Consider the following 57,671-nt stretch of genomic DNA (forward strand, 5'->3'; position numbering starts at 1 on the left):
GCTCGCTTTGAACGAAGCCGTCCCGTTAACGGAGCTTGAGGCGCAGCTTCGGGATAAATACGGCGCTAAAATCATAGCCGAAACCCCGCCCGGGCAGGGGGCGAGATAATGCCTTTTTCAAACCTTTGCCGAGTGGATCTGCGGATCCATGAAGCGAGGGTTGTTTTTTTGGAGTCAGGCCGGGGTGCCTTAGGCCGGATGCGGAAATGAAGCGCTGCTCAAGCAGGGTTCGTATTGACATTCGGAGGGAAGGTTGTTAAGATAAAGGTACTAAATACCTACTTATTTACTCGGATATAAAATCGGTTTTTACAGCCAGACGCACGAACTGAATCCGCATACATCTTAAAACGAATTTTACCGTTCAAAAGGGAGGATTTTTACTATGGCTAAAGTCGTGAATAATGTTACTGAATTGATCGGCAGCACCCCGCTTGTTCGTTTGAACCGTCTGGTTCCGGAAGACAGCGCGGAAATTTACCTCAAGCTCGAATACCAAAACCCGGGAGCAAGCGTTAAAGACCGGATCGCCATCAGCATCGTGGAGGAAGCCGAAAAGGACGGCACGCTGAAACCAGGCGGCACGATCGTGGAAGCAACAAGCGGCAACACGGGGATCGGCCTGGCGATGGTCGCTGCGGCGAAAGGATACAAAGCGGTGATCGTCATGCCGGAAACGATGAGCTTGGAGCGCCGCAACCTGCTTCGCGCCTATGGAGCTGAGCTGGTGCTGACTCCGGGAGCGGAGGGCATGAACGGAGCCGTTAAAAAAGCCGAGGAAATCGTACGGGAGAACCCGGGTTATTTCATGGCTGAGCAGTTCAAAAATCCGGCCAACGTAAAAATCCACCGCGAAACGACGGGTCCGGAAATCGTTGAAGCGATCGAGTCCATCGGCGGCACGCTGGATGCGTTCGTAGCGGGCATCGGTACGGGCGGCACGATCTCCGGCGCGGGCGAAGTGCTGAAAAACCGTTTCCCTGATATCAAAATCGTTGCGGTCGAACCAGCGGCTTCCCCGATTTTGGCCGGCGGCAAGCCGGGTCCTCACAAGATCCAGGGTCTTGGCGCGAACTTCATTCCCGACATTTTGAACCGCGAAATCTATGACGAAATCATTCATGTCGAGAACGAGGAAGCTTTTGAAACGGCGCGCCGCGTAGCGAAAGAAGAAGGCGTCCTTGCCGGCATTTCTTCCGGCGCAGCGGTATATGCCGCGCTCAAGGTGGCCAAGGAACTCGGAAAAGGAAAACGCGTCGTCGCGATCATCCCGAGCAACGGCGAACGTTATCTCAGCACGCCGCTCTATAACTTCGAAGGTTAATTCGAACATTGTTAGCCCTGCTTCCGTTTTTACGGCGGCAGGGTTTTTTTGGGGAATCGGGCGTTTTCGGCAAAAAACCGGGAAAGGGCCTTTTCAAAAGGGGAGCGGGCAAGTATACTGACAACCAATAGAGAAGCTTTTGCAGCGAAAGGAATGAAGAAATGAACGGGGAAAGCGTCATTACGTTGAAGCATTGGAAAAGGTGGGCCGAAAAAGGATATACGATGCTGCCTTTTGTACTCGAGGCGGATTGCCGGGGGAAAAGCAGCGGTCTGCCCGCGTCTTGGTCGCATGCCTGGAAACAGGCGTCTCCGCATTCCTTTGTCCTCGAGAGCGGCAAGGATGGACGTTACACCTATTTGGGGCTGGAACCTACATCGGTATTGCGGGGGAAGGGAGAAGAAGCGAGCGTAACCTGCCTTCGGGAAGGCAGCACGGCATGTTCGGCAGCATCTCCGCTTAAGGCTATAAAACAATGGATGGCGCCTTACAAGGGGCCTGCGCCGGAGGACCGGGCCGATTTGGCGGCCGACCTGCCGCCGTTTCTTGGGGGATGCGTCGGCTTCCTGGGTTACGATGTCGTCCGGTTCCTCGAAGAGCTTCCGGCTACCGCTGCCGACCATCCGGATGTCCCGGATTACCTTTGGATGTTATTCGACGAGATATGGATCTATGACCATGCTAGGCAAAAACTCTTTTGTGCGGTCCATGCGAACGTAAAGGCAGATACTGACCTGGGCGGGGCTTACGATGCCGCCCGGGAAAGGGCCCAAACGATGTGTGACCGATGGTCCCGGTTTACGGTACAAGCGCGGGGCGAGATCGAAGAGGAACGGCTGCATCGGCAAAAACACGTGGAAGACGGGCAAACGGAGCCGGATTCGGGTGAATGGCCCGGCATGGAAAGCGCCTTTACGCGCGAGGCTTTTGAACGGGCGGTCACGGCGATCCAGGATTATATCCGGCAGGGAGACGTATTTCAGGTCAATTTGTCGCTCAGGCAGGAACGGAAGCTTCAATCCGAACCGGAACGGATTTATGAATGGCTGAGAGTATTGAATCCGTCGCCGTATATGGGAATGCTTCGTTCTCCGGGCTTCAGCCTTGTGAGCGCATCTCCCGAGCTTCTGGTCAAGCGGCAGGGGGACCTGATCGGCGCCCGTCCGATCGCCGGCACGCGGCGCCGCGGGCATACGAAGGCGGAGGACGAGGCGATGGCCGCCGAGCTGTTGGGCAGCGAAAAGGAACGCGCGGAACATGTCATGCTGGTGGATCTTGAGCGCAACGACATCGGCAAAGTGGCCGCCTACGGGACGGTCAGGGTACCGGAGCTGATGACCGTCGAGCAGTACTCCCATGTCATGCATCTGGTCTCCCAGGTGGAGGGACGGCTCGCACCGGGCAAAGACGCGTTTGACGTGATTGCCGCCCTCTTCCCGGGGGGAACGATCACGGGAGCGCCGAAGGTGCGCACGATGGAGATCATCGAGGAGCTGGAACCGGTCAGACGCGGCCCGTATACGGGCTCCATGGGCTGGATTGACTACAATGGAAATTTGGAATTAAATATTATCATAAGAACGCTGGTCGTTTTGGACGGGATCGGCATGATTCAGACCGGCGCGGGCGTCGTGATCGACTCCGAGCCATACCGCGAATACCGCGAATGCCATAATAAAGCCAAAGCCGTCGTCAAGGCAGTCCTTTTGAGCGAAAAGGAAGCGGCTGCCCGGTCGCAGCGGCGTGAAGAGGAGATGAGAGCATGATTCTGGTGATCGACAATTACGACTCTTTTACGTATAACCTGGTTCAATATCTCGGGGAACTGGGGGAAGAGGTCAAAGTATTCCGCAATGACGAAATCGACATCCAAGGAATCGAAGCGCTGGCTCCCGATCATATTCTGATTTCGCCGGGGCCGTGCACTCCGAATGAAGCGGGAATCAGCCTCGAGACCATTGAGCATTTTAAAGGCAAGGTTCCGATTTTTGGCGTATGCCTTGGGCACCAGGCCATCGGACAGGCATTCGGCGGCAAGGTCGTTCGCGCCGAGCGGCTGATGCACGGCAAAACGTCGCCGATTTTGCATCAAGGAACGTCGGTATTCGAGGGATTGCCGTCACCGTTTACGGCGACGCGGTACCATTCCCTGCTGGTGGAGCGCAGCACGCTGCCCGATTGCCTGGAAGTTACCGCAGAAACGGAAGAGGGCGAAATTATGGGACTGCGCCACAAGGAGTACCCGATCGAGGGCGTTCAATTCCATCCGGAGTCGATCATTACCGACCATGGACACCAGATGCTGCGCAATTTCCTGAAGCGGACGGCGACGACGGGCGCATGAATCGGATTCTGATAAACGGTCAATGTATGGATGCTTCTGCTGCCGTGGTCTCCGTAATGGATCACGGCTTTTTATACGGCATGGGTTTGTTCGAAACGCTCCGGACCTATGGCGGCAAGCCGTTTTTGCTGGAGCGGCACTTGGCTCGACTGACGGCGGGCTGCAAAACGCTGGGCATCGACGTTTCCGCGCTTCCGGATGCCCTGCAGCTGCGGGAATGGATTGCAGAGCTGATGGAGGCTAATGGGCTGGTGGAAGCGTATGTCCGTTACACGGTCAGCGCGGGGGAGGATGCGCTCGGATTGCCCGCGGGAATGTATAGCCGTCCCACTTCGGTGCTGATGGCGAAACCGCTGCCCGAGCCGGCGCCGACGCTGTATACCCACGGCAAACCTCTTAAACTGCTGGGCACGCGGCGAAATTCGCCGGAAGGCCCCGTCCGTTTGAAGTCGCTCCATTACATGAACAACATTTTGGCCAAGAGGGAGCTTTCCTCCGATCCCGAAGCGGTGCGGCTTCATGCCGAAGGCTTGATGCTGAATGCGGACGGGCATGTGTCGGAGGGGATCGTGAGCAACGTCTTTTTCGCGAAAAACGGAAAGGTCTGTACGCCGGATGCGGCTTGCGGCCTGCTGCCCGGCATTACGCGCGGGTTGGTTTTGGAGCTGGCCTCGGAGGCGGGAATACGCTGCGAGGAAGGGTTTTACACTTGGGAAGACTTGCGGGAAGCGGATGAAATCTGGCTGACCACTTCCATTCAGGAATTGGTGCCCGTCACCTCGTTGATCGACCCGGACGGCACTGTTTCGATCATCGGCGAAGGGCGAATCGGACCGTTAACGGATATACTGCTGCGGTTGTACCGCCGGCAAACGGGAGGCTATCATGAAAACGACAATCTATGAACGGACATACCGGATGGGCGAAGCGGTGCTTGAGCTTGGTGCATCCACCAAAATTATGGGTATTTTGAACGTAACCCCCGACTCATTTTCGGATGGTGGCCGGTACGTCGACCCGGATCAAGCGGTTCGGCATGCCTTGCAAATGGTGGAGGACGGGGCGGACTTGATCGACATCGGAGGCGAATCGACGCGGCCGGGTTACGAGCCGGTGTCCGCGGAAGAGGAGCTGCGCCGGATCATTCCGGTCATTGAAGCGCTGCACCGGGCCGCCCCCCATATCCCGATCTCGGTGGATACGTATAAAGCGGAGGTAGCGCGGGAAGCGATCCGGGCGGGAGCCCATATCATGAACGATATTTGGGGAGGCAAAAAGGACCCGGATATGCTCCAAGCGGCCGCCGAACTCGGCTGCCCGGTTATTTTGATGCACAACAGAAAAGATATGAACTATGGCGATTTTACGGCCGACGTCGTGCGGGACCTGCAGGAAAGCGTCGAATTGGCGCTGAAGGCCGGCGTTGCCGGGGAACGGATCATTTTGGATCCGGGCGTCGGTTTTGCGAAAAATTTGCCGGAAAACCTGCAGATCATGACGCAGCTTGACCGGCTCGTCGGGATCGGTTATCCGGTGCTGCTCGCGACCTCCCGCAAAAAGTTTATCCGTACCGTGCTGGATCTTCCGGTTGGGGATGTCGTCGAAGGAACGGCGGCCACGGTCGCGTTTGGCATTGCCCAAGGCTGCCAAATCGTACGCGTTCATGACGTGAAACAAATCAAGCGGACCGTGGATATGTGCGACGCGATGCTGTATGCCTCGCCGGATACGAGAAGGGTACGCGAACAAATTACGGAGGGATGACGGATCCATGGATAAAATGAAGCTGCATCGGATGGAATATTACGGGTACCACGGCGTGTTTGAAGAGGAACGCAAGCTGGGCCAACGTTTCTATATCGATTTGGAGCTGGAGCTCGATTTGCGGGAAGCCGGCCGAAATGACGATTTGAGCAAAACGGTAAATTATGCCGAAGTGCACGAGCTCGTGAAAAAAGTCGTTGAAACCGAGTCTTTCCGCCTCATCGAGGCGCTCGGCGAACGTGTTGCATCCTTGTTACTGGACACTTATACTAGTATCGATGCATTGACGGTCAAAGTGACCAAACCGCACCCTCCCTTTGACATCCATTTTCAGGGGGTCACCGTGGAGCTTCACAGAACGAGGAGTTAGCAAAGAATGAGCGGCTGACGAAGCCTTTTTGCTAGTCCCAAGAACAAGAAAGCGAGAATCTGCCATGAATGCACAATCCACCTCTGAGTCATCAGAGGCTTATATTGCTTTAGGGGCCAATTTGGGCGACCGCGAGGAAACGCTGATGGATGCGGTGCAACGTCTCGATCGGCATCCGGACGTTACGGTGCTCGAATGTTCCGATTTATATGAGACCGAGCCGGTCGGTTACGTCGACCAGCCCCTTTTTCTGAATATGGCCATACGGGTTCGCACTACGCTCGATGCTTACGGACTGCTGCACGTCATGCAGCAAATCGAAAAAGACCTTGGACGCGTTCGGCATATACGCTGGGGCCCGAGAACCGTCGATTTGGACCTGATCTGGATGGAGGGGCGGCGGGAAAACACCGAGGAGCTGATTTTGCCCCACCCTCGCATGGAAGAGCGTTTGTTTGTGCTCGTCCCTTTGAAAGACGTCGTGCCGGAGGGCGAATCCTCCGGATTGCGGCCTATCCTGTTCGCAGCGTTGGAAAGACTGGATGGAAAGGACGGTTTACAGCTTTGGAAAACATGCAGCTGGCACAGCGCATCCGCGCCTTTCGGAAGTTAAAAGGATACACGCAGCAGGAGCTGGCGTCGGGATGCGGCATTTCGCTGACGCTGCTTGGCGCCATCGAGCGGGGCAACCGCCGTGCCGACGAGCGCACGCTTGCGAAAATTGCGGAGGTACTGGGCATATCGCTCGAGGAGCTTACCAATCCTTAGAGTTACGGGTATATAAATGATTACATGAAGTCAAAGGAGCGACAAAGAGATCCCATGTTGAAAATTGGCGATATTGAAATGAAAAATCAGGTCGTCCTCGCTCCGATGGCGGGTGTCTGCAATCCGGCTTTCCGGTTGATCGCCAAGGAGTTCGGAACCGGACTGGTTTGCGCGGAGATGGTTAGCGGCAAAGCGATCGTCCACGGCAACCGGCGCACGCAGGAGATGCTTTTTGTCGACGAACGGGAGAAACCGCTCAGCCTGCAAATTTTCGGAGGCGACCGCGACTCCCTCGTGGAAGCGGCGAAGGTCGTGGATAAACAGACGAATGCCGATATTATCGACATTAACATGGGCTGTCCTGCGCCCAAAGTGACCAAAATCGACGCAGGCGCCCGCTGGCTGCTCGATTCCAACAGAATTTACGAAATGGTAGCGGCCGTGGTGGATGCGGTAGACAAACCGGTGACGGTCAAAATGCGCACGGGTTGGGACAGCGATCACATTTTTGCGGTCGAAAACGCCCAAGCGGTGGAACGCGCCGGAGGGAAAGCGGTCAGCATACACGGCCGTACCCGCGAGCAGCTGTATACCGGCCATGCGGACTGGGATATTATAAAACAAGTCAAAGAGTCGGTATCGATCCCGGTCATCGGCAACGGGGACGTGGTCACCCCTGAGGATGCCCGCCGGATGTTGGATCAAACCGGAGTCGACGGGGTCATGATCGGCCGCGGAGCGCTGGGCAATCCATGGATGCTGTACCGCACGATCGAATATTTGAAAACCGGGGAGCTGTTGCCGGAACCGGCGGCCGAAGAGAAGATCCGCATTGCGATTTTGCATATGGACCGTCTCATTGCGTTGCGGGGAGAAGCGGTGGCCGTACGCGAAATGCGCAAGCATTTGGCCTGGTATTTGAAAGGGCTCAAAGGATCCGCCCGCATCAAAGACGAAATCATGGAAGGAACGAAGCGGGACGAAATGGTCCGAATTTTGGAAAATTTCGTTGCAAGCCTCAAAGAGAGGGAGCAACTGGAAGCAGAAGCGGTTGAGGCGGCGGCGGTTTCCCGGTAATTCCGCCATGTCATGACCATGCATATACAAAATTGCGCGCGATTGACATTTTGAAATGCTTACCATATAATTTTTCAGTATAAATTCGACTTTATCCTTAAAACAGCAGAGGGATGTTCTGATCCTTCACACTTTGCATAAATATAGATTGATCTAAAGCAAGCTGGGTAGTTCATTCTATACTCGTTTTTTTGATTCCGTTTCATAATGGGTGGAATGGGTTATGAAACCGAATCGCTTTAAATTCATTTATATGACAGGAGAATCGGTTAAGATGAGCGATAAAGAAGTCATTCTGACACAGGACGGACTCAAAAAGCTGGAAGACGAACTCGAGAACCTGAAATCGGTCAAGCGGCGCGAGGTTGCGGAACGGATCAAAGTAGCCATCGGCTACGGCGATATCAGCGAAAACTCCGAGTACGAGGATGCCAAAAACGAGCAGGCCTTTATTGAGGGACGCATCATCACCCTTGAAAAAATGCTTCGCAATGCGCGCATCATCAACAACGACGAAATCAATACCGATATTGTCGGGGTTGGCGCGACGGTGATCGTGCAGGACATGGAGTACGGCGACACGATGGAGTATACGATTGTGGGCACGGCCGAATCGGATCCGCTAAACAACAAGATTTCGAATGAAAGCCCGGTCGGCAAGGCGATCTTAGGCAAGCAAAAAGGAGCCGTCGTGGACGTAAACGTGCCTGCCGGCGTGATCCAATACAAAATCATCGATATCAAGAAATAAGATCGGCCTGCTTTAGGATTGTAAGAAAGAGCTTCCTTTAGGAAGCTTTTTTTCAGATATATAGGATGAAATGGGAATGAATTCATGTATTCCCCGGTTATGTCATGCAGTACCCTGTTTTTCTTGGAAGGACAGGCAGTAGGATTGAAGGAGTGACGAATGAAAATGTCGGAAGAAGTAAACAACCACGAACAAGAAATGGAACTTAGCGAAATGCTGCAAATTCGCCGCGGCAAGCTGGACGAGCTGCGGGGCCTTGGGATTGATCCTTTTGGAAAAAAATACAACCGCACCCATCATGCGGGAGAGCTGCTTAAGAAATATGACGGTATGACCAAAGAAGAGCTGGACGAGCAACATATCGAAGTGAAGGTTGCGGGCCGGATTATGGCCAAACGCGGCATGGGGAAGGCGATTTTTGCCCATATTCAGGATCTCAGCGGCAAAATCCAAATTTACGTGCGTCAGGATTCCGTGCCGGAAACGGCTTTTGAAGCGTTCCGCCTGCTTGATCTCGGGGATATTGTCGGAATCGCCGGCACGATGTTCAAGACCAAAACGGGAGAGACGACGATCAAAGCGAGCGAAGTCGAGGTTCTCGCGAAGTCCCTCAATCCGCTGCCCGACAAATATCACGGCCTGAAGGACGTCGAGCTTCGTTACCGTCAGCGTTACGTGGATCTGATTATCAATCCGGAAGTACAGCAAACGTTTATCGCCCGTTCCCGGATCATTCAGTCGATGCGCCGCTATTTGGACTCCCAGGGTTATCTGGAAGTGGAGACGCCGACGCTGCATGCCATCGCAGGCGGCGCTGCCGCGAAACCGTTCATCACGCATCATAATGCGCTCGACATGGAGCTTTATATGCGCATCGCGATCGAACTTCACTTGAAGCGCCTGATCGTCGGCGGCCTGGAAAAAGTATACGAGATCGGTCGCGTATACCGGAACGAAGGCATTTCCACCCGCCACAACCCGGAATTCACCATGATCGAGCTGTATGAAGCTTATGCCGATTACAAGGACATCATGAACTTGACGGAAAACATGATTGCCCACATCGCGCAGGAAGTGCTCGGCACCCAGGTCATCAATTACCAGGGGCATGAGGTCAACCTCGCACCGGGCTGGCGCCGCGTGTCCATGGTGGATGCGGTTAAAGAAGTCAAAGGCGTAGACTTCGGCGTGCACATGACGGATGAAGAGGCGCATCGCCTTGCCAAGGAGCATAACGTCAAAGTCGAGCCGCATATGACCTTCGGCCATATTCTGAACGCGTTCTTCGAGGAATTTGTAGAGGAAACGTTGATCCAACCGACGTTCGTTACCGGGCATCCGGTCGAAATCTCGCCGCTGGCGAAGAAAAACGAAGAGGATCCGCGTTTTACGGACCGCTTCGAGCTGTTTATCGTGGCGCGCGAGCATGCCAATGCCTTCAGCGAGCTGAACGACCCGATCGACCAGCGCCAGCGTTTCGAAGCACAGCTCAAGGAACGGGAGCAAGGCAACGACGAAGCGCATGAAATGGACGAGGACTTCCTGAATGCGCTCGAATACGGCATGCCGCCTACAGGCGGACTCGGCATCGGCGTGGACCGTCTCGTGATGCTGCTGACCAACTCGCCTTCGATCCGCGACGTACTGTTATTCCCTCATATGAGAAACCGTACGCAGGAGTAGCTTAAATCGGTTTAACGGGGAAGACGAATTTCATGACCGGATTCATCAGACTTCTTGGGACATGGAGATGAAGATTCGCCGCAAGCTTTTATAACATAAGAAAAAAGGAACAGCGTGACGGGGTCACGTCTGTTCCTTTTTTGCGTTTCATTCGGATGGGCGGCAAAGCGACTGAAGATGACGATATACGGTTCTGCGCATCAAGTCCGCCGGCATCTTTTCCGGCCTGAGTACGGCATGGATGGCCAATCCGTCGATCAAGGCATAAAAGCGTTCGATTTCAAGCTCGGCGTCCAAATCTGGGGCAGCCAGGTTTTTGGCGGCCAATCCATCCATGATTTCAATAAAAATGGACCTGAGCCCATCATCGACTTCCAGGCGATATCTAGCGAGATCCTTGTCGGACAGCGATTTGACGACAAAAGCGAACCAGACCTCCATTTCGAGCCGTTTCTCCTCGTCCGTAGGCAGAATCTCGTCGACGAGGAGAGGAATGTCCGTCAAAAGGTCCCCGCTGAAATCAATGTTGGCGATCCGTTTTCCGACACGGTCGGAAACCATCTTCATGGCATAGAAGAGCAGTTCCGAATGCGTCGAGAAATAATGGCGCATCGAACCCACGGACAGTCCGGCCTCGTCCGCGATGTTCCGGACCGAAGCCTGGTCCAGCCCCATTTTTTGAATGACGCGCCAGGTGGCTTCCGCAACTTTTTCCCTTTGTTTTTCATGATCCACGATTTTAGGCATGTCCTTAGTATAACATTTCCCTTGTTTATTTAATACAGTCGTGATAAATTGTTTTTAATACAATTGTTCTAAAAAGGGAAGGGTGAAGCCATCATGATTGCAGCTTTGATTGTGGCGTGCGAAATCGGATTTTGGGTGTTGGTTCTGGCCGGTCTTAGCGCCAGGTATATTGCGGGATGGAAGCGGATGGGAGCCATCTTGCTCTTTGCCACGCCGGTTGTCGATATTTTGCTTATCGCGTTTACGGTCATCGATTTGCGCAGCGGAGCCACGGCGGAATTCATGCACGGGTTGGCCGCGATATATATTGGGGTCACCGTCGCATACGGACATCGAATGATCAAATGGGCGGATGAACGTTTTGCATACCGCTTTGCAGGAGGGGAAAAGCCGGCACCTGCGCCGAAGTACGGAAAAGAGCGCGCCCGGCGCGAGCGGGAAGGGTGGTACCGGCATTTGATGGCATGGGTTGTGGGCGTCGTTTTGCTGATGCTGATGATCTGGATGGTAAATGACCCTTCGAGGACGGAAGCGTTAAAAGGCATACCGAGGATGTGGGGCATGATTTTGGCGATCGATTTTTTAATCAGCTTCAGCTATACGATTTGGCCAAAAGAGCAAAAGTAGCGGGGATGGGATATAGGAAGATTCGACCGAGCAAAGCAATGGATTCTACCTAAATACCGTTCTTATATCCCTGAACATATTAATTTCAAAAAAAAGCTTGCAAGCTAAATAGATTCATGATATATTATTATTCCGGCCGATAAATGCGGTATGCATTTAAAGCCAGCAAGCTTTAAAGCTTTGAAAAAACAATTTCAAAAAAAGCTTGCATTAAGAAACAAAACATGATATATTATAAAAGTTGCTGCTGAACATAACGGCGGCGACGAAAACGAAATGTTTGATCTTTGAAAACTGAACAACGAGTGAGATACAGGCTTTGCTTGCAAAGCCGATCGCGAAGTAAATCGGTCCAAGCCTATGGCTGGATGGTTTGCGGAGCAAAAATGAGAATTAAATTCTCGTCAGATTCAAAATGAGCTACAAACTTTCTTGGAGAGTTTGATCCTGGCTCAGGACGAACGCTGGCGGCGTGCCTAATACATGCAAGTCGAGCGGACTTGATGAGGAGCTTGCTCCTCTGATGGTTAGCGGCGGACGGGTGAGTAACACGTAGGCAACCTGCCCGTAAGACCGGGATAACTACCGGAAACGGTAGCTAATACCGGATAATTTATCGCTTCGCATGGAGCGATAATGAAAGACGGAGCAATCTGTCACTTACGGATGGGCCTGCGGCGCATTAGCTAGTTGGTGAGGTAACGGCTCACCAAGGCGACGATGCGTAGCCGACCTGAGAGGGTGAACGGCCACACTGGGACTGAGACACGGCCCAGACTCCTACGGGAGGCAGCAGTAGGGAATCTTCCGCAATGGGCGAAAGCCTGACGGAGCAACGCCGCGTGAGTGATGAAGGTTTTCGGATCGTAAAGCTCTGTTGCCAGGGAAGAACGTCGGGTAGAGTAACTGCTATCCGAGTGACGGTACCTGAGAAGAAAGCCCCGGCTAACTACGTGCCAGCAGCCGCGGTAATACGTAGGGGGCAAGCGTTGTCCGGAATTATTGGGCGTAAAGCGCGCGCAGGCGGTCACTTAAGTCTGGTGTTTAAGGCTAGGGCTCAACTCTAGTTCGCACTGGAAACTGGGTGACTTGAGTGCAGAAGAGGAAAGTGGAATTCCACGTGTAGCGGTGAAATGCGTAGAGATGTGGAGGAACACCAGTGGCGAAGGCGACTTTCTGGGCTGTAACTGACGCTGAGGCGCGAAAGCGTGGGGAGCAAACAGGATTAGATACCCTGGTAGTCCACGCCGTAAACGATGAATGCTAGGTGTTAGGGGTTTCGATACCCTTGGTGCCGAAGTTAACACATTAAGCATTCCGCCTGGGGAGTACGGTCGCAAGACTGAAACTCAAAGGAATTGACGGGGACCCGCACAAGCAGTGGAGTATGTGGTTTAATTCGAAGCAACGCGAAGAACCTTACCAGGTCTTGACATCCCTCTGAATCCTCTAGAGATAGAGGCGGCCTTCGGGACAGAGGAGACAGGTGGTGCATGGTTGTCGTCAGCTCGTGTCGTGAGATGTTGGGTTAAGTCCCGCAACGAGCGCAACCCTTGATTTTAGTTGCCAGCACTTTAAGGTGGGCACTCTAGAATGACTGCCGGTGACAAACCGGAGGAAGGCGGGGATGACGTCAAATCATCATGCCCCTTATGACCTGGGCTACACACGTACTACAATGGCCAGTACAACGGGAAGCGAAGTCGCGAGACGGAGCCAATCCTATCAAAGCTGGTCTCAGTTCGGATTGCAGGCTGCAACCCGCCTGCATGAAGTCGGAATTGCTAGTAATCGCGGATCAGCATGCCGCGGTGAATACGTTCCCGGGTCTTGTACACACCGCCCGTCACACCACGAGAGTTTACAACACCCGAAGTCGGTGGGGTAACCGCAAGGAGCCAGCCGCCGAAGGTGGGGTAGATGATTGGGGTGAAGTCGTAACAAGGTAGCCGTATCGGAAGGTGCGGCTGGATCACCTCCTTTCTATGGAGAATCGTTTCCTGCAACGGAAACATTCAAATATGCCGTAAGGCAAAACGATCTCACTCGTTGGTCAGTTTTGAGAGTTCAAACTCTCACATACGATTTCCAGAACTTGCTTGGTGACAAGCGGTGCTGAGGATGGTATGATATAAGTCCGGTTGGAAAAACCGGGTTTTGATCCTTGAAAACTAGATAACGAAACGAATTTGCGTTTTAGAAATATCCTTTTAGCTGCTTGTGTCAAGTGATTGACCAAGTAACAAAGGTAGCAGACGAGTGTTTGAATCGAAGAGCGACTTTGGCTTTGTGCGAAGCACAAAACAACGGAGCGAGGCGAGGCAAACAGGAGTCAAAGGTTAAGCTACTAAGAGCACACGGAGGATGCCTAGGCGCTAGGAGCCGATGAAGGACGTGGCGAACAACGATACTGCCTCGGGGAGCTGTAAGCAAGCTTTGATCCGGGGATGTCCGAATGGGGAAACCCGGCTGATGTAATAGTCAGTCACTCATAACTGAATACATAGGTTATGAAGAGGCATACCAGGGGAACTGAAACATCTAAGTACCCTGAGGAAGAGAAAACAATAGTGATTCCGTCAGTAGCGGCGAGCGAACGCGGATTAGCCTAAACCGGTCAGCTTGCTGGCCGGGGTTGTGGGACGTCTCACATGGAGTTACAAAGGAACTGGTTAGGCGAAGAGGTCTGGAAAGGCCCGGCATAGAAGGTAAAAGCCCTGTAGCCGAAAGTCAGTTCCCTCCGAGACGGATCCCGAGTAGTGCGGGGCACGTGAAACCCCGTATGAATCTGCCAGGACCATCTGGTAAGGCTAAATACTCCCTAGCGACCGATAGTGAAACAGTACCGTGAGGGAAAGGTGAAAAGCACCCCGGAAGGGGAGTGAAATAGAACCTGAAACCGTGTGCTTACAAGAAGTCAGAGCCCGATCTATGGGTGATGGCGTGCCTTTTGTAGAATGAACCGGCGAGTTACGTTCCCGTGCAAGGTTAAGGTGAGAAGCCGTAGCCGCAGCGAAAGCGAGTCTGAATAGGGCGACTATAGTACGTGGGCGTAGACCCGAAACCGTGTGATCTACCCCTGTCCAGGGTGAAGGTGCGGTAACACGCACTGGAGGCCCGAACCCACGAATGTTGAAAAATTCGGGGATGAGGTGGGGGTAGCGGAGAAATTCCAATCGAACTCGGAGATAGCTGGTTCTCCCCGAAATAGCTTTAGGGCTAGCCTCGGTTGTACAGTCGTGGAGGTAGAGCACTGATTGGGTGCGGGGCCCGCAAGGGTTACCAAGTTCAGTCAAACTCCGAATGCCATAGACTGATTGACCGGGAGTCAGACAGTGAGTGCTAAGATCCATTGTCAAAAGGGAAACAGCCCAGACCATCAGCTAAGGTCCCCAAGTGTGTGTTAAGTGGGAAAGGATGTGGAGTTGCACAGACAACCAGGATGTTGGCTTAGAAGCAGCCACCATTTAAAGAGTGCGTAATAGCTCACTGGTCGAGTGACTCTGCGCCGAAAATGTAACGGGGCTAAACACACCACCGAAGCTATGGCTTGATGCTTGCATCAGGGGTAGGGGAGCGTTGTATGCAGCGTTGAAGGTGTACCGTAAGGAGCGCTGGAGCGTATACAAGTGAGAATGCCGGTATGAGTAACGAAAAGATCAGTGAGAATCTGATCCGCCGAAAGCCCAAGGTTTCCTGAGGAAGGCTCGTCCGCTCAGGGTAAGTCGGGACCTAAGGCGAGGCCGAAAGGCGTAGTCGAAGGACAACAGGTTGAAATTCCTGTACCACCGTAAACCGCTATGAGCAATGGGGTGACGCAGGAGGGTAGTGACGCAGACTGATGGATGTCTGTCCAAGCAGTGAGGCTGATGTGTAGGCAAATCCGCACATCGTTAAGGCTAGGCTGTGACGGGGAGGGAAAATTATAGTACCGAAGGTCATGATCTCACACTGCCAAGAAAAGCCTCTAGCCAGGTGAAGGTGCCCGTACCGCAAACCGACACAGGTAGGCGAGAAGAGAATTCTAAGGCGCGCGGAAGAACTCTCGTTAAGGAACTCGGCAAAATGACCCCGTAACTTCGGGAGAAGGGGTGCCCCGGTAGTGTGAATAGCACGAGGGGGCCGCAGTGAAAAGGCCCAAGCGACTGTTTAGCAAAAACACAGGTCTGTGCGAAGCCGTAAGGCGAAGTATACGGGCTGACGCCTGCCCGGTGCTGGAAGGTTAAGGGGAGCGGTTAGGGAGTAATCCCGAAGCTGTGAACCGAAGCCCCAGTAAACGGCGGCCGTAACTATAACGGTCCTAAGGTAGCGAAATTCCTTGTCAGGTAAATTCTGACCCGCACGAATGGCGTAACGACTTGGGCGCTGTCTCAACGAGAGATCCGGTGAAATTTTAATACCTGTGAAGATGCAGGTTACCCGCGACAAGACGGAAAGACCCCATGGAGCTTTACTGCAGCTTGATATTGGATTTGGGTACGATCTGTACAGGATAGGTGGGAGCCTTTGAAACCTGAGCGCCAGCTTAGGTGGAGGCGACGTTGGGATACCACCCTGATCGTATCTAGGTTCTAACCTGGTACCGTAATCCGGTACGGGGACAGTGTCAGGCGGGCAGTTTGACTGGGGCGGTCGCCTCCTAAAGAGTAACGGAGGCGCCCCAAGGTTCCCTCAGAATGGTTGGAAATCATTCGAAGAGTGCAAAGGCAGAAGGGAGCTTGACTGCGAGACCTACAAGTCGAGCAGGGACGAAAGTCGGGCTTAGTGATCCGGTGGTACCGCATGGAAGGGCCATCGCTCAACGGATAAAAGCTACCCTGGGGATAACAGGCTTATCTCCCCCAAGAGTCCACATCGACGGGGAGGTTTGGCACCTCGATGTCGGCTCATCGCATCCTGGGGCTGAAGTAGGTCCCAAGGGTTGGGCTGTTCGCCCATTAAAGCGGTACGCGAGCTGGGTTCAGAACGTCGTGAGACAGTTCGGTCCCTATCTGTCGTGGGCGTAGGAAATTTGAGAGGAGCTGTCCTTAGTACGAGAGGACCGGGATGGACGTACCGCTGGTGCACCAGTTGTTCCGCCAGGAGCATGGCTGGGTAGCTACGTACGGACGGGATAAGCGCTGAAAGCATCTAAGCGTGAAGCCCCCCTCAAGATGAGATTTCCCAATTAGTAAGACCCCTTGAAGACGACGAGGTAGATAGGTTGGAGGTGGAAGTGCAGCAATGCATGGAGCTGACCAATACTAATCGGTCGAGGGCTTATCCTAAATGACCCACCAAAGTGAAGAGCAGCTTCGCAGCTGATTCCGAGTACTTTGGCGGGGCCCGGAACAAAAACCGGGAAATACTATGGAAATTAAAACGCAAACGTTTCGTATCTAGTTTTCAGGTGATCAAAGCACTTGAAATCGTTTGGTGGCGATAGCGGAGGGGTTCCACGCGTACCCATCCCGAACACGACCGTTAAGCCCTCCAGCGCCGATGGTACTTGGACCGAAGGGTCCTGGGAGAGTAGGACGCTGCCAAGCGAAGAACCACTGTTGATGAACAATCGACGGTGGTTTTTTTATTTATCCACGTTTGGGCGATTTCTTGAAGCTCGAGAAGGTCGGCGGATTATGAATGGGCGTTTTGCCACATAATAATAGCCTATTGTAACAACGCTAAGATGTGGCGGGTGCTCCGAGGCAAAGTTGATGGCATTAAGATCGGCCACTTGAATATGTTTTGATCATTGGCCTGCAAACATTGGACATCCCATCCAGAGATGTCTTTTTTTGAATCGTTGTCTTTTACCAGTGGACATGTATTTTCGGGTATTAGACAAGTGCATTTTCTGTTTGTTTTACCATCCTCAATTCCTTGACAGCTTCGCAGGGCCTTTGCTAAGATGGCAATAATATATTTTCAGAAAATGATTTTCAAGCCTTGTAGTATAAGGGTTTTGACGAATACAATACATGACAATGAGGGGGAAGTTCTAAGGTGTGGGAAGACAAATTCAGTAAAGAAGGATTTACTTTTGATGATGTGTTGCTGGTGCCGCGCAAGTCTGAGGTGCTGCCGAAGGAAGTGGACGTGTCCACGAGATTAAGCAAGCATGTGAAGCTCAACATTCCGCTCATCAGTGCCGGTATGGATACCGTTACTGAAGCCGCCATGGCTATCGCGATCGCCAGAGAGGGCGGGATTGGCGTTATCCATAAGAACATGTCCGTTGAGCAGCAGGCTGAAGAAGTAGACCGCGTAAAACGCTCCGAAAGCGGTGTTATTACGAATCCATTCTCCCTGACACCTGATCACCTTGTTTCCGATGCTGAGCAAGTGATGGCGAAATTCCGCATTTCCGGCGTGCCGATTGTGGACGAGCAGCATAAGCTGGTGGGGATTTTGACGAACCGCGACCTGCGTTTCGTGCACGATTACAGCATTCAAATCAAAGAAGTGATGACGAAGGAAAACCTGGTTACGGCTCCGGTCGGCACAACGCTGCAAGAGGCTGAGGTTATTCTGCAGAAGCACAAAATCGAGAAGCTTCCTTTGGTTGACGATAATAACGTTTTGAAAGGCCTTATCACGATCAAGGATATCGAAAAAGCGATTCAGTTCCCGAATGCGGCGAAGGATGCGCAAGGACGCCTGTTGGTCGGCGCAGCGATCGGTATTTCCAAGGACGGCCTTGAACGCGCGGAAGCGCTGGTAAAAGCCGGCGTCGACATGATTGTGGTCGATTCCGCGCACGGACACCACATCAATATCCTTGATTTTGTCCGTAAGCTTCGCGGCTTGTATCCGGAACTTACGATCGTGGCAGGCAACGTCGCAACCGGCGAAGCCACACGCGACTTGATCGAAGCCGGTGCCTCCGTCGTTAAGGTGGGCATCGGACCTGGTTCCATTTGTACGACGCGCGTGATCGCCGGTATCGGCGTACCGCAAATTACTGCCATTTACGACTGCGCGAAAGTCGCCCGCGAATATGGCATTCCGCTCATCGCTGACGGCGGCATCAAATATTCCGGCGAGATCACGAAAGCGTTGGCTGCAGGCGGACACGCGGTCATGCTCGGAAGCATGTTTGCTGGCACGGAAGAAAGCCCGGGCGAGTCTGAAATTTATCAGGGACGCCGCTACAAGGTATACCGCGGTATGGGCTCCATGGCCGCTATGAAGCAGGGCAGCAAAGACCGCTACTTCCAGGACGACGATAAGAAGCTCGTACCGGAAGGCATCGAAGGACGCGTAGCGTACAAAGGCCCGTTGAAGGATACGATCCACCAGCTGATCGGCGGTCTTCGCTCCGGCATGGGATACTGCGGCACGAAAAATCTTGAGGAACTTCGCGAAGACACCCAATTCGTACGGATTACCGGCGCAGGGCTCCGCGAAAGCCATCCGCATGACGTCCAAATCACGAAAGAAGCTCCAAACTACTCCGTATAAAACCGAAGATGATTTGCACTTAACCAACATCTTCTTGTACAGACAGGCCGAATTTAGGCCTGTCTGTCTTTTTTTGCTTAATCCCCTGTGATAGAATAGAACAAGTAAGATTTTAATGGGCAAGAGGGGAGTTAACAATTCATTGAGTAAGAAATGGAAGTTGTCGGGTCGTTCCGGCCATAAGAAGAACAAACGTCACCTCGTTAAAAAGAGCATAGCCTCGGTTATGCTTTTGAATATGCTTTGCCTTTCCGCTTTGCCGGCCGCCATGGTGTTTGCGGAGAAGGCGCAGACAAGCACGACCGCTGCAACGAACAGTACGACTGCGGTAGCAGGAAGCATCCAGAAGCCGGAGCTGAATTTGAAATCCGCGATTTTGATCGAAGCTTCAACGGGTCAGGTGCTTTTGTCGATGAATGCCGACGAAGCGCTCCCTCCGGCAAGTATGACCAAAATGATGACGGAGTATATCGTTGCCGAACAGGTTAAACAGGGGAAGCTGAAATGGACGGATAAGGTTACAGTAGGGGAAAATCCAAAATTAACCACGGGTTCGCGTATTTTTTTGAATCAGGGAGACGTTCATACGGTTGAGGAACTGTATATCGCCATGGCTGTAGGCTCGGCCAATGACGCCACGGTGGCCCTTGCCGAACGCGTAGCCGGCTCCGAGCAGGAATTCGTAAAGCTGATGAACGAAACGGCTAAGCAAATGGGCATGAAGACCGCGCACTTCATCAATGCCACCGGGCTTGACAAAAAGGACATGCCTAAGAAATATCAGCCGGACACCGATAAAGAAGACGTCATGTCGGCGAAGGATGCGGCCATTCTCGCCATGCACATCGTAAAGGACCATCCGGATTACGCCAAATTCACGGCGATTCAATCGTACAAGTTCCGGGAGCGCGATAAAGCGCCCATCGTAAACTACAACTGGATGCTGGAAGCGAATAAGAACATCCCGAACTTCAAAGCTTATGCATATCCGGGTCTGGACGGCCTGAAAACCGGACACACCAAAAATGCGGGCAACTGCTTTACGGGCACGGCCGTACGCAACGGTATGCGTTTGATCAGCGTCGTGATGGGGGCCGATTCCGAGGCTCACCGGTTCACGGAGACGAAAAAAGTTTTGGACTTTGGTTTCGATAACTTCGAGGTCAAGCAGGTCGTACCCGGAAAATCGAAAGTCGAAGGTTTGGACACCGTTCCCGTCAAAAAAGGCGTAGAGACTAAAGTCGGCGTCGTCAGCGACAGCGATGTCAGCTTTGTCGTGCCGAAAGGCGGCGACGCGAAAGGCGTGAAGTTCCAAACGAAGCTCGATGCGGCCGAACTGGTAGCGCCGATCAAAAAAGGGACCAAGGTTGGAACGATTACGTATACGTACAAAGCCGAAGGCATGGATCAAGCACAGACCAAGACGGTCAACCTGGTGACTTCCGAGGATGTCGAAAAGGGCAGCTGGTTCCGTTTGTTCTTCCGGGCCATCGGAGAAATGTTTGCCGATTTGTTTGACGGAATAAAAAATCTTTTTTAAGATATTCAAAAAGCATTAGCTTATAGATTGAGATGATACACATTTCGGGAGGCGTGGACATGGAAACAGGGACTTCGAGAGTAAAAAGAGGCATGGCAGAAATGCAAAAAGGCGGCGTCATCATGGACGTCATGAATGCCGAGCAGGCAAAAATCGCTGAAGCGGCAGGTGCGACGGCCGTTATGGCTTTGGAACGCGTACCGTCTGATATTCGCGCAGCAGGTGGCGTAGCCCGCATGGCCGATCCGACGATCGTCGAAGAAGTAATGAAAGTGGTATCCATTCCGGTCATGGCGAAAGCCCGCATCGGTCATTACGTGGAAGCGAAAGTTCTGGAATCCCTGGGCGTCGACTACCTCGACGAGAGTGAAGTGTTGACTCCTGCCGATGAAGTATTCCATATCGATAAATGGGACTTTACCGTTCCTTTCGTGTGCGGAGCCAAAGACCTTGGCGAAGCGCTGCGCCGGATCGGTGAAGGCGCATCGATGATCCGCACGAAGGGCGAGCCGGGAACGGGCAATATCGTCGAAGCCGTTCGCCATATGCGCTTGATCAACAGCCAAATTCGCAAAGTACAAAGCATGTCCAAGGACGAGCTGTACGCAGAAGCGAAAAATTTGGGCGTACCTTACGATCTGCTTTTGGGCGTGCACGAAAACGGCAAGCTGCCGGTCGTCAACTTCGCCGCGGGCGGCGTGGCTACGCCGGCTGACGCAGCGCTGATGATGCATTTGGGCGCCGACGGCGTGTTTGTTGGCTCCGGCATTTTCAAATCGGACAACCCTGAAAAATTCGCCCGCGCGATCGTGGAAGCGACAACGCATTACCAAGACTACAAACTGATCGCCGAAGTATCGAAGAACCTGGGAACTCCGATGAAAGGCATCGAGATTTCGAAGCTAAGTCCGGCTGAACGGATGTCGGACCGCGGCTGGTAAGAGAGAAGGCTTGAGACATATGAAAATCGGGGTGCTGGCACTCCAGGGTGCCGTAGCAGAGCATATTCGCAGCATTGAGCTGGCCGGCGCCGAAGGCGTCGCCATCAAGAAAAAGGAAGAACTGCAGGATATCCAAGGCCTGATCATTCCCGGCGGCGAAAGCACAACGATCGGCAAATTGATGCGCAAATACGATTTTATCGATGCGATCCGCGAGTTTTCCGCGGCTGGCAAACCGATTTTCGGAACCTGCGCAGGTTTGATTGTGCTCGCCAAAACGATTGAAGGCCAGGAAGAAGCCCATTTGGAACTCATGGATATCACCGTAGCCCGGAACGCGTTCGGACGCCAACGGGAGAGCTTTGAAACCGATCTGGACGTCAAAGGCATTAACGAGCCGGTTCGGGCCGTGTTTATCCGTGCGCCGCTCATCCGCAGCGTAGGGGACCAAGTGGATGTGCTATCCTCGTACAACGGAGAGATCGTAGCGGCAAGACAGGGACATTTGCTGGCGTCTTCGTTCCATCCGGAACTGACCGACGATTACCGTCTTCATCAATATTTCGTGGATATGGTAAGAGCCGGCCAAGCGTCATAAAACCCTGCTTTTGTGCCGATATATAACATGACAGACACCTTGACTCTTTTTATGATATCTAAAGCCTCCAAATAGGGTAAGCTTTGGATAAGGGGATTGCTCAGCTTGCCGATTCCGGCCGAACCGGGATGGGCAGGCTGAAGCGATATACCCACAAGGGTCGGGGTTATTTTTTTGAACATGCAGGAATATGGTTTGGCTTATGGAAGGTATGCCAATAGAAGTTTTCAAAAGATGTACGCTGAGGAATTCCTTCACGTAGATTCGAGGATTCCGGCCGGATACATGTAACCATTTTGGGAGGAATTTTGGAATGCTGGATGTAAAAATATTGCGGACCGACTTTGCGAAAGTCGAACAAGCGCTGAAAAACCGCAACAAATCGCTCGATTTGATCTCTGGTTTCCCCGAGCTGGATACGCGCCGCAGAGAATTGCTTCAGGAAAGCGAAGCGCTGAAAAACCGCCGCAACGTCGTATCGGGCGAAGTGGCCAAGCGCAAAAAAAATAAGGAAGACGCGGAAGAGCTGATTTTGGAGATGCGCGAAGTGTCGGATCGGATCAAAGCTATGGACGAGGAGATCCGCGAACTCGAGGCCTCTATCTCCGAACTGATGATGGCGATCCCGAATATCCCGCACGAGTCCGTTCCTGTAGGCGCTTCCGAAGAGGACAACGTCGAAATCCGCCGCTGGTCCGAGCCGAGAACGTTCGATTTCGAGCCGAAGGCTCACTGGGACATCGCGCAGGGGCTTGATATTTTGGACTTTGAAGCGGCGGCTAAAGTAACGGGCTCGCGCTTTACCTTTTACAAAGGGCTGGGAGCACGTCTGGAGCGTGCATTAATCAACTTTATGATGGATCTTCACAGCGGAGAGCACGGTTATGAAGAAATGCTGCCTCCGTACATCGTTAACGGCGACAGTTTGCGCGGGACGGGGCAGCTTCCTAAGTTCGAAGAGGATCTGTTCAAGATCCGCGACACCGAGTATTACCTGATTCCTACTGCCGAGGTGCCTGTTACGAACTACTACCGCGACGAGATTTTGACGGTGGAGGATTTGCCGAAGCATTTTGTGGCCTACAGCTCCTGTTTCCGTTCGGAGGCCGGTTCGGCAGGACGGGATACCCGCGGCCTGATCCGCCAGCATCAATTTAACAAGGTAGAGCTGGTTAAAATCGTGGACCCTGAGAAATCGTATGAAGAGCTGGAAAAGATGACGGCCGACGCTGAACACGTCCTGCAGCTTCTGAAGCTGCCATACCGCGTCATGGCGCTGAGCACGGGGGATATGGGCTTTTCCGCCGCCAAAACGTATGACCTTGAAGTATGGCTGCCTGAGAGCGGCATGTACCGGGAGATCTCGTCTTGCTCGAATACGGAGGATTTCCAGGCACGCCGGGCCAACATCCGGTATCGTCCGGAGCCGAAGGCCAAACCTGAATTCGTGCATACGCTGAACGGTTCGGCGCTGGCGGTTGGCCGGACGGTTGCGGCCATTTTGGAAAACTATCAGCAAGAGGACGGCAGCGTGGTCGTTCCGGACGTTCTTCAGCCTTATATGGGCAATGTCAAGGTGATCGCTCCTAAACAGAAATAAGCTTGAACAATAAAATAAACTATGGTATGATATTTTTGTTACGCTTTACGTAACCTTTAATATTTATACCATCTGGAGAGGTACCGAAGCGGTCATAACGGGGCGGTCTTGAAAACCGTTAGGGTGCAAGCCCACATGGGTTCGAATCCCATCCTCTCCGCCAGATAACGTAAACGACAGAAGTCATCCGAATGGAATGGCTTCTTTTTTATTGTTCCGATGCTCGTATTCATGCACTGTATTGCATCCCTCACCACGTTTTCCACCCGAGCGTTTTTCAATCGTTAGGGTACAAATGGCATTCCGGATCGTACGTTTCCTTGGCCGGGAAGCGAATAAATCCGTTGCCTTCTCCGCACATTAAAAAAGCAGGGGAGGTGTGATGAAATGAACCGAGAATTTCAACTCGATCAAGATCAGCTGGTTCAGGCTTGGCAATCGCAGCTGCCGCAAAACCTTGACCCGTCGGACTCCGCCCAGGTGTTTGCGGATGAGGCGAATCCGAATGCGCTCCGAATTCACATCGATTCCGCTGGACGCACGATGTATTCCTTTGATTTTCAGTGCTCCTATTTGGATACACGGGAGGTCAAGGTGGATCTGGTCGACGTGGAACGCGACGGGCAAACGGTGGATGAGCGCACCGAGGTCATTCAGGACATGACCCAAGGGTACACCCGCCAAATTCATGAATGCGCCCAGGCACTTCACGATGTGACTCATCACGTTTAACAGGGAAAAGAGGGAAAGAGATGACCAAAGCGAAAAACGGTGTGGATAAAAACCTGAGCAATGTTGTGGAGGATTTGGACCAAACCCGGGTAAACAGCCATCACGCCCAGCAAATCCAGCAGGATACCAATGACCGCCGGCATCAGGATGCGCTGAATCACGACAAAACGACAGACTTGACCCATCAGCACTCTTAATCCGAGATTGGGGTGAAATCAGATGAGCAAACCGAAAGCCATTCCCGTGCCGGAAGCGCAGCGCCAGGAGCAGCGGCAGCATCGCAGCGATCGCGAAAACACGATGCAGGAACCTCTCTCCGGATCGAAAAAAGTAAAAAACCGTAATCATGTGGATCATTTGAATAGAGAAGGTTAACCTCGCCTCAAACGACATTATTGGAAACGAAAAAAGCACTTTGGCACCAGCCGAAGGGCTTTTTTTGTTCCTTTTTTATGCAAATAAATACTTATACATCAAGCTCATTGAAATTTTGCAACCTTGGAGTGACATTCGACGTATTACGCAATGTGAGCTCACAAAGCAGGTAAAAAAGGAAATTAATTATTTTCCAATCATAAAATTTCCAAAAAACTGTTCACGTTATCCTAAAAATGGTTTATGATGAAAAGGTGTGCTATTTTGCCCTAGAGAAAGAGAGGAGAGAAATTAATGAACAAGAAGTTTGCAGTCCTGATGCTGACGCTGATTATGTCCTTGACATTGGTACTTGCAGGATGCAGCACAAGCAAGCAGGACCCGAAAGACGCCATGAAGAGCGCCACCGGGAATGCAATGAAAATGACTTCGTACGAAATGAAGAGCAAGGTGGTTATCAAAGATCTGCAGGTATCCACGAAGGAAACTGCCGATAATGAAGCTGCCAGCCAAGTCATGAGCATGCTCAAAAACGCCGAATTGACAATTGATGGGGTATATCAAAACGATCCAATGCAAACCGAGATGACCATGGGAATCAACCTGAAGGGCGATATGTCGATGAGCTTCAGCATTCCAATGGTAATGACCAAAGAGAAATTGTACGTCAAAATTCCAAGCATTCCGATGCTGCCGCTTCCGGAAGACGTGGTGAACAAATACCTCGTGCTGGACATGAAGGAACTGGCGGAACAAGGCGGAACGACGTTCAATCCGGATTCCCTGGATCAGAAAAAAGCACAACAACTGTCCAATGAAGTCTTGAATACGTTGTTCGAAGAATACGACGGCAAAAAATACTTCAAAGACATTAACACAAAAGACGCGAACCTGCCTGAAGGCGTAGAAGCAAAACAAGTCGTGCAGTTCAGCGTAACGGACGAAAACGTAAAAGAAGCAGCGGAAATTTTCGTCAACAAAGCACTTCCTAAAATTCTCGACATTATCGCAAAAGACGAATACCGCGAAATGGTTGGCGTGACGAAGGAAGAAATCGAAGAGGCCAAAAAGGATCTGACCTCCGCAAACAAAGACGAAGTGAGCAAAGGTCTGAACGAACTGAAGAACTATCTGAAAATCAACCAGTTCAACATCAACACGGCGATCGACAAGAAGGATTTCCCTTCCTACCAGAATGCTGCCATCAATGTTGAAATGAACGATCCTGAGACAAAAGAAAACATGAAACTGTCGATGGAATTGACGAATCAGTACAGCAAGATCAACGACAAGCAAACGTTCAAAATCGGTATTCCAAAAGAAGGCGACATCATTACGATGGAGCAATTGCAAGAAAAAATGGGCGGAGCTGCATACTAAGCTTCACAAACAAAACCACCCGGTCGGGAAACTTCCCGAACCGGGTGGTTTTTTGTTGTTAGATGGCGGTTTTGTGGAGACGACATGTTTGGAAAGTTAGTGATATCGTTAGCGTAAGTTAGAAGCGCCCTCGGGCTATTGGTGTTTTAAGCCTTGCCCCGCAGTTTGCGGAAAAATTGCGTCAGCATGGTTGCGCATTCCTCCTGCAACACCCCGACCGTGAGCTCCGTGCGGTGATTGAACCGGGGCTCCTGCAATAAATTCATCAGCGTGCCGGCGCAGCCTGCCTTGGGGTCTCCGGTTCCGTAAATGACATGCGGGATGCGGGATTGAACGATCGCCCCGGCGCACATCGGGCAAGGCTCGAGCGTCACATAAAGACGGCAGTCGAGCAATCGCCAAGCGCCGATCGCTTGGCTTGCCTGGCGGATGGCGACGATTTCGGCATGCGCGGTCGCATCTTGGGACGTTTCGCGGAGGTTGTAGCCGCGGCCGATAATTTCATCGCCCCGGACGATGATCGCGCCGATCGGCACTTCGCCGATGGCCTCAGCCTTCTTGGCCTCCGCGATGGCTTCTTTCATCCACCGTTCATGCACAGCTTTATCCACAGATTCATCCACAGAAAGAGGATGATTCAAATGTTCTTCCAAAATATAAATCCCCCTTAAATTCCAATTGCGGTTTATTCAGCGAACAGGCATTCGTTTGTTAACATGCTGTGCATATAATTGTGGATAACTTTTTAATTGCACACATATTTATCCACAAATTGTTCTAAAACAAATGTGAATATGTGTATAACGTGCATAAGTTATTCATATAGCAGCATGCTCAAGAAAAACTTCAACGAAAAGTGGTCCGTTTTCTAAGAAGCGCCGCAATAGACGTTTTTCTTAAGATGTAGGGAAAGATAACGCTGCAAGAGCCTGCTGCCCTACATCTCAAGAAAAACTTCAACGAAAAGTGGTCTGTCTTCTAAGAAGTGCTGCAATAGACGTTTTTCTTATTGTAGTGAACGAGACGCCAAAGATCAATTCCAGGGAGAACGGAAGGGCCGTTGAAGAATGAAAATACATAAGTTATCCGTCTTTTCAAATGCAAGGGTTTGGGGTTATGATGATAGAGTATTGTCATTTTTCACCAAAGTTTGCTAACTGCCAAGAGGTGATCCTTTGTCCATCAAGTATAAATTAACGCTGGTCATGTCTGGCTCTTTGCTGTTGATATTGCTTCTATATATTCTCCTCAGCTTCTACACGACCCAAGACAATTTGAAAAGGGACAGCGAAAGCAAAATGCTGATTGCCGCCAGGCAAATCGCAGCCTCCATCGAGCAAAGCCAATACAGTTCGAAATACGTGGAGGAGGAAGCCGGAGAGCTGCTTCGCATGGCGTCCATCCTTGCGGCCAAGGAGCTGCCGGCGGATTACCGCGAAATTGAAAACAGCCAGCTCCGGAAACTGAGCAAGGAAATCGGCGTGACCCACATATCCCTTTTGGCCAGGACCGCAGATGACATTGTCGTCGTCAAATCGTCGGATCCGAGCGAACTTGGGCTATCCACGCGGGATTGGGGTTACTGGTTCACTGCGTTCCAGCAGCTCTTTAATATGCAGAAGGTGACCGTTTCGCAAGGGATGTCCCTGGACAATTTTTGGACGGGCCCATTTGAATATTCAACATCGAACCCTGATTTTATCGATAAATGGGGCTACTATTATGACGGAAAACGCAACTATTTGATCGACCCCTTCATTCGAAGCGACGTCATCAACGATTACGCGAAGTTGGTGAGCCCGGAATCGATCCTCGAAAAAACGAAGCAGGTAAACCAAAATATTCTTGAGATCACATGTATCAATCCCCGTACTTTTGGCAACAAGAATATGACAACCACCGGTTTTGACGGGTATAATATAAAATTGCGCAACCGTCCCATCCAGTATGGGACCTACAACTATGGGGATGTGACAAAAGACAAGGAAGCGGTGTCCAAGGCTGTGGGGACCGGCTCCAATGTCATGTTCGAGGCCAAGATCCACGGCAAAAAGGTGCTGAAAAGCTTTATTCCGGTGTTTAGCCCGGAACAATCGGTGTACATTATAAGCATTGTGATGGACTATGAGATGATTTCGAGCGTATTAAACGATCAGTTGGTGAGTTATATCGCCATTTCTGCTTCGCTTCTTGTCATCATCATTCTTGGAAGCTATGTGCTTGCGGGTTACATCATCCGTCCGATGGAATCGATCCTTGCCAAGGTAAAGGACGTCACGGAGGGGCGGTTTGATACGCCGCTTGCCATTAACAGCAAAGACGAGCTTGGGCTTTTATCCGACAGGATCAATACCATGACCTCAAGCCTCCATGATTATACGAATCAGCTGAAGCAGGCCGCCGAGGAAAACAAATCGGTCAAAGATCATCTCGAATCCATTATCCAGCAAATTGCGGACGCGATTCATACGGTAGACTGGTCCGGACGGGTGATCCAGGTCAATAAGGCCTTTGAGGATTTGTACGGCTGGAAGAGCCATGAGGTCGTCGGCAAAAAGCTTCAGATCGTCCCCGACTTTTTGGAGGAAGAGGAAACCAAAAACGTTCAGGCGCTCCGAAAAGGGGAACAGCTGCCGCCGACCGAAACCTTGCGCCTCCGAAAGGACGGTTCCCTGGTCGAGGTCAGCATCAGCACGGCACCCGTCAAAGACGAAGATGGACATATTACGTCCTTTATTAGCGTCTCCCGCGACATGACCGAACGAAACAAAATGGAGGAGCTTCTGCGGCGTTCCGAAAAGCTGACGACCGTCGGGCAGCTGGCCGCGGGCGTGGCGCATGAAATACGGAACCCGCTGACGACGCTGCGCGGATTTCTGCAGCTTCAGCGCGAAACCAATCAAGTGTCGCCGCAGCATAACGAGATTATGTTGTCGGAGCTCGACCGCATCAATTTGATAGTGAGCGAGTTTTTGATTTTGGCCAAACCGCAGGCGACCCAGTTTCAGGTGAAAAGCATCCGGAGCATCCTGAGCGACGTCGTGAACCTTCTCGACAGCCAGGCCCATTTGTACGACATCGAATTCAAATTCGAGTTCGAGCCGGAAGATTACAAGGTCCATTGCGAAGAAAACCAGATGAAGCAGGTTTTTATCAATATCATCAAAAACGCGATCGAAGCAATGGAAGACGGCGGCATCATCCGGATCGAATTGTTCCGATTAAGCCGGGAAGAAATCGGGATCACGATCACCGACCAAGGGATCGGTATTCCGAGCCATATCCTGCCTAAGCTCGGCGAGCCGTTTTTTACGAGCAAGGAGAACGGAACGGGCCTCGGCTTGATGATCAGCCAAGGTATTATTGAAGGCCATAAGGGTATGATGGAAATATTCAGCAAGCCGGGAAAAGGCACGCGGGTCGACATCGTGTTGCCTATTGCATGGGAGACGCAAACAGACATAAACCATGAGGGGGAAGAACCCATTGCGAATTAACAAATTTATCAGCGAAACGGGGTTTTGCTCCCGGCGTGAAGCGGACAAGCTGGTAGAGAGCGGTAAAGTGACGATTAACGGCGAGGTCGCAGTCTTGGGAAGCCAGGCTGAGGAAGGGGACGACGTGCGAATCAACGGACGTCCGCTCGAGGCCAAAAAGAAGCGCCACGTCTATATCGCCTTGCATAAGCCCGTAGGCATCACCAGCACGACGGAGAAGCATATCAAAGGCAACATCGTCGATTTCGTCGGCCATCCGGAACGGATTTTTCCGATCGGAAGATTGGACAAGGATTCGGAAGGACTTATTTTGATGACAAGCGACGGGGATATCGTCAACAAAATTTTGCGCTCCGAAGGCAAACATGAAAAGGAATATATCGTTACGGTAGACAAGCCGGTGACGACCTCGTTTCTGACGGGGATGGCGGGCGGAGTAAAAATATTGGGCGAAATGACGCTGCCCTGCAAAGTGACGCGAATTTCCGACCGGGTATTCAAAATTATTTTGACCGAGGGGAAAAATCGGCAAATCCGCAGAATGTGCAGCAGCTTCGGTTATTCCGTCCGCAAGCTGCAGCGAATCCGGATCATGAACATTCATCTGGGCTCTTTGCCGAAGGGCAAATGGCGCGATTTGACCGAAGCCGAAAAAAAAGAGCTTGGCCGGCTCCTTCATTACGAGCTTCAATAGGCGGCATGCCGCAAATAAACGTAAAAAAGCTGTATGATCGTTATTCAACGAAAATACAGCTTTAGCTTTTTAATGGGCATTTCTATGGGTTGGGGACCTGCATTTGCTGCGACTGATCCGTATATTTGCGGATGATCGAAACTTCGACCCGGCGGTTCATTGCCCGGCCCGCAGCCGTATCGTTGGAGGCGATCGGGTGGTATTCCCCGAAGGCTTTCGACGTGAACATGGCCGGATTCAGCTTCGGATTGTTCAGCAAAATTTTCATGAAGTGAAGCGCCCGGTCCGAGCTCAAATCCCAGTTCGAGGCATATTCGCTGTTGGAGATCGGCATATTATCGGTATGCCCCGAGACGATGACGTTATAGCTTGGGAACTGCTGCAGCATATTGCTGATCGCCAATGCCAGTTGCCGCGATTCGGGCTTCACGGCGGCGCTGCCCGAGGCGAAAAGCGCATTGTCGCTGATGGTGATGGTCAGCTCCGATTGGTTCAGCTTCGTATTTAGCAGGTTCGTCAGGCCGTTGTTTTTAATATACTGATCCAGCTGCTTCTTTAACTTCTCCATGTCTTCTTGCTCCTGTTTTGCAAGCTGGGCTTTTCGTCTTCTGCCATCTTCAGTGCTGACGGCGTTGGCTTGGCTGTCCTTTTTGCCTTTGTCCAGGTTTTTGTCGGAAGGCAGCGCCGAGCTGAAATTGAGTACCCCGGTGCCGGTGCTGAGAGCGGTATTAAACGCTTTGCTCATTTCCTCGAACTTTTTGTTGTCCGTCGCGCTCATGGCGTACATGACGATAAACAGGGCGAGCAGCAGGGTCAAAAGGTCGGAATACGGCAGGAGCCACGATTCGTCGGCATGTTCTTCATGAGGTTCATGTCTAGTCTTTTTGCTCACCTGTAGCATCCTCCTTCTCATTCATTTGAGCACGCTCGGAAGGGGTCAGGAAGACGGAAAGCTTTTGACTGATCGCAATCGTGGATACGCCGGATTGAATGGACAAAAGCCCTTCGATCATCATCAATTTCAATTCGATTTCCTTTTTGGACAGTCGTTTCAGCTTGTTGGCAATCGGATGCCATAATACATAACCCGTGAAAATACCCAGGAGCGTCGCAATGAAGGCCGCGCCGATCGCGTGAGCGAGTTCGCCCATGTTCTCCATCTTGGTCAGGGCCGCGATCAAACCGACGACCGCGCCAAGCACCCCGAGCGACGGAGCGTACATGCCGGCTTGGGAGAATAACAAAGCGCCGGCCCGATGCCGTTCTTCCGTTGCCGCGATATCTTCCATTAATACGTCGCGCACGAAGTCCTGGTCGTTGCCGTCAATGATCATTCGCATGCCGTTGCGAAGAAACTGGTCGTCAATCTCTTCGACTTTCGTTTCAAGGGCCAGCAGCCCCTCGCGGCGGGTAATGGAGGCCCATTCCATGAACATGGCAATGAGTTCGCGGCGTTCGACCAGCTTTTGCTTAACGAACACCATTTTGATCAGTTTAGGGAATTTTTTAATCTCTGACATCGGGAAACCAATAAATAACGTAGCAGCCGTGCCCCCGAGAATGATGACGTAAGCGGCGGGGGTAAGAAGGGATACCAAAGGCGCACCTTTGAGTACCATACCGAATAGGACCGCGACCAACCCGAGTATTAGGCCGATAAGTGTTGAAATTTCCATTGCGCACCTCATCCATGAGAAATAAAATTGAATCCTTTCGCGCACCAAGGCTGCATCCTTGCAAGCATGGTGTCTCATCAAAAACGTAATTATAATATTTATCGTCAGGAACGGCTTTTTTTTTAAGGGGGTTTTTCCGTTATAATGAAACATAAGGGTTCATCGGACCTATCCTGACATGGGAGAATCGTACAGTTGGTAGCGCAGGCCCTACATACAATGAACTAAGAAAAAAGAAAAAGCCGTCCTTCGGAGCCGGTAAAGACGGCGGAGCCGATCCATGGTTCGCCCGATTCGATTCGTTTAGACGACATAGACCAGATGGAGGTAAAGCCGATGGGAGTCAAACATGGGCGTGAATATGACGAAATATTGAAGGATTTAACGGAGGCGGTGGGAGGCATCCCGGACAGCTACCTGTTTTTTGAGATGGATGGCGGCGAATGGCTGCTGCTGAGTCCCGAGGAGAAACTGGAGGTTCATGAGGCGCTTGCGGAAGACCTGTTTTATGCCTTGGGTACCGAGCCGGTCATTGAAGTAGGGAGCGGCGTCGTCATGTACGACAAGGCCAACCACCGGATCAATCTGCTGATCGGGGACGAGGAACTGACTGTAGTCCCACTCATCTAGTCCAAGCGCCGAATGGATTTTTGAATATCCGTCATGGTAAGATATAACAAGTTCTGGGCCGAGGCGGCCATATTCATATTTATTCAACGATCGGAATACAATGGGAAAAGTCAACAAGAGCATGGATAAGCAGCATCCTTTTTAAATTTCGATACGAGGGTGTTTGGTTTCAGGGAGGAAATGAGAATATGGTTTACACGCTAGAAGAAGTGGAAGCGCATTTAGCGAAACTGGAAGGCTGGGAGCTGGAGGAAGGACGCTGGATTGTGCGGAAATTTATTTTTTCCAACTTCATGAAGGGAATTTCGTTCGTCGATGAGGTTGCGGCGATTTCCGAAGCCTTCGATCACCATCCCTTCATCACGATTGACCATAAGAACGTAACGCTGCGGCTGACTTCATGGGATGACGGCGGCATCACCGCGCTCGACATCAAGGAGGCGCATCAGTTTAACGAATTGTTCGAAAAAATGCGCTCAGGCGAGAAACGCTAAAAAATAAGAAAACCGAAAGCAAAAAAACACGCTTCGCCAGACCTTGCGGTCATGCGCGAAGCGTGTTTTTATTCCTTCAAGGAAAACGGCCATTACTTTTTGGCTGCAAGCCACTGGGCTACGTTGGCAATCTCCTCTTTTTGGAGCTTGTCTTTGAAGGAAGGCATGCCGCCTCTGCCCTTGGTAATGATCGTGTAAAGTTCTTCAGCAGACATCTGGGAGCCGATTTTTTGCAGGTTCGGTCCCACGCCGCCTTGCAGCTGGTCGCCGTGGCAGCTGATGCAGCCCTGGGCTTTCACAACGGCTTCTGCCGCTGCAGCGTCCATGGTTACTTCAGGCATGGTCGGTTTTTCTTCTTCGGCTACCTGCTCTTTACCCGGCAGCGTAAACATAAGCACAACGGCCATTACGCATGCAATCGTTATCAAACCGCTCATGATCCATTTTTGCATCCGTTTTCGTCCTTTCTATGTAAACTGCAGTTCTCTCATTTCTTCATTATAACGGAACAAGCCGGTACATCAAATAGTTTGTGACAAAAAAGCAAACGAAAGCCAGTTTAAATCCACTAAACGTACACAATTTTGTACCATTTTTCATTGACGTTTTTAAAGCCCTTGATAAACCATGCAGTAAAAGCGCTCGACGCCTTCAGGCGTCTGTTTTTCGTACGTATCGGTGATCTCGAATCCTGCCTTGACGTAAGCGCGTATCGCCCGCAAATTCCAATCCTGTACCTCCAGATCGATCTCCTGTCCGGGAAAGCGGTCTTTTGCCGTCTCCACGATCGCCTGGATAAAGCCCGGACCTCGTCCCTGGCCGCATAAATCCGGCCGCATGCCTAAACCGAGGCGCACGACGTTGACCATCGGAAACAGCTGCGCGAACCCGCATAGCTGCCCGTCTCCATCCAGCACCGAAACGTATTGCTGCCTCCGCAGATCCGGATCTCCAAGCTCGATGCCGAGGGCCTCCATCTGCTCCCAGGGAAGCCAGCCGTAGATGCGGTCGTAAGGGGGGGCGTACATCCAGCCGCAGCAGGCCTCGGCCTGCTCCCGCGTCATGGGCGTAACGGTATAAGAGTCCTTCGAAACGTTCACAAGAAGCCTCCTTTCGTAAGAGACGTCCGCTGCTAAGTAGCATTTGATGATTCCATAAAATCTATTCCTCGGGGATCAAGCGCGACAAGCGCAAAAAATCCCGTACGGAGATTCGGCAAAAATCTCGGTACGGGCTGTCGTACAAACCGTGCGGATCAGGCAAAAATGTTATTCAACGTCATCATTGTCTGCAGAATCGACGGCAGAGGCTTGATATGTATCACTGCTCATAATACGTTTCGCGCCAACGTAGCGGTTGACGTAATAGCTTTCGCTAAGCGAACTGACGACAACGCCGCGGGATGTCGAAGCATGTGCGAATTTACCGTCGCCGACGTAAATGCCGACATGGGAAACGCCGGAACCGGATGTATTAAAAAATACGAGATCTCCTGCTCTCAAATCGCTGCGGGAAACGGAAGTGCCCATCGTAAACTGCGAACCGGACTGGTGAGGCAGGTTGATGCCGAGATGCTTAAATACGTACATCGTAAATCCGGAGCAGTCAAAGCCGTTGGTCGTCGTTCCTCCGGTTCTGTATTTCGTTCCGAGCACATCGTCGATGACTTTGTCCATTTTCGAATCCGCGAAAGCGCTTCCGGCCCCAACGGTAAATACGATGGCAAAACTCATGACTGCTGCTGCTAGCTTCTTTTTCAAAATTAATACTCCTTCCGGTGCCTGCGAGGTTAGCTTAAGGATTCGGTAGAAGGTCCCCTATGATCCCTCTGTTGCAAGATCAATTCACCCGTAAATGGTTCCCCCGCTTCCCTAGTGTGAGGAAATTCGGCATATGTCTTTTTACACTATATACTTCAGGAGCCGCCTGTTTACAGGCAACGGCTCAACAAAGATTACAAAGTTGTTACTAACGCTGGGATTATTGTAACAAAGGAATGACGTTTTGGCAATTGTTTCTATGCCTAAACCTTCAAAAAAATCACCATAATTTCGGGATTTTTGCCAAATCGGCTCCAACGAAGGACAATTATAAGCGTTTTTTACTTAGAAAATTGGTTTATTTAACGGAAAGGAAGGGTAAATCATAGTTGAAGGCACGTGGATGAGCGGAGTTTGAAAGTTCGAAAAAAATTTTTTTTGAAAGTTGTTACTTTTTTAGGTTTTCAAACGTCTAATAAGTAACAGGAAACCCGCGAGGGATTTCGGCAAAAATCTCCGCGCGGGCATCGTAAGCTTTTTCGTATGTTTATGGGTGAGTTTCTAGTTGTAGACGGCCGCTTTGTATTTAGCGGTACTCATGACACGTTTGGCGCCAATGTAGCGATTGGCGAAATAGCTGTTGCTGAGCTTGCTGATGGTCACGCCTTTCGAAGAAGACGAATGGGCAAATTTTCCGTTTCCTACGTAGATTCCGACATGGGATACGCCTGCGCCGCTCGTATTGAAGAATACCAGATCTCCGGCACGCAAATTGCTTTTGGAGACGGCGGTGCCGATTTTGAATTGGGCGCTGGATTGGCGCGGAATGGAAACCCCTAATTTTTGGAATACATAACGCGTAAACCCGGAGCAATCAAAACCTTTGGTCGTCGTTCCTCCGGTTTTGTAGGAAACGCCGATGGTGCTGTTCACGACATGACTCAGAGAAGATTGCGCGAATACGCTGGTTCCCATGGAGAACATAAGCGTCAAACCAAGCGCCGCGGCTGTTAACTTCTTTTTCAAAAATATAAACCCCTTCCATGTTGCCTGCGAGGTTAGCTTAAGGATTCGGTTGAAGGTCGTCCCCTATGATCCCTATGCTGCGAGATCAATTCACCCAAAGTGGTTCCCCCGCTTCCCGGTGCCAAGGAATTCGGCCTTGATCAAGCACCCGAAAGTGACTATTGATGACGATTAATTGGTATTTTCGTTGAAAATATCGTTACAGCACAATATGAAAAAGTTACAGTAAAAATGACAAAGTTGTTACTAACTGCTTACTCGGATTATTTTAACAGAGGATGACGACTTTGGCAAATCGTTCGGGATCTAAAAACGACAAAAACCCCGCCCTTTTTATTTTGAAAGGGGGGGGTTTTTCTTATATCAAGGGGTTGGAGTGATGACAAAAAGTTAACTTTTTGATGATTTATTTTTCCGTGCCCCGATGCGCTTGGGCGTACCACAGGTCAAACTTCGCCGAAATGCCCCATAATCTCATAATGCAGCTGACGAGGTGGTAGCCCTGCTGGAGGATGAGCGCGATGATGCCTGCCCACATCCAGGAAACTCCCGTACAGAGGCTGAACAAAATCAGGCTGAGCGAGCCGAGTATCAGCGAAACGCCGATGAGCGGGAACGCGCCGCGCAGGCAGTGCCACAAGGGAGGCAACAAGCCGCCGCCGCCGGTCTTGCCGAACTGCATGAAAAGAATCAGTTGGTGCACGATATATCCGTACAGGAGCCATCCCAAAATCCAGGGAAGAACGGACAGGCCCATGGATTGCAGCGGCATCCCGTCCAGAAGCGCCGCATATACCTTAGGTATGACCCAGTAGGCCGGGGCCGCGAGCAGAACCCATTCGATCAAGTGAAACAGAAGGACGGTTTTTCCGTGGCGCTTCATGCCTTGGAAGAAAAACAGCCCGACTTCGCCCTCGCGTTCACGGTGCAGCCCGTAAAAAATTCCGGCATGGATAAAAGGGGTCAGCAGCATGCGAAGGGCAAACATCGAAAGAAGAATCCAAATGTACATATGCACCGTGCCGCTGTCGGAAAGGCTCATTTTGCCTTCGATGTAATAAAGCAGCTGGCTGAGCTCATTGGGCTCGGGGTCCGGATAACGCATCAGCAGCGGAGTGACGGCCGAATGGACCAGCCTGTACAGAAAGTAGCCCCAAATCAGCTGGTACAAAAAGAGAATGATGACGATATAAAATTGGTTTTTAAGACTTTTCCAGCCATGCGCAATATGGGATTTCACCGGTTCTCACCTCACCAGGACAGACTTCCAAGCAGCGTCTCGATCAGCTTGGTGATGCTTACGTTCCAGCGGACCAGAACCTTCTTGTCCATATCCGCTTTCAAGTAATTGTTGAAGTGCCTGTTCTCGATCACGATCGTGTATTCCGGATCGACCATCGCCCAGGCGAGCGGTGCCTTATACTCCAGCTTGAATTCGGCGCTTTCCGCCGAGCCGTTCCAGACTTTGTTCAGCGTATGCCCGTCCGTGAAGGTGAAGCGTACCGGGACTTGGGGGAAATCTCCGCCTTTTTTCGAAATTTTTACAATCGACTCATAGACGGGGCCGGAAGCTGCATCCTTCTTGCGGACGGAGATGGAATCGACCGCGAAGTCGGCCATTTGATTTCCGTAAACGTATTGATCGAAAAAGGACTGCCAGGATTGCCGGGTAACCTGCTCGACCACCTTTTGGAAGTCTGCCGTCGTCGGATGTTTGAAACGGTATTTTTTTGCGTAGGTGCCTAGAATTTTGTTCATCGTTTGCTTCCCGACTTGCTGTTCCATCGCCTTTAGCAGGAGTTTGCCCCGGTAATAGACGTTCAGGGCGTATTGATCCTGGGAGCCGTATTTCCATGCTTCCTGCGTCAGCGACATCGGGGACGCGATCAAGGATGACTGGATAGGCAAATTCGGAATGACGCCGTATTCCTGCTCCATCAGCTTATCTTCGGCATAGGAGGTGAATCCTTCGTCCAGCCAGGCTTCCTCGAACTCGTTGCTCGCAAGCATGCCATAAAAATACTGGTGCCCGATTTCGTGGATGACCGTCCGTTCCAGGTCGTAGCCGGGAGAGTCGTCTTTGGCCCCGAAGGCGGTGATCAGCGTCGGATACTCCATGCCTCCGGCCCCGTTCCCCGATTCCGGCGGCACGACGATCGACAGGGTGGAGTACGGATACCGGCCGTACCATTTGCTAAAATATTTGAGGGCGGCTTTGGCGGCAAAAAAGTATCTTTGTTTCAAGTCTTTATGGGCGGGGTCCAAATACAGCTTGATGCGCACGCCCGGGACCTCGGGAGACGAGAACGGCTCTTCGGCGACGATAAAGTTCGGCGACGCGGCCCAGGCAAAATCATGGACATCGTCGGCATAAAACTGATAAATTTTTTCTTTCCCCCGGATTTGCGCGGGTTGCACGGGAAAGCCGGTGGCGGCTACGATATAGTCGTCCGGCACGTGAATGCGGACGCTGTAGATGCCGAAGTCGGAGTAGAATTCGGAATTGCCGTGATATTGATGCAGGTTCCATCCTTCCGCCTTGCGACCTCTTGTCCCCTCGGGCTCATAGACGCTGATTTTCGGGAACCATTGCCCGGCCATGACGAAATCATCGTCCGCGGTGCCCATCCGGGCGAATATTTTGGGAAGTTTGACCTCAAAACGCATGCGGATCGTAATGCTTTCGCCCCCTTTGACCGGTTTCGGAAGCCGGACCTTCACGAGGGTCTTGTCCTTGACGTTGCCGTCATCGGGCTGAACGTATTGCATGCGGTGCATCAGCGAAAGGCCATCGGCGGTTTTCATTTCGGTGATGCTCATTGAACCGAAGCCGTCCGCAGGCATCGTGTCATTCCGGAGCTTTCCCCCGGATTCTTTCATAAACGTGGAGTCCATCGAAGAGAAGGCGTTAGGGTACAAATGGAAGTACAGCTCGTTCACCGTCTTTTTGCCGGGGTGGATCCAGGTCAGCGTTTCGGTTCCCTTGATGATGCGGTTTTCGGCATCAAGCGTCGTATCGATATGGTATTCCACGACCCGATTGCTGAGGATTTCAGCCGTCGGCTTCTGTACGCTTTCCTGCTGGGCGATCGGCGTGGACACCTTGGGAGGCTTGGCCTGATCCGGAGCATAGGAAGGCCGCGATTCCGGTGCATCCCGAAGAAGGAGCGCCCCTGTTCCCGCAAGCAATAGACAGAGGGCAATGAACGATGAAATAACGATTTTGGCGCGTGCTGGAGCCATATACGAATACCTCCCGTTGACAAGCATCTAAAGCATGTATATGTTGGCTTTCCAGCGATTATTAGTTAAAATAAAATTAAGTTGCTTGACCAAGAGGCATATAAAGCAGGACGCCTGCCCTGAAACCGGGACAGCGCGTTTTCAATAGGAGGAACACGAAACGTGGAAAACAAGGAGCAAGTAGGCAAGAAGCAGATTGCCCTGAACATCGTCAGCGGCAAAAGCAAGCATAAAATCGGTTTTGGCGCAGGCTCCATCGACCTCAACAACATTTCTCCGGTCATCATTGACCGCGGCGTGGCTACGATCGATATCGGCGCCATGCATGCGAAGAGCAAACCGGAACGCCGTATCCGCTTTTCGGCCAACCGTGAAGACGTGCCGAATGGACGCCAGGTATGGATCGTTTGGGTGGCAGTCGACCGCGACGAGTCGGGGCAATATTATGCGGGTGCGACGGCCAGCGAAATGTGGATCGACGAGGAAGCGCGCAGAGGCTGGAAAATTCTTGCCGATCACGTCAATCGCATGGATGCCGCGTTGAAACGCAAATTCATGCTGGACGAACTGGGCGCGGAAGAGAAAAAACTGCTGAAGGATCTGCTGGTCTCCCATAACGAGGAATGGTGGGACAGATCGCCGGAAGAGCTGAAGCAGGCGCTTGACGTTTAATCGCGGCTATCCCGTTTACTGCCGCAATCAAATAAAAGGGTCTGCCGGCGCTTGTTGAACCAACAAGCAGCTGGCAGGCCCTTTTTGCTTTTTCCAAGCCCGTATGTCAACACCTCAACACCCTCTCCACGGCGTGGGATGCTTGTCTTTCACGGATACGTACGGATTCCCGTCGATGTAAAAACGCCAAGGCTTAAGCGCATATTCCCCGGCGTAATCGATATTGATCCTCGGGCACTGGACGATCGGAAGTTCATTTGCCGCATCTCCAGACTCCAATCGCAGAACGCCGTCCGCTTGAAACAGCGGGTATCCGTTCAGGCTCCTGTCGATCCGCAGCGCGCGGCACAGCTTGCCGGGCCCATTGCTGAGATTGGCGGCTTTTCCGGAGAACCGGCCGCGGCGTCGTAGCATCAGCTCTTGATCCCTTTCGCTCATCGGCTCTACCGCGCGAATCAATACCGCCTGCGGGTCATCGATCTCCCCGACGACGACATTGAGGCAGGAATACATGCCGTATATCAAATAGACATAGGCGATCCCGCCGGCCGCAAACATGACCTCCGTCCGGTTGGTGCGCCGGTTGCCGAACGCATGGCTGCCCCGGTCTTCCGCTCCGCCGTAGCTTTCCGTCTCGACGATGCGGCAGCGGATTTCGCCCTCCTCCGTAACCCGTACCAGCGTTTGGCCGAGCAGGAGCGGGGCCGCTTCTAGCGCCGTCCGCGCCAGCAGCGAAGGGGAAATCAGTTTCGGTTCCTGCATGGCGAGCCTCCTTCCTTATTTTAAAACAAACTCGGCCTTCACCGGGTTATGGTCGCTGTGTTCATGTTTGAGATCATAGCCCTCCACATGAAGGATCTCGATGTTCGGGGATACCAGAAAGCCGTCAATGACCGCACGGAAATTCAAGCCTTCCTTAAAGGGAAGGTCGACCGTCCGCACCGACGGGACCTTGTTGTCCACGGCCCACTGGAATCCTTCCGGCTTGAAATCTTCCGGGAACGGCTGAAGCCACTCGGGCCAATCCTGGGTCGTTTTGAAGGCTTTCGGATCGGTGCCGGGCAGCGAGTGGTTCCAGTCGCCTCCGACGATCAGATAATTCCCCAATGCCGTTTCCTTCTGGATATAAGCCTTCAAATAATGAAGCTGCTGTTTGCGGATGCTTCCGCCCTTATCGAACGCGGACAGATGAAGATTGACCAGAACAAGCTCCTTGCCGTTTTTGACGGGAATGCGGTTTTCGATGAAGGCGCGGTCCAGATCGAATTGCTGCCGGGGCCATTTTTCTTCTCCGGGCAGTTGGTACCGCACGGCGCTGCTGCTGCTGAATTTGGAGAGCGTCAGCATTCCGCCCCGGACGTGGCCCATCGGGTGCAGGACGGGAACGGGAACCCAAGGCATTTTGTAATTGTCGGCATAGGAGAGGCCGTATCCCGGCAGAAAAACCTTCAGGGAATCTGCCTCGTTAATGCCGTAGCTGCGGGTAGAGTCGATATCCACTTCCTGAATAAAAATGATATCGGAACGCAGGCCGCTCAAAAAGGTTCCCATGCCCCTCAAGTTCAACTCGGTTTGCCTTTTGCTGCTTGAACGCGATCCGGTCCCGCCATCCATGAAGAAATCCTGATCCCGATCCAGCCCGCCGTAACCGATATTAAAGGTCGTGACGGTAAAAGCGTCTCCGGTTTTCATCACACGATCCGGATTGCCTTCCATAACGATCGGCTCGGTTTCCCGCGGCCTGTAGTCCGTCACGGTCACGTACAGCAAAAAAACGCCGGCGAACAAAAGGATCGCAACCGCGGCGCCCCCGAATGCCCACAACACTTTTCTAACCATCTATTGACTCCTTCATATATCAGACTATTCGAAATTCCCGAGCAAATTTCTTCCATGCAGTCCTACTGTATCATGCGGAAGCTTGGGGAATCCAGAAGAAAAGGCCCGCCTCTCCGGGACTGCCTTAGACCGGGAGAGGAGGCCTTTATCGTCATCGTTAATCCGTCAGCCAGCGTTTAATGGTTTTCCACCAGGAACGTTTTTCCGACGTGCCGCCTTTGGCTGCGGGCTGTTCGGGATCTCCGCCGTGCGCGGCGCAGTATTCGGTCGGCTCGGTACCCGCAACGAACACCTCCAGCTTCTTGTCCGGGCAATCGGCGGTGGCCAGCTTTCCCGTTTCCCGGTCGACGTATACGGTAACGACGCCGCTTGGAATGCTGAATATTTTCGGCGGCACGTTTTCGAGCGCTTTTTCCGTAAACCGGGCAAATATCGGCGCTGCGCGGTGGCCGTCCAACGTGGTGATGGTTCGTCCCTTGTCATAACCTACCCAGACGGCCGTGGCCAGCTCCGGCGTATAGCCGACCATCCAGGCGTCGGTATCGGTCGTGCCCGTTTTGCCGGCGACCGGGCGTTTGATCAGGGAGGAGACGCGGCTTCCCGTTCCCCCGGATTCGAACACGCTCTCCATCAGATGGGTTAAAACGTAAGCAGCCGCTGGCTCCACGACCTGTTCGCCCGCGGTTTCGGGGGCTTGATACAGCACTTCCCCGGCCGCATCCGTAATTTTCAGCACGGCGACGGGCGGCATCCGTTTGCCGCCGTTGCCGATGACGGCGAAAGCGGAGGCCATCTCGAACGGACTGATGGGCGAAGTCCCAAGCGCCAGCGAAGGAACCGGCTTCAACGGGCTGACGATGCCCAGCCTTTTCGCCATATCGATGACGTTGTCAGCGCCGACTTTCAGGAGCGTATTGACGGCATAAATATTATCCGAGGCGGCGATCGCCTGCTGCATGTCGATTTCGCCCAAATACTTTTCTCCGAAGTTGCTCGGCCGGTAGATTTTCCGGTTGTTGTCGTAGTGGAACAGGGTCGGCTCGCTTTTGAACGTGCTCAGGCCGGTCATCGTTTTCGAAGACAGCGCCGTCAGATACATGATCGGTTTAAAGGATGAGCCCGGCTGGCGCGTTTTGGAGAGCGCATGGTTAAACTGGCTTGCCTTATAGTTTTTTCCTCCGACCATCGCCTTGACGTAACCTGTGCGCGGATCGATGGCTACGAGCGCCGTTTCCAGCTCGCTGTTTGGATCCATGCCCCGGGCCACCGCCTCTTCGGCTGCCGCCTGCGCATGGGGATCCAGCGTCGTATAGATATTCAGGCCGCCATGGTCCAGCTGCTCCTCGCTGATGCCCAGCTGGCTGGTGACGAGGTTCCGGATATAATCCCGGAAAAAGGGGGCGGACACCCGGGCCAGCTGCTGCTCCTGAGGCTTCAAATGAAGCTTCTCGGCGGCGGCCTCTTCGGCCTCCTGCCGCGTAATCTGGCCGGTTTCCACCATCGTGCCGAGCACGATCCTTTGCCGCATTTTGGCATGATCCATATGCTTAAATGGCGAATAGTAGGTTGGACCTTTCGGAATGCCGGCGAGCATCGCGCTTTCGGCCAGGTCGAGTTCGGCGGCCGGCTTGCCGAAATACATCTGCGAAGCGGCTTCGATGCCGTATGCGCCGTGGCCGTAATAAATTTCATTTAAATACATTTGCAGAATTTCGTTTTTGCTGTATTTCATCTCCAGCTGCGCGGTATACATCGCTTCTTTTATTTTTCGGGTCCACGTTTTGGCATGGGACAGATACAGGTTGCGGGCAAGCTGCTGCGTCAGCGTGCTCGCTCCTTGGGCCCGCTGCATTTCTTTCAAATTGACAAGCATGGCCCGGCCCATGCCTTTGACGTCGAACCCGATATGGTCGAAAAATTTCCGGTCCTCAACGGCCAGCGTCGCTTTCACAAGGAGCGGGGATATCCGCTCGAGCGGGACGGGCTCATAGCTCCGGCCGCTCGCCGAAAAGGTGGCCAAAATATTGCCCTGGCTGTCCAGGAGGCGGGAATTGCGGTCGGTGTCGGCGACGGGAAGGCTTTTTTGATACAAAAACCCAAGCAAGATGCCTACGGCAAGAAGAACGGCCAGAGTCATGGCCAGCATCAGCTTGATCAACGCGGCAAACCGGCTTTTGCGTCTGGGCTTGGAGTGATGGTGCTGCGGCATGGCGTTTCTTCCCTTCCAGTTATATACATTCATTATGGGAAAGGAGGGGCGGGGATATTCATTTTCCTTTCATAAACAGGCCGGAAAAAGGACAAGATGAACCGGGGATGACGGGTACATTCCTGGGGGCCGGACAGGCCGAAAAGGTGTGAAAAACTGTATCTTTACAGTCATTTCCCCCATCGCGTATAATTCAAAAGATGTGTTTGCGCATCCATAGTTTGGTACAATAAATAAAGCGGGGATTCAGCCTGACCGGAAAGCTCCGGACGAGGGATCAACCGAAGCGAAGTCCCCTATATTCTAGCGGAAAGAAGGTAGTTGTCGATGGAATTGTGGTTTACGGAAAAGCAAACCCCCGCTTTTGGGATTACAGCTAAAATCAAACAAACGTATGTTAACGAAAAAACCGACTTTCAGGATCTGGCCATGGTCGAGACTGAAGAGTTTGGAAATATGCTTTTGCTTGACGGCATGGTGATGACAACGGAAAAAGACGAGTTCGTATACCATGAAATGGTGGCCCATCCCGTACTGAACACGCACCCGAATCCGAAACACGTGCTGGTGGTCGGCGGCGGCGACGGCGGCGTGATCCGCGAAATCATCAAACACCCGGAAGTGGAAAAGGCGGTGCTCGTCGACATCGACGGCAAAGTGATCGAATATTCGAAAAAATACCTCCCTTCCATCGCCGGCAAGCTGGACGACCCCCGGGTCGAAGTGCACGTGAACGACGGTTTCATGCATATTCATGAGCACAAAAACGAATACGACGTCATCATGGTCGATTCCACGGAACCCGTCGGACCGGCAGCGCCGCTGTTCGAGCGCGGTTTCTACCAGGGCATCTACGAGGCGTTGAAGGACGACGGCATGTTCGTGGCCCAAACGGACAATCCTTGGTTCAAAGCCGACCTGATCCAAAAGGTCAACCGCGACGTCAAGGAAATTTTCCCGATCGTGCGCGTATACGGGGCCAACATCCCGACATACCCAAGCGGCCTCTGGACCTTTACGATGGGCAGCAAAAAGTACGATCCGCTCGAAGTGAACGAAGCGGACATTCCGGAAATGGACACCAAATATTACACCCCACGTCTTCATAAAGCGGCTTTCGTGCTGCCTAAATTCGTGGAGGATTTGACGAAATAAGGAGGCACCTTAGCACGATGAAACTTGATCAGGCATACTCAGGCAACGTGTTTATTCTCAGTTCCGACGATTACGAAAACTCCAAGGCCGTCATTTACGGCATGCCGATGGATTACACGGTCAGCTTCCGTCCGGGCTCGCGCTTCGGCCCTGCCCATATCCGCCAGGCATCCGTGGGCCTCGAGGAGTACAGTCCTTATTTGGACAAAAGCATCGAAGACATGACCTATTTCGATGCGGGCGACTTGCTCCTGCCTTTCGGCAATGCATCGCGCAGCTTGGACATCATCCGCGATTACGTGGGCAAGCTGCTGGATGACGGCAAATTCCCGATCGGCCTCGGCGGCGAGCATCTCGTCACTTGGCCGGTGATTGAGCAAATGTACGCGAAGTATCCGGATCTGATCCTGATCCATATCGACGCGCATGCCGACCTGCGCGAGCAATACGAAGGCGAGCCGCTTTCGCATTCCACGCCGGTCCGCAAGGCCGCTGCCCTGATGGGCGGCAAAAACATTTACCAATTCGGCATCCGCTCCGGATCGCGCGAGGAATTCAAATTCGGACGCGAAAACATCAACTTCTACCCGTTTGACGTAGCTGCTCCGCTGAAAGAAGCGCTGCCTCAAATGGGCAAACGTCCGGTGTACGTGACGATCGACATCGACGTGCTGGATCCGTCCGCCGCTCCAGGCACGGGTACCGCGGAAGCGGGGGGCATCACCTCCAAAGAGCTTTTGGAGGCCGTCCATCTCATCGCCCGTTCCGACGTGAACGTGGTCGGCTGCGACCTGGTCGAAGTGGCGCCGATCTATGACCATTCCGAACAGACGCAAATCGTGGCTGCCAAGCTTATTCGCGAAATGCTGCTTGGTTTTGTGAAATAACGCTTCAATTTTATTGGATTTCGTCCATTATCTGCATGCAAAGCATCTTCTGAAGGATGCCGGGAACCGTAACGACAAGGTTGGCCCCGGCTGAACTGAAGGAGATGCTTTTTTTTGGGGGTTCTTATGAATGGAAAACCTGAAAATGTTTGCGGTTGACGTGTAAATCGGGTCGTTAACGGGTAAGTTCAACGTATACGGAGGTGTTGTGCATGAGATGGAAACCATGGACGAAGCGCGCTTTGGCTGCTGCCGCGGCATGCCTGCTGCTGCCGTTGGGCTTGGGCTCTTCTCCGGGCGCCGCGGCGGCCGCCCCGCCGACAGCGGCATCATGCGGCAGCGGGGATCATGGCCTATTGCAGGACCTGCAGAAGAAGCATTCGGAGGCGGGCCGGGAGCCGCTGCATTTTACGGATATCCAGTTCCTCAGCCGGAGCACGGGGAGAGCGGCCGGCACCGGTTTTATCCTGGGCACGTCGGATGCCGGATGCCGCTGGCAGACCATTTACGAAGGGCCGTGGCAGTTTGGGCAGATTGATTTTACGGATAACGTTCACGGCTGGGCTTTAGCTTCGCTGCCGTCGAAGCCAGCGCCCGTTTTGCTTCGAACGGCGGATGGAGGCAGCCATTGGAAGGGCGTATATACGGGCAAGCTTCATTTTGAACGGATTCAATTCCTGAGCGCCAAGACGGGATTCGGTTATACGGCCACAGGCGCGTATCGGACGGATAACGGCGGCAACGGGTGGATGAAGGTTCCGACGCCGGCAAATACGCGTTATTCCGTTTTTAACGATACAAAAAACGGCTATGCGCTTACGGTCGAACCCGGACAGGGTTACCGCATTTATCAAACCCGGGACGGGGGCCGCAGCTGGGCCGCGAAGCTGAAGGTAAAAGCCGCGTCCACGGCAGGGGGCCAAATCTACAGCAAGGATGACCAAGTATGGGCGATCCTATATGGGGGTTCTGGGATGTCCCAAGTCTCGTATTCCCTATACGGCAGCACGGATCAAGGATCGCACTGGAAGCGGGTGATTGCCCAGGATACGGCCGGCGGCGGCCCTGCACCGGGAAGCGGGAAGGCTGCCGTTTCGAGCGGTCCTGCCCAGCCGGGCGGGCATCCGGGCAATATGCAGCTTTACGGCAAAGAAACCGCGATTCTTGCGGGCGGGTCCCCGGCCGGCGGCATGGTCTCGATCGGCGTTACGTATGACGGCGGGAACACGTGGAAAAACATCAAACCGTCCGTGAACGGATTTGATGCACGGATTTCCTTCGTCAACGCCAAAACAGGCTGGATGGCGGTCACCAGCGCAACCAAAGCCTCGATTTATTCCACGCAGGACGGAGGGGCGACCTGGAGCCGCAAGTTTGCGTTTCGAGAAGCGCTGCAGCCGTAAAAAACGATGAAAGGATAGGTCCGACAACGGCCTATCCTTTATATTTTCCCTGCCGTTCTTCCCATTCCTCGCGGAGCATGCCCATCCGGATCGAATCGTAAAAAACGCCGTTGTAGAGCCTGCATTTCCGCAGCCTGGCCTCCATCGTAAACCCGAGTTTTTCGCCGACCCGGATCATCCGGTGGTTGCCCGACCAGGTGGTGAAGCCAACGCGGACCAGCGGCAGGGTGCCGAACAATTTGCTGATCCACAACGCAAGCGCCCTTGTGCCGTAACCCCCGCTCCAATAGGCAGGATGGTAAATGACGATCCCCATTTCCAGCCAGTAAGAGGGCTTGTGCTCCCAATAATAACTGACCGTCCCGATCAGTTCGTCGTTGACTTCGATCGCCCAGAAGTCGTCCTGATGAACGAGATTGTCCTTGTTGGCTGCATATTTTTCGAAAGACATGGCGGTATGCTCGTAATAAGGGGCATCCCACTTTTTCCATTCGGGGGCTTCCTCTTTGGCCGAAAGCTCCCATAGCCGCGGCAGATCCCTTTCCGTAACAGGCCGGATCCGCAAGTTATCGTCTTCGTATATCGTCAAAGTTTGCCTCCTCATCTGCGGTTTTGCCGTCAAGACCGTTCAAATTCCTTTCCTGTATGATTTCGCCGCAGCCCAGGCGGTTTCCTTTTCATATCAATCTTCCAACTTCTCTCGGATCCAAAAAAGCGAAAGAATAGAAAGAACGGAAGGCGTGAAAGCTGTATAATAACGAAGGGAAGCCGGGCGCGGATAAGTCGTCCGCAATTGCTTCTGCCTGTTGAATTGAGCCCCTGAACTGGATATAGTATTACAATAGAAAGAAACAGAATGGAGCCGTAACGTGATGCAAGAAGCGAAAAGGGCGCGCATTCGCCTGCAGAGCAAGCAGGACGGGGACCTCGTGGTGCAAGAGGCGGTGGCCGAAGTGTTTGAACGCGGCGGGGCGCTCTATCTTAAATATGAGGAACCGGAGGCCGATTTGAAGGGGCGGAAGACGAGGACCCTCCTGAAAATTGCCCGGGACAGCATAAAAATGATCCGGCACGGCGCGGTGGAATCGGAGCAAACGTTTCAGGAAGGCGCCGCGATGCCCGGTTTTTATAGGTCTCCGTATACCTCGTTCAATCTTTCGACACGGACTAACTCGCTTGAGATCCGTTGGGATCGCGGGTTTTCGGGAACGGTTTCCTGGACGTACGATTTGTACGTGCATGAGGAATGTACGGGACATTTTGACATTAGTTTGCATATACAGGAGGACACGCAATGACAACCAACCCATTAGAACATATCAACCAGCTGGTGACCGAAGCGCTCGCCGAGGCCGTCGTAGCGGCTGGCATCGCAACCCGCGAGGAACTGCCCGCGTTTACGCTCGAGGTACCGAAGGACAAATCGCACGGGGATTTGGCGACGAATGCCGCGATGCAGCTGACCCGGATCGCGAAAAAGAACCCGCGCCAGATCGCCGAGGCGATCCTGGAGCATTTTGACATGAACAAAGCTTCCATTGAAAAAGCCGACATCGCCGGACCGGGCTTCATCAACTTCACGCTGAACAAAAGTTACCTATACCCGGTGATCCAGCAGGTTCATGAGCAAGGGGAAAATTACGGCCGGATCGCGCTGGGACAAGGCCAGAAAATTCAGGTGGAGTTCGTCAGCGCCAATCCGACCGGAAGCCTGCATTTGGGGCATGCGCGGGGCGCTGCCGTCGGGGATGCCCTGTGCAACGTGCTTGATTTTGCCGGTTATGAAGTGACGCGCGAATATTACATCAACGACGCGGGCAACCAGGTGGAGAACCTGTCCAAATCGATCGAAGCCCGCTACCTGCAGGAGCTCGGCCAAGACGCCGAGATGCCGGAGGACGGTTACCATGGGGAAGACATCAAAGGTTTCGCCAAGGAACTCGTCGCCGAGAAAGGCGATTCCTTGCTCTCCATGGACCCGGGAGAACGCGCGGCGTATTTCCGCAAATACGGGCTCGAAAAGGAATTGAACAAAATCAAACGCGACCTGAACCGGTTCCGGGTGCATTTCGACGAATGGTTCAGTGAAACCTCCCTTTACGAAAAAGGGCTGGTCGAGGAATCCCTGAACGAATTGAAAGCCAAGGGACAGGTGTACGAACAGGACGGGGCGACTTGGCTCCGCACGACCGACTACGGCGACGACAAGGATCGCGTATTGGTGAAAAATGACGGCACCTACACCTATTTGACGCCGGACATCGCTTATCACCGCAACAAATTCGAGCGCGGGTACGACCGCCTGATCAACATTTGGGGAGCCGACCATCATGGATATATTCCGCGGATGAAGGCGGCGATGGAAGCGATCGGTTACGATCCCGAACGGCTGACGGTATTGATCGCCCAAATGGTCAGCTTGTTCCAAAACGGGGAAAAAGTGAAAATGTCCAAACGGACGGGCAAAGCGGTAACGATGGAGGATCTGATGGAAGAAGTCGGCGTCGATGCCATCCGTTACTTCTTCACGATGCGCAGCATGGACTCCCATCTGGATTTTGACATGGATCTGGCGATTTCAACGTCCAATGAAAATCCGGTGTTTTACGTGCAATATGCCCACGCCCGGATCTGCAGCATCTACCGTCAGGCGGAGGAGCAGGGGATTACGCTGCTGCCGCTTGCCGAGGTGGATCTCAGCCTGCTGAATACCGAGCATGAATATGATCTGCTCCGCAAAATCGGCGAGCTCCCCGAGGAGATTGCCGTCGCCGCGGCGAACTATGCGCCGCATCGCATGATCCGTTACGTGTATGATCTTGCGTCCCTGTTCCACAGCTATTACAGAGCGCAGCGCGTCATTACCGAAGACGCCGCCCAGACGCAGGCTCGATTCGCCCTGCTGGGAGCCGTCCGCACGGTCATTGCCAACGTGCTGAAGCTGGTCGGCGTAAGCGCGCCGGAACAAATGTAAGGAGCTGCCGAGAGGATCGACCGATCTTCCGGGAAGGAAGCTATCAGCTATACAAAAAGCCCCTAGCTGCGGGCCCCGGAATTTTTTATGAAATCCGGTGCTCGCGGCCTGGGGATTTTTTTATTTTCGCGAACGAAGGCACCCGATTGGTAAAAATATAGAGGAAAAAACCATTTATTGTAGAATAACGACCAAATACGCCCGTCTGATTGCGTTCGAAAAACATGGGAAGAAGGAGACTGGAACGTGGCGACGATATTGGTAGTGGAAGATGAAAAACCGATCAATGACTTGATAACGATGAATTTAAAGCTGGTCGGGCATCGATTTTTTAAGGCTTTTAGCGGAATGGAAGTGCCGCCTATTTTGGAACGGGAGAAGATCGACCTGATTTTATTGGACGTGATGCTGCCTGGATTGGACGGCTTTTCGCTGATGAGGCAAATTCGGAACCTCAATGTTCCGGTTATATTTATTACGGCTAAAGACTCTTTGGCTGACCGCATCGCCGGTTTTGAACTGGGCGCGGATGATTATATCATCAAACCTTTTGAAATTTTGGAGTTGCTGGCCCGGATCCATGTGGTGCTGCGCCGGAGCACCAAGGAGCAAACGGCAATAATCATCGATGATGTCGAGATCCGGCCATTGGAGCGGCAGGTATACAAACGGGGCTGTGCCGTTGAATTGACCGCAAGGGAGTTTGAACTGCTTGACGTATTGCTTCAAAACCGAAATATTGCCCTATCCAGGGAAAAACTGCTGGAGTTGGCCTGGGGATATGATTATGAGGGAGAAACCCGAACGGTTGATGTTCATATCCGGCAGCTGCGCAAAAAGTTGGGATGGGAAGAGCGGATCAAGACCGTTTTCAAGCTTGGATACCGTCTGGAAATGCCGGGTGAACCATGAGATTTTGGCAGAAGACGTTGTTGGTCGTGCTGATTTTGTTTATCGTTGCCCTTGATGCCAGCGTGATTATGATGATGCATAAAAGCTGGAGGCTTAACCTGGAAAGGGAGATGCAGAGATCCTCCAATGAGCAGGCATTTATCACCAGCAACATCTATGACAATTTAAACTCGATCAAGTCGAGGGGCATGACCGTGAATGAGGACGTATTATTCGACGTGGCTCGTTCTTATGCGGAATATTATCAGAAGCAAAATATTTTCTTGCAATTATGGGATCGGGATCGGCTTGTGTATGATGGCGATGTAGCTGCAGGGAGGCAGCAGGGTTCGGGGCAAACACATACGGAAGAACCAAAGGTTCATGAAATGGTAACCTCGGGCAAGCTGCCCGCTCCGTACCAGGAGCTGAAGCTGGTGTATAAACGGAATATTGAAGGATTGTATGCAAGCCAAAAGGATTTGAACCGTTATTTTGTTTACGTCAATGTCATTGCCGGTCCGATTCTTGCCTTCTTGTTATATGTTCTGATCCGCCAATTAACCAAACCTTTGCGGCAGCTGTCCAAGACGACCCAAACGATCGCCGGCGGGAATTATAACGAACGCGTGGCATTGAAAAGGAATGACGAGTTCGGGGAACTTGCGCAAAATTTCAACCGGATGGCGGAAGCGGTCGAGAGGCACGTCACGGAGCTTTCCGCCATGGCGGAGGAAAAGCAGCGGATCGTTGATAATCTGGCCCATGAATTGCGCACCCCGCTGACAAGCATGCAGGGTTTTGCGCAGTATTTGAATTCAGCCCACATCAGCGAAGAGGAACGGATCACGGCGAGCGGTTATATTTGGAGCGAGACGCTGCGTTTGAAAAATTTGGCCTTCAAGCTGCTGGACTTGTCCGTTTTGCGTCGCCGGTCGGTGGAACGCATCCGTATATCGGTGGATGAGCTGTTTCAATCTGTCCGGCAAATGGAGCAGGAAAACCTGGAGAAGGCCGGCATGACGCTTGTCCTGTATAACGCCTTAGAAAGCGTATGGGGAGATCCAGATCTGCTTGCGTCGTTTCTGGTCAATTGCATCGACAATGCTATTCATGCGTCGGCGGAAGGTTCCGAAATCCGTTTATCGGCTTATGAACAACATTCGGCTGCAGTGCTGGAAGTTCGGGATTTTGGCAAGGGGATGAGCGAACAGCAAGCTCAGCGGGCGTTCGAACCATTTTACCGGGGAGATTCAGCCCGCTCGAGAGAACATGGAGGAGCCGGACTGGGATTATCGATCTGCAAACAAATAGCGGAGGCGCATCAGGCGACATTATCTCTCGAATCCCGGGAAAATGAGGGGACTTGCGTCCGCATCTTTTTATGTTTATAGACATGATTTTTGGGGATTTTACAACTTCATAACAACCACGGTCCGTATTCGATAACATCCTTGCTTTAAAGTATGGATTGGCCGGGCCCGGTCCATAAATGGAGGTTGTTCAGATGAAAAACAAGACAAAAAATACATTGACGGCGCTTGCCTTTTGCGCGGCAGCTGGCGGATTGCTTGGGTTCAACGCTTATGCTGTCCCGAATATTGCAACGTTAACGCAAAGCGAACCTAATGCCCCGCAGCCGTTTGCAGGGTCGGTTCCGCAAGAAAGGCCGGCGATCACCCTGGCAAGCAGCAAGGTTCCGGTGCTGAATGTAGAAGAGAAGGTACCGGTATCGACCGTGAATGATGAGCTGGAACGAACGATGACGGATGAAGAGATGCAGCAAATATACAATTACATCGACAACAGCAAGGATCCATTACTATCGGCAAATCGGGAAATGAGCGACCAGGAAATAAAGCGGCGGAAAGTTCTGGAAGACCGATATGTTTACGATGGGGTCCGTCCCCAAAACAGGCTGCCTCTTCAACCGGGCATCTCAAGCTTTTATTTTGACATCAGCAAGGATGTGTGGGTTTACCCTGACCGCGAGCTGACGGATGAGGAGCTGCTGCAATTCGTGGACTGGTCCAACCGAATTGTCTTTGCTCAATCCAAGCGGCTTCAAACGCAGCAACCCGATGCGAAAGATATAGGAAAAGAAGAGGCAATGGAGAAGGCCCGCGAAAGCGTGAGCAAGCTGTTTGATGCCGATATATCCAAAATGAAAGCGAGTGCGGCATTTAATAAATTTGGGCCGGAGCAAAAGGGAGAGTGGATCGTCCATTTTCAGCCTTATAGAGCCCTTACGCTGGATGCCAACGGAAGTGCTTACATGATGTATTACGTCATGATTGATGCATTGAGCGGGACAGTGAACGATACCACGATTTTTAATTCGGTTTATAAAAGGAACCCGATTACATCCGCCATGAAAAAGCAAATCAGACAAGATCCAAGCTGGATTGAAGCGGCCAAAGCCATTGTCGTCAAAAAACAGGGAGACGCGCGCCCCATTCAAAAATCAACAATTATACAAGATCAAGTATATGATCAACGCGGCGTTGTTGCCGTTTCAATCGTAATGAAGGACGGCAGCTCCTATATCGTGGAATTGCGTTATCCGGAGAAAATGTTGCGATGCCTGATTTACGAACCCGCGGCAAAGGGGAAATAATCTGGACGGATCAAATGTAGGAAGGCTGTCCTTGGGCCCGGTTAATGGGCCCAAGGACAGCCTTCTTTTCGCATCAATAAGGATGGCTGGGCGTTTATTTTCGATTTTTTTCGTTTTATGATTTGGGTCTTTTTCTTTTCATGCCTTCCCGCAGCAGCTTCAGCGCGTTGACCTCTGCCCCTCCGGCAGGACGGCGCTGTCCTTTTCGGGTTTTTAACGGGGTGGCCGTCAGCTGCAGCAGCTCTTTGATTTCATCCGGCTGAAGATCAGGATTTTGCGCAAGCAAAAGCGCGATTGCGCCGCTCACATGGGACGTGGCCATCGACGTACCGCTCATCTCATGGTATTTGCCTTGCGTCCAGGAAGAAACGATTTTATCTCCCGGGGCATAAATATCAATGAACTCGCCTCTGTTGCTGAAGCTGGCGATCCGCCGATGGCGGTCGGTTGCCCCGACAGAGATGGTTTGCGGATATTTGGCGGGATAGTCGATATTGCGCCGTTTTCCGTCATTGCCGGAAGAAGCGACGATCGATATGCCGGCTGCGTGGGCTTTATTAACGACCTCCAGCAATGCTTTGCTGCGCGTTTTCATGCCGAAGCTCATATTGATGATATGCATGCGGTTTCGGATGCACCAGTCGATGCCTTGGATGATATCGGACACGTAGGCCGAGCCGTTATGATCAAAAGCTTTGACCGGATATATGGTAGCCCGGGGCGCGACGCCGATCATGCCTTCCGTGCCGTTGGCTGCCGCGATGGTACCGGCAATATGGGTTCCGTGCCCGTTGTCGTCGAACGGAAGCATATGTCTGTTCAGCAGATTAATGCCTTTGGCGAGCGATCCGCGAAGGTCCGGATGGTAGTAATCCGCGCCGGTGTCGATCACGCCGATCTTGATCCGGTACCCGGTGGAGGTTGCCCAGGCCTTTGGAGCCTGGATTTGTTTGACGCCATAAGGAATGCCGGGGCCTTGGCTGGTTTTGCTTGCCAGCGTATGCACCTGGACCAGGCTGTCTTCCTCGATCATAATGTCGTTTTTGAAAGGATCCAGATGTCTTCCGCTGCCGGACAGGGGTGCCATAACCGATTTAAGCGTGCGGGATGTTGGCAGGTCTGGCCAATCGGGGTGAAGGGCTTTTAGCTCCTCCAGTGTTTGTTCAAATTGGTCGTAATGCCGGGGATCGACGAACCTGATGATCCGTTTGGCTCCGGACGGTGCGGGACTCTCCATGTCTTCAAGCAGCATCTGTATCAATCCGGTGTAGTCCATATTGGGCAGTCCCCCTCATAATGAACCCTGCTTTTTGCATTGTATGTGGGAGGCGGCTGCAGCGAGTGGGAACTTGCCCTTGTTCCGGCACAAGATTCGATATAAATTTTCATGGGTCGATGTCTTTTTCGAGTGAGTTGAGCGCAACTTTTTCGGTGCCTTGCTCTTTTTGAGGAAAGTATTTACTTGATGCTTTTTTTGTGGAATTAGGCCCCGCCCGAATGGCAAAACAAACCTGCGGACATAAAATATATGGGAGAGACTTCAAGGGCTCTTTCAAAATTTCCCGGCAGGGGAAGCCATGTCCGGGCGGATACAGTCAAAGGGCAGGGGAAACCCTGCCTTTTTCATTCCCGAAAAGAGGCCCCCGGGTTTCCCGCATAAAAACTTGCAATTTATTTATAAATAGGTTTTACTTAGTTTTGATAATGGATATGTTGTTATAAAGCAGATGTTATACGGGTGAACAACGCCAATAAATCCGTATAAGTTGAACATTGCGTGAGAGGAAGTGTCCGTTAGTGAGTAACTCACTCCAATTAAAGATGGACCCTGAAAAAATCAGGGAAATGCCATTGGTGGATTTGGCCTTTGCGGTGTTGAAGGCGGCGAATACGCCATTTTATTACCTTGACCTGATGAAAGAGGTTGCCAAGCTTCGCGGCTTGACGGAAGAAGAAATAAAAGAAACCGTTGCGCAGCTATATACAGAAATCAATATAGACGGCCGGTTCGCGTGCGTCGGCACCAACCTTTGGGGACTCAAACGCTGGTATCCGATCGACCGCTCGGAGGATCCGATCTCGAGCTCGAAGCGTCCGCGCATCATCAACGATGACGACGACGAGGATGAGGACGACGAATTCATCGATGAGGACGACAGCTTTAATCCGGACGACACCGAAGAAGATTTCGACCGCATCGACGAGGACCATGACGATATTTACTCCGATGACGATTCGGAAGACGAAATCGAAGACGAGGATATCATCGAGGACGAAGACCTGGAAGAAGAAGAAGATCTCGACGAAGAAGACGAGGATTTGGCCGACGATTCCGACGACGACGATAAATATTAATCCGTTTGCCATTCTCTCTTGACAGAGGACATGGCAACGAGTAAACTATTGCATGGGCTTATGATTGAGATTTAAATATGCGTAAAATAATAAAAAGTGCCCCGTCCTACGGGTGTCACTTTTTTTGTTTTTTTTGGGGCAAAACGGGCTGCATTTCAGGCTGTTTTGCTTCTGTAGAATGGACTCGCTCGTTAAAAGTTCACTCTATATAGATGCCGGATTACCTCATTGTGCCATTTGATTTCAAATGGCGCATTGTTGTTCAAGCGGACGGTAAAAGCAATATCACCGGCGCGGCCGTTTTTCGGGTGGAATTCATGAAAAAGGGTTACGCTAAACATCATATGTCGCCTGAATTTACTGGAACTTTAATAGGAGGGTTTTTATAGTGACAAAGTATATTTTTGTGACGGGCGGGGTAGTGTCGTCCCTGGGTAAAGGGATTACGGCGGCTTCTCTGGGCAGACTGCTGAAAAACAGAGGATTAAAGGTTACGATCCAGAAATTCGATCCTTATTTGAACGTGGATCCGGGCACCATGAGTCCTTATCAGCATGGCGAAGTGTTCGTCACCGACGACGGAGCCGAAACGGACCTCGATTTGGGGCATTATGAGCGATTTATTGACATCAACCTGTCCAAGAACAGCAACGTCACCACAGGCAAGGTATATTCGTCCGTCATCAGCAAGGAACGCCGCGGCGAATATTTGGGCGGTACCGTTCAGGTTATCCCGCATATCACGAATGAAATCAAAGAACGCGTATTCCGTGCGGGCCGCGAAGCCGGCTCGGACGTCGTCATTACGGAGATCGGCGGTACGGTAGGCGACATCGAAAGCTTGCCGTTCCTGGAAGCCATCCGTCAGATCAAAAGCGAAATCGGCCGCGAGAACGTGATGTACATCCATGTGACGCTGATTCCTTACATTAAAGCGGCGGGCGAAGTGAAAACGAAACCGACGCAGCACAGCGTGAAGGAGCTTCGCAGTATCGGGATCCAGCCGAACGTGATCGTTTGCCGCACCGAGCATGAATTGTCCGCCGACATGAAGGCCAAAATCGCCCTCTTCTGCGACATCGACGAAAGCGCGGTCGTGGAATGCCGCGATGCGTCCACGCTGTACGAGGTTCCATTGAATCTGCGCGACGAAGGTTTGGACGAGATCGTCGTCAACTACTTGAAGCTGACGACGCCGAAACCGGACATGACCGAATGGGAAAGCCTCGTCGACCGGATCAACAAGCTGGAAAAAACGGTCGAAATCGCGATCGTCGGCAAATACGTCGCTCTTCACGACGCTTATTTGAGCGTGGTCGAATCGCTCTCCCATGCCGGGTTTGAGGCAAACGCCGACGTGAAAATCCGCTGGGTCAACGCAGAGGAAGTGACCGACCAGAACGTGGATGAGCTGCTGGGCGGAATCGGCGGCATTCTCGTGCCGGGCGGTTTCGGCGACCGCGGCATCGAAGGCAAGGTTTCGGCCATCCGTTATGCGCGCGAGAAGCAAATTCCGTTCTTCGGCATCTGCCTCGGTATGCAGGTTTCGGTTATCGAATATGCCCGTTCGATCCTCGGCATGGAT

Annotated in this window: 52 protein-coding genes, 1 tRNA gene, 3 rRNA genes and 2 riboswitches (2 of these 58 only partly in view); of the genes, 41 read left to right on the top strand and 15 right to left on the bottom strand. The window is 52.2% G+C overall.

The features are described 5' to 3' along the window. The 12 genes from MKY58_RS27640 to lysS all read left to right on the top strand — a co-directional run. On the top strand, positions 1 to 109 hold the end of the coding sequence (locus tag MKY58_RS27640; protein WP_339322875.1) for a peptidyl-prolyl cis-trans isomerase. Its footprint begins 854 nt before the window's first position; the window shows 109 of its 963 coding nt (coding positions 855-963); the start codon falls outside the window, past its left edge; the stop codon is at positions 107 to 109. Between the two features lie 276 nt (positions 110 to 385). After that, positions 386 to 1,324 (top strand): cysteine synthase A, encoded by a 939-nt coding sequence (cysK, locus tag MKY58_RS27645; protein WP_036712783.1) that lies wholly within the window; start codon positions 386 to 388, stop codon positions 1,322 to 1,324. A 161-nt stretch (positions 1,325 to 1,485) separates the two neighbouring features. After that, positions 1,486 to 3,090 (top strand): anthranilate synthase component I family protein, encoded by a 1,605-nt coding sequence (locus MKY58_RS27650; RefSeq protein ID WP_339322876.1) that lies wholly within the window; start codon positions 1,486 to 1,488, stop codon positions 3,088 to 3,090. Next, positions 3,087 to 3,668, top strand: coding sequence for an aminodeoxychorismate/anthranilate synthase component II (pabA, locus tag MKY58_RS27655; RefSeq protein ID WP_339322877.1), 582 nt, complete (start codon positions 3,087 to 3,089; stop codon positions 3,666 to 3,668). Before MKY58_RS27650 ends, pabA begins: the two co-directional genes overlap by 4 nt. After that, positions 3,665 to 4,573, top strand: a complete 909-nt coding sequence (locus MKY58_RS27660; RefSeq protein WP_339322878.1) for an aminotransferase class IV — start codon at positions 3,665 to 3,667, stop codon at positions 4,571 to 4,573. The genes pabA and MKY58_RS27660 overlap by 4 nt, the downstream gene beginning before the upstream one ends. Beyond that, a complete protein-coding gene (folP, locus tag MKY58_RS27665) occupies positions 4,554 to 5,432 on the top strand; it encodes a dihydropteroate synthase (RefSeq protein WP_339322879.1) in 879 nt (292 codons plus the stop codon). Before MKY58_RS27660 ends, folP begins: the two co-directional genes overlap by 20 nt. A 7-nt stretch (positions 5,433 to 5,439) precedes the next feature. After that, positions 5,440 to 5,802, top strand: coding sequence for a dihydroneopterin aldolase (gene folB / locus MKY58_RS27670; RefSeq protein ID WP_212952169.1), 363 nt, complete (start codon positions 5,440 to 5,442; stop codon positions 5,800 to 5,802). A gap of 64 nt (positions 5,803 to 5,866) precedes the next feature. After that, the gene (gene folK, locus MKY58_RS27675; protein WP_339322880.1) at positions 5,867 to 6,415 is read left to right on the top strand and encodes a 2-amino-4-hydroxy-6-hydroxymethyldihydropteridine diphosphokinase; all 549 of its coding nucleotides are present in this window, start codon (positions 5,867 to 5,869) and stop codon (positions 6,413 to 6,415) included. Further along, positions 6,367 to 6,570 carry a helix-turn-helix transcriptional regulator gene (locus tag MKY58_RS27680; RefSeq protein WP_339322881.1) on the top strand — a complete coding sequence of 68 codons (204 nt, stop codon included), beginning with the start codon at positions 6,367 to 6,369 and terminating at the stop codon, positions 6,568 to 6,570. The genes folK and MKY58_RS27680 overlap by 49 nt, the downstream gene beginning before the upstream one ends. 54 nt (positions 6,571 to 6,624) lie before the next feature. Further along, on the top strand, positions 6,625 to 7,647 hold the full coding sequence (dusB, locus tag MKY58_RS27685) for a tRNA dihydrouridine synthase DusB (protein WP_339322882.1): 1,023 nt from the start codon (positions 6,625 to 6,627) through the stop codon (positions 7,645 to 7,647). A gap of 274 nt (positions 7,648 to 7,921) precedes the next feature. Continuing rightward, positions 7,922 to 8,398: a transcription elongation factor GreA gene (greA, locus tag MKY58_RS27690; protein WP_160045468.1), complete on the top strand. Its 477-nt coding sequence runs from the start codon at positions 7,922 to 7,924 to the stop codon at positions 8,396 to 8,398. A 165-nt stretch (positions 8,399 to 8,563) separates the two neighbouring features. After that, the gene (gene lysS, locus MKY58_RS27695) at positions 8,564 to 10,081 is read left to right on the top strand and encodes a lysine--tRNA ligase (RefSeq protein ID WP_339325260.1); all 1,518 of its coding nucleotides are present in this window, start codon (positions 8,564 to 8,566) and stop codon (positions 10,079 to 10,081) included. Positions 10,082 to 10,228: 147 nt separating this feature from the next. On the opposite strand, the gene MKY58_RS27700 is transcribed toward lysS, so the two are convergent. Then, on the bottom strand, positions 10,229 to 10,816 hold the full coding sequence (locus MKY58_RS27700) for a TetR/AcrR family transcriptional regulator (RefSeq protein WP_246537164.1): 588 nt from the start codon (positions 10,814 to 10,816) through the stop codon (positions 10,229 to 10,231). Between the two features lie 105 nt (positions 10,817 to 10,921). Here MKY58_RS27700 and MKY58_RS27705 point away from each other — a divergent pair, with 105 nt between their 5' ends. The 14 genes from MKY58_RS27705 to MKY58_RS27770 all read left to right on the top strand — a co-directional run bounded on the left by MKY58_RS27705 (position 10,922) and on the right by MKY58_RS27770 (position 26,064). Beyond that, a complete protein-coding gene (locus MKY58_RS27705) occupies positions 10,922 to 11,455 on the top strand; it encodes a hypothetical protein (RefSeq protein WP_339322883.1) in 534 nt (177 codons plus the stop codon). Positions 11,456 to 11,884: 429 nt separating this feature from the next. Further along, positions 11,885 to 13,438: ribosomal RNA gene (locus MKY58_RS27710) — 16S ribosomal RNA — on the top strand. Between the two features lie 354 nt (positions 13,439 to 13,792). Beyond that, positions 13,793 to 16,722 (top strand): 23S ribosomal RNA (locus MKY58_RS27715). Between the two features lie 144 nt (positions 16,723 to 16,866). Beyond that, positions 16,867 to 16,983: ribosomal RNA gene (gene rrf, locus MKY58_RS27720) — 5S ribosomal RNA — on the top strand. Together the 16S, 23S and 5S rRNA genes form the textbook arrangement of a ribosomal RNA operon. Positions 16,984 to 17,440: 457 nt before the next feature. After that, the gene (guaB, locus tag MKY58_RS27725) at positions 17,441 to 18,898 is read left to right on the top strand and encodes an IMP dehydrogenase (protein WP_339322884.1); all 1,458 of its coding nucleotides are present in this window, start codon (positions 17,441 to 17,443) and stop codon (positions 18,896 to 18,898) included. A gap of 226 nt (positions 18,899 to 19,124) precedes the next feature. Then, positions 19,125 to 20,438 carry a D-alanyl-D-alanine carboxypeptidase family protein gene (locus MKY58_RS27730; protein WP_339325261.1) on the top strand — a complete coding sequence of 438 codons (1,314 nt, stop codon included), beginning with the start codon at positions 19,125 to 19,127 and terminating at the stop codon, positions 20,436 to 20,438. Positions 20,439 to 20,497: 59 nt separating this feature from the next. Next, a complete protein-coding gene (pdxS, locus tag MKY58_RS27735; protein WP_036714760.1) occupies positions 20,498 to 21,379 on the top strand; it encodes a pyridoxal 5'-phosphate synthase lyase subunit PdxS in 882 nt (293 codons plus the stop codon). Between the two features lie 19 nt (positions 21,380 to 21,398). After that, positions 21,399 to 21,977, top strand: coding sequence for a pyridoxal 5'-phosphate synthase glutaminase subunit PdxT (gene pdxT / locus MKY58_RS27740; protein ID WP_339322885.1), 579 nt, complete (start codon positions 21,399 to 21,401; stop codon positions 21,975 to 21,977). Between the two features lie 313 nt (positions 21,978 to 22,290). After that, a complete protein-coding gene (gene serS / locus MKY58_RS27745; RefSeq protein WP_339322886.1) occupies positions 22,291 to 23,577 on the top strand; it encodes a serine--tRNA ligase in 1,287 nt (428 codons plus the stop codon). 74 nt (positions 23,578 to 23,651) lie between these two features. After that, positions 23,652 to 23,740 (top strand) — tRNA-Ser (locus MKY58_RS27750). A 224-nt stretch (positions 23,741 to 23,964) separates the two neighbouring features. After that, positions 23,965 to 24,309: a hypothetical protein gene (locus tag MKY58_RS27755; protein WP_339322887.1), complete on the top strand. Its 345-nt coding sequence runs from the start codon at positions 23,965 to 23,967 to the stop codon at positions 24,307 to 24,309. A gap of 20 nt (positions 24,310 to 24,329) precedes the next feature. Beyond that, positions 24,330 to 24,506, top strand: coding sequence for a hypothetical protein (locus tag MKY58_RS27760; protein ID WP_339322888.1), 177 nt, complete (start codon positions 24,330 to 24,332; stop codon positions 24,504 to 24,506). A gap of 22 nt (positions 24,507 to 24,528) precedes the next feature. Next, the gene (locus MKY58_RS27765) at positions 24,529 to 24,684 is read left to right on the top strand and encodes a small acid-soluble spore protein P (RefSeq protein WP_339322889.1); all 156 of its coding nucleotides are present in this window, start codon (positions 24,529 to 24,531) and stop codon (positions 24,682 to 24,684) included. A 294-nt stretch (positions 24,685 to 24,978) separates the two neighbouring features. Continuing rightward, on the top strand, positions 24,979 to 26,064 hold the full coding sequence (locus MKY58_RS27770; protein ID WP_339322890.1) for a DUF6612 family protein: 1,086 nt from the start codon (positions 24,979 to 24,981) through the stop codon (positions 26,062 to 26,064). A gap of 146 nt (positions 26,065 to 26,210) precedes the next feature. On the opposite strand, the gene tadA is transcribed toward MKY58_RS27770, so the two are convergent. Then, positions 26,211 to 26,675, bottom strand: a complete 465-nt coding sequence (tadA, locus tag MKY58_RS27775; RefSeq protein ID WP_281422529.1) for a tRNA adenosine(34) deaminase TadA — start codon at positions 26,673 to 26,675, stop codon at positions 26,211 to 26,213. Between the two features lie 564 nt (positions 26,676 to 27,239). Between tadA and MKY58_RS27780 the strand changes: the two genes are divergently transcribed. Both MKY58_RS27780 and rluF read left to right on the top strand, forming a co-directional pair. After that, the gene (locus MKY58_RS27780) at positions 27,240 to 29,561 is read left to right on the top strand and encodes a PAS domain S-box protein (RefSeq protein ID WP_339322891.1); all 2,322 of its coding nucleotides are present in this window, start codon (positions 27,240 to 27,242) and stop codon (positions 29,559 to 29,561) included. Continuing rightward, positions 29,551 to 30,255: a 23S rRNA pseudouridine(2604) synthase RluF gene (gene rluF, locus MKY58_RS27785; protein ID WP_212952378.1), complete on the top strand. Its 705-nt coding sequence runs from the start codon at positions 29,551 to 29,553 to the stop codon at positions 30,253 to 30,255. Before MKY58_RS27780 ends, rluF begins: the two co-directional genes overlap by 11 nt. Before the next feature lie 82 nt (positions 30,256 to 30,337). On the opposite strand, the gene motB is transcribed toward rluF, so the two are convergent. Further along, positions 30,338 to 31,147: a flagellar motor protein MotB gene (gene motB / locus MKY58_RS27790; protein ID WP_036714753.1), complete on the bottom strand. Its 810-nt coding sequence runs from the start codon at positions 31,145 to 31,147 to the stop codon at positions 30,338 to 30,340. Continuing rightward, a complete protein-coding gene (gene motA, locus MKY58_RS27795; protein WP_036714765.1) occupies positions 31,131 to 31,931 on the bottom strand; it encodes a flagellar motor stator protein MotA in 801 nt (266 codons plus the stop codon). The genes motB and motA overlap by 17 nt, the downstream gene beginning before the upstream one ends. A 336-nt stretch (positions 31,932 to 32,267) precedes the next feature. On the opposite strand from motA, the gene MKY58_RS27800 reads away from it, so the two are divergent. Both MKY58_RS27800 and MKY58_RS27805 read left to right on the top strand, forming a co-directional pair. Beyond that, positions 32,268 to 32,561 (top strand): hypothetical protein, encoded by a 294-nt coding sequence (locus MKY58_RS27800; RefSeq protein ID WP_036714750.1) that lies wholly within the window; start codon positions 32,268 to 32,270, stop codon positions 32,559 to 32,561. Positions 32,562 to 32,749: 188 nt separating this feature from the next. After that, positions 32,750 to 33,055 carry a 4a-hydroxytetrahydrobiopterin dehydratase gene (locus MKY58_RS27805; protein WP_036714747.1) on the top strand — a complete coding sequence of 102 codons (306 nt, stop codon included), beginning with the start codon at positions 32,750 to 32,752 and terminating at the stop codon, positions 33,053 to 33,055. A 92-nt stretch (positions 33,056 to 33,147) separates the two neighbouring features. On the opposite strand, the gene MKY58_RS27810 is transcribed toward MKY58_RS27805, so the two are convergent. The 6 genes from MKY58_RS27810 to MKY58_RS27835 all read right to left on the bottom strand — a co-directional run bounded on the left by MKY58_RS27810 (position 33,148) and on the right by MKY58_RS27835 (position 39,084). Next, a complete protein-coding gene (locus MKY58_RS27810; protein ID WP_036714745.1) occupies positions 33,148 to 33,507 on the bottom strand; it encodes a c-type cytochrome in 360 nt (119 codons plus the stop codon). Positions 33,508 to 33,663: 156 nt separating this feature from the next. Beyond that, a complete protein-coding gene (locus tag MKY58_RS27815) occupies positions 33,664 to 34,119 on the bottom strand; it encodes a GNAT family protein (RefSeq protein ID WP_339325262.1) in 456 nt (151 codons plus the stop codon). Positions 34,120 to 34,323: 204 nt separating this feature from the next. After that, positions 34,324 to 34,815 carry a C40 family peptidase gene (locus tag MKY58_RS27820; RefSeq protein ID WP_036714741.1) on the bottom strand — a complete coding sequence of 164 codons (492 nt, stop codon included), beginning with the start codon at positions 34,813 to 34,815 and terminating at the stop codon, positions 34,324 to 34,326. 3 nt (positions 34,816 to 34,818) lie between these two features. Further along, positions 34,819 to 34,957: riboswitch (cyclic di-AMP (ydaO/yuaA leader) on the bottom strand. 419 nt (positions 34,958 to 35,376) lie between these two features. Beyond that, the gene (locus MKY58_RS27825) at positions 35,377 to 35,841 is read right to left on the bottom strand and encodes a C40 family peptidase (RefSeq protein WP_036714738.1); all 465 of its coding nucleotides are present in this window, start codon (positions 35,839 to 35,841) and stop codon (positions 35,377 to 35,379) included. Between the two features lie 6 nt (positions 35,842 to 35,847). Next, positions 35,848 to 35,987: riboswitch (cyclic di-AMP (ydaO/yuaA leader) on the bottom strand. Positions 35,988 to 36,247: 260 nt separating this feature from the next. After that, the gene (locus tag MKY58_RS27830; protein ID WP_339322892.1) at positions 36,248 to 37,081 is read right to left on the bottom strand and encodes a hypothetical protein; all 834 of its coding nucleotides are present in this window, start codon (positions 37,079 to 37,081) and stop codon (positions 36,248 to 36,250) included. 11 nt (positions 37,082 to 37,092) lie between these two features. Continuing rightward, positions 37,093 to 39,084, bottom strand: coding sequence for a M1 family metallopeptidase (locus MKY58_RS27835; RefSeq protein ID WP_339322893.1), 1,992 nt, complete (start codon positions 39,082 to 39,084; stop codon positions 37,093 to 37,095). 162 nt (positions 39,085 to 39,246) lie between these two features. Here MKY58_RS27835 and MKY58_RS27840 point away from each other — a divergent pair, with 162 nt between their 5' ends. After that, complete coding sequence (locus tag MKY58_RS27840; RefSeq protein ID WP_339322894.1) at positions 39,247 to 39,756, top strand: YwhD family protein; 510 nt, start codon at positions 39,247 to 39,249, stop codon at positions 39,754 to 39,756. 114 nt (positions 39,757 to 39,870) lie between these two features. Here MKY58_RS27840 and MKY58_RS27845 read toward each other — a convergent pair whose 3' ends face one another. The 3 genes from MKY58_RS27845 to MKY58_RS27855 form a co-directional block, all read right to left on the bottom strand. Continuing rightward, positions 39,871 to 40,518 (bottom strand): DNA-3-methyladenine glycosylase, encoded by a 648-nt coding sequence (locus MKY58_RS27845; RefSeq protein ID WP_339322895.1) that lies wholly within the window; start codon positions 40,516 to 40,518, stop codon positions 39,871 to 39,873. Positions 40,519 to 40,533: 15 nt separating this feature from the next. Beyond that, on the bottom strand, positions 40,534 to 41,595 hold the full coding sequence (locus MKY58_RS27850) for an endonuclease/exonuclease/phosphatase family protein (RefSeq protein WP_339322896.1): 1,062 nt from the start codon (positions 41,593 to 41,595) through the stop codon (positions 40,534 to 40,536). 157 nt (positions 41,596 to 41,752) lie between these two features. Then, entirely contained in the window at positions 41,753 to 43,804 is a 2,052-nt protein-coding gene (locus tag MKY58_RS27855; RefSeq protein WP_339322897.1) for a PBP1A family penicillin-binding protein, read from the bottom strand. Positions 43,805 to 44,131: 327 nt separating this feature from the next. Here MKY58_RS27855 and speE point away from each other — a divergent pair, with 327 nt between their 5' ends. From speE to MKY58_RS27870, 3 genes are all read left to right on the top strand, one after another. Continuing rightward, positions 44,132 to 44,959: a polyamine aminopropyltransferase gene (gene speE, locus MKY58_RS27860; RefSeq protein ID WP_036714870.1), complete on the top strand. Its 828-nt coding sequence runs from the start codon at positions 44,132 to 44,134 to the stop codon at positions 44,957 to 44,959. Positions 44,960 to 44,976: 17 nt separating this feature from the next. Beyond that, entirely contained in the window at positions 44,977 to 45,846 is an 870-nt protein-coding gene (gene speB, locus MKY58_RS27865; protein ID WP_036714871.1) for an agmatinase, read from the top strand. 212 nt (positions 45,847 to 46,058) lie between these two features. Next, entirely contained in the window at positions 46,059 to 47,249 is a 1,191-nt protein-coding gene (locus MKY58_RS27870) for a hypothetical protein (protein WP_339322898.1), read from the top strand. A gap of 31 nt (positions 47,250 to 47,280) precedes the next feature. Here MKY58_RS27870 and MKY58_RS27875 read toward each other — a convergent pair whose 3' ends face one another. Further along, positions 47,281 to 47,832 (bottom strand): GNAT family protein, encoded by a 552-nt coding sequence (locus MKY58_RS27875; protein ID WP_339325263.1) that lies wholly within the window; start codon positions 47,830 to 47,832, stop codon positions 47,281 to 47,283. Between the two features lie 289 nt (positions 47,833 to 48,121). On the opposite strand from MKY58_RS27875, the gene MKY58_RS27880 reads away from it, so the two are divergent. From MKY58_RS27880 to MKY58_RS27900, 5 genes are all read left to right on the top strand, one after another. Then, positions 48,122 to 48,547 carry a DUF1934 domain-containing protein gene (locus tag MKY58_RS27880; RefSeq protein ID WP_339322899.1) on the top strand — a complete coding sequence of 142 codons (426 nt, stop codon included), beginning with the start codon at positions 48,122 to 48,124 and terminating at the stop codon, positions 48,545 to 48,547. After that, positions 48,544 to 50,223, top strand: a complete 1,680-nt coding sequence (gene argS / locus MKY58_RS27885) for an arginine--tRNA ligase (RefSeq protein WP_212952364.1) — start codon at positions 48,544 to 48,546, stop codon at positions 50,221 to 50,223. Before MKY58_RS27880 ends, argS begins: the two co-directional genes overlap by 4 nt. Before the next feature lie 246 nt (positions 50,224 to 50,469). Next, positions 50,470 to 51,135: a response regulator transcription factor gene (locus MKY58_RS27890; RefSeq protein WP_036714873.1), complete on the top strand. Its 666-nt coding sequence runs from the start codon at positions 50,470 to 50,472 to the stop codon at positions 51,133 to 51,135. Continuing rightward, complete coding sequence (locus tag MKY58_RS27895) at positions 51,132 to 52,508, top strand: HAMP domain-containing sensor histidine kinase (RefSeq protein ID WP_339322900.1); 1,377 nt, start codon at positions 51,132 to 51,134, stop codon at positions 52,506 to 52,508. The genes MKY58_RS27890 and MKY58_RS27895 overlap by 4 nt, the downstream gene beginning before the upstream one ends. A gap of 113 nt (positions 52,509 to 52,621) precedes the next feature. Next, positions 52,622 to 53,731: a hypothetical protein gene (locus MKY58_RS27900; RefSeq protein WP_339322901.1), complete on the top strand. Its 1,110-nt coding sequence runs from the start codon at positions 52,622 to 52,624 to the stop codon at positions 53,729 to 53,731. A gap of 115 nt (positions 53,732 to 53,846) precedes the next feature. Here MKY58_RS27900 and MKY58_RS27905 read toward each other — a convergent pair whose 3' ends face one another. After that, positions 53,847 to 55,007, bottom strand: coding sequence for a S8 family peptidase (locus MKY58_RS27905; protein WP_339322902.1), 1,161 nt, complete (start codon positions 55,005 to 55,007; stop codon positions 53,847 to 53,849). 521 nt (positions 55,008 to 55,528) lie between these two features. Here MKY58_RS27905 and rpoE point away from each other — a divergent pair. Both rpoE and MKY58_RS27915 read left to right on the top strand, forming a co-directional pair. Next, positions 55,529 to 56,086 (top strand): DNA-directed RNA polymerase subunit delta, encoded by a 558-nt coding sequence (rpoE, locus tag MKY58_RS27910; protein WP_339322903.1) that lies wholly within the window; start codon positions 55,529 to 55,531, stop codon positions 56,084 to 56,086. Positions 56,087 to 56,474: 388 nt separating this feature from the next. Next, positions 56,475 to 57,671, top strand: partial view of a CTP synthase gene (locus tag MKY58_RS27915; protein WP_036714880.1) — the 5' portion only. Its footprint extends 408 nt past the window's final position; the window shows 1,197 of its 1,605 coding nt (coding positions 1-1,197); the start codon lies at positions 56,475 to 56,477; its stop codon lies beyond the right edge, outside the window.

The sequence above is a fragment of the Paenibacillus sp. FSL W8-0194 genome (assembly GCF_037969745.1).
Classification (GTDB): domain Bacteria; phylum Bacillota; class Bacilli; order Paenibacillales; family Paenibacillaceae; genus Paenibacillus_AQ; species Paenibacillus_AQ cookii.

Excerpts from the sequence above, each read along its gene's own strand:
- cysK (WP_036712783.1), top strand. The coding sequence starts at position 386 with ATGGCTAAAGTCGTGAATAATGTTACTGAATTGATCGGCAGCACCCCG.
- MKY58_RS27650 (WP_339322876.1), top strand. The coding sequence starts at position 1,486 with ATGAACGGGGAAAGCGTCATTACGTTGAAGCATTGGAAAAGGTGGGCC.
- pabA (WP_339322877.1), top strand. The coding sequence starts at position 3,087 with ATGATTCTGGTGATCGACAATTACGACTCTTTTACGTATAACCTGGTT.
- MKY58_RS27660 (WP_339322878.1), top strand. The coding sequence starts at position 3,665 with ATGAATCGGATTCTGATAAACGGTCAATGTATGGATGCTTCTGCTGCC.
- folP (WP_339322879.1), top strand. The coding sequence starts at position 4,554 with ATGAAAACGACAATCTATGAACGGACATACCGGATGGGCGAAGCGGTG.
- folB (WP_212952169.1), top strand. The coding sequence starts at position 5,440 with ATGGATAAAATGAAGCTGCATCGGATGGAATATTACGGGTACCACGGC.
- folK (WP_339322880.1), top strand. The coding sequence starts at position 5,867 with ATGAATGCACAATCCACCTCTGAGTCATCAGAGGCTTATATTGCTTTA.
- dusB (WP_339322882.1), top strand. The coding sequence starts at position 6,625 with ATGTTGAAAATTGGCGATATTGAAATGAAAAATCAGGTCGTCCTCGCT.
- greA (WP_160045468.1), top strand. The coding sequence starts at position 7,922 with ATGAGCGATAAAGAAGTCATTCTGACACAGGACGGACTCAAAAAGCTG.
- lysS (WP_339325260.1), top strand. The coding sequence starts at position 8,564 with ATGTCGGAAGAAGTAAACAACCACGAACAAGAAATGGAACTTAGCGAA.
- MKY58_RS27705 (WP_339322883.1), top strand. The coding sequence starts at position 10,922 with ATGATTGCAGCTTTGATTGTGGCGTGCGAAATCGGATTTTGGGTGTTG.
- MKY58_RS27730 (WP_339325261.1), top strand. The coding sequence starts at position 19,125 with ATGCTTTTGAATATGCTTTGCCTTTCCGCTTTGCCGGCCGCCATGGTG.
- pdxS (WP_036714760.1), top strand. The coding sequence starts at position 20,498 with ATGGAAACAGGGACTTCGAGAGTAAAAAGAGGCATGGCAGAAATGCAA.
- pdxT (WP_339322885.1), top strand. The coding sequence starts at position 21,399 with ATGAAAATCGGGGTGCTGGCACTCCAGGGTGCCGTAGCAGAGCATATT.
- serS (WP_339322886.1), top strand. The coding sequence starts at position 22,291 with ATGCTGGATGTAAAAATATTGCGGACCGACTTTGCGAAAGTCGAACAA.
- MKY58_RS27755 (WP_339322887.1), top strand. The coding sequence starts at position 23,965 with ATGAACCGAGAATTTCAACTCGATCAAGATCAGCTGGTTCAGGCTTGG.
- MKY58_RS27760 (WP_339322888.1), top strand. The coding sequence starts at position 24,330 with ATGACCAAAGCGAAAAACGGTGTGGATAAAAACCTGAGCAATGTTGTG.
- MKY58_RS27765 (WP_339322889.1), top strand. The coding sequence starts at position 24,529 with ATGAGCAAACCGAAAGCCATTCCCGTGCCGGAAGCGCAGCGCCAGGAG.
- MKY58_RS27770 (WP_339322890.1), top strand. The coding sequence starts at position 24,979 with ATGAACAAGAAGTTTGCAGTCCTGATGCTGACGCTGATTATGTCCTTG.
- motA (WP_036714765.1), bottom strand. The coding sequence starts at position 31,931 with ATGGAAATTTCAACACTTATCGGCCTAATACTCGGGTTGGTCGCGGTC.
- MKY58_RS27800 (WP_036714750.1), top strand. The coding sequence starts at position 32,268 with ATGGGAGTCAAACATGGGCGTGAATATGACGAAATATTGAAGGATTTA.
- MKY58_RS27805 (WP_036714747.1), top strand. The coding sequence starts at position 32,750 with ATGGTTTACACGCTAGAAGAAGTGGAAGCGCATTTAGCGAAACTGGAA.
- MKY58_RS27810 (WP_036714745.1), bottom strand. The coding sequence starts at position 33,507 with ATGCAAAAATGGATCATGAGCGGTTTGATAACGATTGCATGCGTAATG.
- MKY58_RS27815 (WP_339325262.1), bottom strand. The coding sequence starts at position 34,119 with ATGACGCGGGAGCAGGCCGAGGCCTGCTGCGGCTGGATGTACGCCCCC.
- MKY58_RS27835 (WP_339322893.1), bottom strand. The coding sequence starts at position 39,084 with ATGGCTCCAGCACGCGCCAAAATCGTTATTTCATCGTTCATTGCCCTC.
- MKY58_RS27845 (WP_339322895.1), bottom strand. The coding sequence starts at position 40,518 with ATGCAGGAACCGAAACTGATTTCCCCTTCGCTGCTGGCGCGGACGGCG.
- MKY58_RS27850 (WP_339322896.1), bottom strand. The coding sequence starts at position 41,595 with ATGGTTAGAAAAGTGTTGTGGGCATTCGGGGGCGCCGCGGTTGCGATC.
- MKY58_RS27855 (WP_339322897.1), bottom strand. The coding sequence starts at position 43,804 with ATGCCGCAGCACCATCACTCCAAGCCCAGACGCAAAAGCCGGTTTGCC.
- speE (WP_036714870.1), top strand. The coding sequence starts at position 44,132 with ATGGAATTGTGGTTTACGGAAAAGCAAACCCCCGCTTTTGGGATTACA.
- speB (WP_036714871.1), top strand. The coding sequence starts at position 44,977 with ATGAAACTTGATCAGGCATACTCAGGCAACGTGTTTATTCTCAGTTCC.
- MKY58_RS27870 (WP_339322898.1), top strand. The coding sequence starts at position 46,059 with ATGAGATGGAAACCATGGACGAAGCGCGCTTTGGCTGCTGCCGCGGCA.
- MKY58_RS27880 (WP_339322899.1), top strand. The coding sequence starts at position 48,122 with ATGCAAGAAGCGAAAAGGGCGCGCATTCGCCTGCAGAGCAAGCAGGAC.
- argS (WP_212952364.1), top strand. The coding sequence starts at position 48,544 with ATGACAACCAACCCATTAGAACATATCAACCAGCTGGTGACCGAAGCG.
- MKY58_RS27895 (WP_339322900.1), top strand. The coding sequence starts at position 51,132 with ATGAGATTTTGGCAGAAGACGTTGTTGGTCGTGCTGATTTTGTTTATC.
- MKY58_RS27900 (WP_339322901.1), top strand. The coding sequence starts at position 52,622 with ATGAAAAACAAGACAAAAAATACATTGACGGCGCTTGCCTTTTGCGCG.
- MKY58_RS27905 (WP_339322902.1), bottom strand. The coding sequence starts at position 55,007 with ATGGACTACACCGGATTGATACAGATGCTGCTTGAAGACATGGAGAGT.